The sequence below is a fragment of the Nocardia jiangsuensis genome, assembly GCF_042650385.1.
GTDB lineage: Bacteria > Actinomycetota > Actinomycetes > Mycobacteriales > Mycobacteriaceae > Nocardia > Nocardia jiangsuensis.
Genome location: NZ_JBHSAX010000003.1, coordinates 319,539 through 375,757 on the forward strand (window position 1 = coordinate 319,539; position 56,219 = coordinate 375,757).

General features: G+C 73.2%; 47 protein-coding genes and 3 pseudogenes (2 of these 50 cut by a window edge). 21 read left to right on the forward strand and 29 right to left on the reverse strand.

The annotated features are described in order from the left end of the window. Both ACFO0B_RS03415 and ACFO0B_RS03420 read right to left on the reverse strand, forming a co-directional pair. Positions 1–366, reverse strand: the 5' portion of a protein-coding gene (locus ACFO0B_RS03415) for an NDMA-dependent alcohol dehydrogenase (protein WP_378610870.1). It extends 762 nt beyond the left edge of the window; 366 of the gene's 1,128 nt are visible here — the first part of the coding sequence; its start codon is at positions 364–366; its stop codon lies beyond the left edge, outside the window. 64 nt (positions 367–430) lie between these two features. Next, positions 431–1,975, reverse strand: coding sequence for an MFS transporter (locus ACFO0B_RS03420; RefSeq protein WP_378610794.1), 1,545 nt, complete (start codon positions 1,973–1,975; stop codon positions 431–433). 140 nt (positions 1,976–2,115) lie between these two features. On the opposite strand from ACFO0B_RS03420, the gene ACFO0B_RS03425 reads away from it, so the two are divergent. From ACFO0B_RS03425 to ACFO0B_RS03435, 3 genes are all read left to right on the forward strand, one after another. Continuing rightward, on the forward strand, positions 2,116–2,715 hold the full coding sequence (locus ACFO0B_RS03425) for a TetR/AcrR family transcriptional regulator (protein ID WP_378610795.1): 600 nt from the start codon (positions 2,116–2,118) through the stop codon (positions 2,713–2,715). An 82-nt stretch (positions 2,716–2,797) separates the two neighbouring features. Next, complete coding sequence (locus ACFO0B_RS03430; RefSeq protein WP_378610796.1) at positions 2,798–4,042, forward strand: ROK family transcriptional regulator; 1,245 nt, start codon at positions 2,798–2,800, stop codon at positions 4,040–4,042. Positions 4,043–4,093: 51 nt separating this feature from the next. Further along, complete coding sequence (locus ACFO0B_RS03435) at positions 4,094–7,918, forward strand: ABC transporter ATP-binding protein (RefSeq protein ID WP_449289783.1); 3,825 nt, start codon at positions 4,094–4,096, stop codon at positions 7,916–7,918. Between the two features lie 3 nt (positions 7,919–7,921). On the opposite strand, the pseudogene ACFO0B_RS03440 reads toward ACFO0B_RS03435, so the two are convergent. Then, positions 7,922–8,943 (reverse strand): annotated as a pseudogene (locus ACFO0B_RS03440) (phosphotransferase family protein). A 100-nt stretch (positions 8,944–9,043) separates the two neighbouring features. Between ACFO0B_RS03440 and ACFO0B_RS03445 the strand changes: the two are divergent. Then, positions 9,044–9,808 carry an SDR family NAD(P)-dependent oxidoreductase gene (locus ACFO0B_RS03445; RefSeq protein ID WP_378610798.1) on the forward strand — a complete coding sequence of 255 codons (765 nt, stop codon included), beginning with the start codon at positions 9,044–9,046 and terminating at the stop codon, positions 9,806–9,808. Here the strand turns inward: ACFO0B_RS03445 and ACFO0B_RS03450 are convergent, their stop codons facing one another. Together ACFO0B_RS03450 and ACFO0B_RS03455 are read right to left on the reverse strand one after the other, a co-directional pair. Further along, positions 9,809–10,390 (reverse strand): TetR/AcrR family transcriptional regulator, encoded by a 582-nt coding sequence (locus ACFO0B_RS03450; RefSeq protein ID WP_378610799.1) that lies wholly within the window; start codon positions 10,388–10,390, stop codon positions 9,809–9,811. 51 nt (positions 10,391–10,441) lie between these two features. Further along, a complete protein-coding gene (locus ACFO0B_RS03455; RefSeq protein ID WP_378610800.1) occupies positions 10,442–11,020 on the reverse strand; it encodes a TetR/AcrR family transcriptional regulator in 579 nt (192 codons plus the stop codon). Between the two features lie 81 nt (positions 11,021–11,101). Between ACFO0B_RS03455 and ACFO0B_RS03460 the strand changes: the two genes are divergently transcribed. Beyond that, the gene (locus ACFO0B_RS03460) at positions 11,102–13,402 is read left to right on the forward strand and encodes a glycoside hydrolase family 3 C-terminal domain-containing protein (protein WP_378610801.1); all 2,301 of its coding nucleotides are present in this window, start codon (positions 11,102–11,104) and stop codon (positions 13,400–13,402) included. A gap of 320 nt (positions 13,403–13,722) precedes the next feature. On the opposite strand, the gene ACFO0B_RS03465 is transcribed toward ACFO0B_RS03460, so the two are convergent. After that, a complete protein-coding gene (locus tag ACFO0B_RS03465) occupies positions 13,723–16,011 on the reverse strand; it encodes a serine/threonine-protein kinase (RefSeq protein ID WP_378610802.1) in 2,289 nt (762 codons plus the stop codon). A 157-nt stretch (positions 16,012–16,168) separates the two neighbouring features. On the opposite strand from ACFO0B_RS03465, the gene ACFO0B_RS03470 reads away from it, so the two are divergent. Then, a complete protein-coding gene (locus tag ACFO0B_RS03470) occupies positions 16,169–17,134 on the forward strand; it encodes an NAD(P)H-dependent flavin oxidoreductase (protein ID WP_378610803.1) in 966 nt (321 codons plus the stop codon). Between the two features lie 25 nt (positions 17,135–17,159). Here the strand turns inward: ACFO0B_RS03470 and ACFO0B_RS03475 are convergent, their stop codons facing one another. Then, a complete protein-coding gene (locus ACFO0B_RS03475; RefSeq protein ID WP_378610804.1) occupies positions 17,160–18,413 on the reverse strand; it encodes a cytochrome P450 in 1,254 nt (417 codons plus the stop codon). 255 nt (positions 18,414–18,668) lie between these two features. Between ACFO0B_RS03475 and ACFO0B_RS03480 the strand changes: the two genes are divergently transcribed. After that, positions 18,669–19,127 (forward strand): hypothetical protein, encoded by a 459-nt coding sequence (locus ACFO0B_RS03480; RefSeq protein WP_378610805.1) that lies wholly within the window; start codon positions 18,669–18,671, stop codon positions 19,125–19,127. Between the two features lie 87 nt (positions 19,128–19,214). Here ACFO0B_RS03480 and ACFO0B_RS03485 read toward each other — a convergent pair whose 3' ends face one another. Continuing rightward, positions 19,215–20,621 carry a carotenoid oxygenase family protein gene (locus ACFO0B_RS03485; protein ID WP_378610806.1) on the reverse strand — a complete coding sequence of 469 codons (1,407 nt, stop codon included), beginning with the start codon at positions 20,619–20,621 and terminating at the stop codon, positions 19,215–19,217. A gap of 57 nt (positions 20,622–20,678) precedes the next feature. Further along, entirely contained in the window at positions 20,679–22,022 is a 1,344-nt protein-coding gene (locus ACFO0B_RS03490) for a lipase family protein (RefSeq protein WP_378610807.1), read from the reverse strand. 291 nt (positions 22,023–22,313) lie between these two features. On the opposite strand from ACFO0B_RS03490, the gene ACFO0B_RS03495 reads away from it, so the two are divergent. Genes ACFO0B_RS03495 through ACFO0B_RS03505 form a run of 3 tightly spaced genes read left to right on the forward strand, consistent with a single transcriptional unit; the run spans position 22,314 to position 25,600 of the window. Further along, entirely contained in the window at positions 22,314–23,786 is a 1,473-nt protein-coding gene (locus tag ACFO0B_RS03495) for an alpha/beta hydrolase (RefSeq protein ID WP_378610808.1), read from the forward strand. Between the two features lie 22 nt (positions 23,787–23,808). Then, positions 23,809–24,723 (forward strand): cation diffusion facilitator family transporter, encoded by a 915-nt coding sequence (locus ACFO0B_RS03500; RefSeq protein WP_378610809.1) that lies wholly within the window; start codon positions 23,809–23,811, stop codon positions 24,721–24,723. 43 nt (positions 24,724–24,766) lie between these two features. After that, on the forward strand, positions 24,767–25,600 hold the full coding sequence (locus tag ACFO0B_RS03505) for a site-specific integrase (protein ID WP_378610810.1): 834 nt from the start codon (positions 24,767–24,769) through the stop codon (positions 25,598–25,600). A 43-nt stretch (positions 25,601–25,643) separates the two neighbouring features. Here the strand turns inward: ACFO0B_RS03505 and ACFO0B_RS03510 are convergent, their stop codons facing one another. From ACFO0B_RS03510 to ACFO0B_RS03525, 4 genes and pseudogenes are all read right to left on the reverse strand, one after another. Further along, entirely contained in the window at positions 25,644–26,288 is a 645-nt protein-coding gene (locus ACFO0B_RS03510; RefSeq protein WP_378610871.1) for a tetratricopeptide repeat protein, read from the reverse strand. Beyond that, a pseudogene (locus ACFO0B_RS03515) lies at positions 26,207–26,938 on the reverse strand (serine/threonine-protein kinase); the annotation flags it as partial. The gene ACFO0B_RS03510 and the pseudogene ACFO0B_RS03515, both read right to left, overlap by 82 nt. 115 nt (positions 26,939–27,053) lie before the next feature. Further along, entirely contained in the window at positions 27,054–27,278 is a 225-nt protein-coding gene (locus ACFO0B_RS03520) for a hypothetical protein (protein WP_378610811.1), read from the reverse strand. A gap of 38 nt (positions 27,279–27,316) precedes the next feature. Next, the gene (locus tag ACFO0B_RS03525; RefSeq protein WP_378610812.1) at positions 27,317–27,901 is read right to left on the reverse strand and encodes a TetR/AcrR family transcriptional regulator; all 585 of its coding nucleotides are present in this window, start codon (positions 27,899–27,901) and stop codon (positions 27,317–27,319) included. Positions 27,902–27,977: 76 nt separating this feature from the next. Here ACFO0B_RS03525 and ACFO0B_RS03530 point away from each other — a divergent pair, with 76 nt between their 5' ends. Continuing rightward, positions 27,978–28,391: a VOC family protein gene (locus ACFO0B_RS03530; RefSeq protein WP_378610813.1), complete on the forward strand. Its 414-nt coding sequence runs from the start codon at positions 27,978–27,980 to the stop codon at positions 28,389–28,391. A gap of 84 nt (positions 28,392–28,475) precedes the next feature. After that, entirely contained in the window at positions 28,476–29,900 is a 1,425-nt protein-coding gene (gene rox, locus ACFO0B_RS03535; protein ID WP_378610814.1) for a rifampin monooxygenase, read from the forward strand. Positions 29,901–29,935: 35 nt separating this feature from the next. Here rox and ACFO0B_RS03540 read toward each other — a convergent pair whose 3' ends face one another. The 5 genes from ACFO0B_RS03540 to ACFO0B_RS03560 are packed head-to-tail and all read right to left on the reverse strand — an operon-like array spanning position 29,936 to position 35,819. Next, a complete protein-coding gene (locus ACFO0B_RS03540; protein WP_378610815.1) occupies positions 29,936–30,742 on the reverse strand; it encodes an ESX secretion-associated protein EspG in 807 nt (268 codons plus the stop codon). Further along, on the reverse strand, positions 30,739–33,381 hold the full coding sequence (locus ACFO0B_RS03545; protein WP_378610816.1) for a hypothetical protein: 2,643 nt from the start codon (positions 33,379–33,381) through the stop codon (positions 30,739–30,741). The genes ACFO0B_RS03540 and ACFO0B_RS03545 overlap by 4 nt, the downstream gene beginning before the upstream one ends. Positions 33,382–33,416: 35 nt before the next feature. Continuing rightward, positions 33,417–33,902: a YbaB/EbfC family nucleoid-associated protein gene (locus tag ACFO0B_RS03550; RefSeq protein WP_378610817.1), complete on the reverse strand. Its 486-nt coding sequence runs from the start codon at positions 33,900–33,902 to the stop codon at positions 33,417–33,419. Next, positions 33,899–34,237: a hypothetical protein gene (locus ACFO0B_RS03555; protein ID WP_378610818.1), complete on the reverse strand. Its 339-nt coding sequence runs from the start codon at positions 34,235–34,237 to the stop codon at positions 33,899–33,901. The genes ACFO0B_RS03550 and ACFO0B_RS03555 overlap by 4 nt, the downstream gene beginning before the upstream one ends. Before the next feature lie 16 nt (positions 34,238–34,253). After that, positions 34,254–35,819, reverse strand: coding sequence for a WXG100 family type VII secretion target (locus ACFO0B_RS03560; protein WP_378610819.1), 1,566 nt, complete (start codon positions 35,817–35,819; stop codon positions 34,254–34,256). A gap of 231 nt (positions 35,820–36,050) precedes the next feature. On the opposite strand from ACFO0B_RS03560, the gene ACFO0B_RS03565 reads away from it, so the two are divergent. From ACFO0B_RS03565 to ACFO0B_RS03575, 3 genes are read left to right on the forward strand one after another with little or no spacing between them, the layout of a single operon-like run. Further along, positions 36,051–37,142: a hypothetical protein gene (locus ACFO0B_RS03565; RefSeq protein WP_378610820.1), complete on the forward strand. Its 1,092-nt coding sequence runs from the start codon at positions 36,051–36,053 to the stop codon at positions 37,140–37,142. 60 nt (positions 37,143–37,202) lie between these two features. Further along, positions 37,203–37,649: a nuclear transport factor 2 family protein gene (locus ACFO0B_RS03570; protein ID WP_378610821.1), complete on the forward strand. Its 447-nt coding sequence runs from the start codon at positions 37,203–37,205 to the stop codon at positions 37,647–37,649. Positions 37,650–37,668: 19 nt separating this feature from the next. Continuing rightward, positions 37,669–38,145, forward strand: coding sequence for a nuclear transport factor 2 family protein (locus tag ACFO0B_RS03575; protein WP_378610822.1), 477 nt, complete (start codon positions 37,669–37,671; stop codon positions 38,143–38,145). 13 nt (positions 38,146–38,158) lie between these two features. Here the strand turns inward: ACFO0B_RS03575 and ACFO0B_RS03580 are convergent, their stop codons facing one another. Both ACFO0B_RS03580 and ACFO0B_RS03585 read right to left on the reverse strand, forming a co-directional pair. Next, the gene (locus tag ACFO0B_RS03580; RefSeq protein ID WP_378610823.1) at positions 38,159–38,908 is read right to left on the reverse strand and encodes a PIG-L family deacetylase; all 750 of its coding nucleotides are present in this window, start codon (positions 38,906–38,908) and stop codon (positions 38,159–38,161) included. 13 nt (positions 38,909–38,921) lie between these two features. Beyond that, entirely contained in the window at positions 38,922–39,998 is a 1,077-nt protein-coding gene (locus ACFO0B_RS03585) for a methyltransferase (protein ID WP_378610824.1), read from the reverse strand. Between the two features lie 98 nt (positions 39,999–40,096). Here ACFO0B_RS03585 and ACFO0B_RS03590 point away from each other — a divergent pair, with 98 nt between their 5' ends. Continuing rightward, the gene (locus ACFO0B_RS03590) at positions 40,097–43,003 is read left to right on the forward strand and encodes a BTAD domain-containing putative transcriptional regulator (protein WP_378610825.1); all 2,907 of its coding nucleotides are present in this window, start codon (positions 40,097–40,099) and stop codon (positions 43,001–43,003) included. A gap of 128 nt (positions 43,004–43,131) precedes the next feature. Here the strand turns inward: ACFO0B_RS03590 and ACFO0B_RS03595 are convergent. Then, positions 43,132–43,502 (reverse strand): annotated as a pseudogene (locus ACFO0B_RS03595) (DUF2332 family protein); the annotation flags it as partial. A 130-nt stretch (positions 43,503–43,632) separates the two neighbouring features. Between ACFO0B_RS03595 and ACFO0B_RS03600 the strand changes: the two are divergent. Continuing rightward, positions 43,633–45,297, forward strand: a complete 1,665-nt coding sequence (locus tag ACFO0B_RS03600; protein ID WP_378610826.1) for an alpha/beta hydrolase — start codon at positions 43,633–43,635, stop codon at positions 45,295–45,297. A 1-nt stretch (position 45,298) separates the two neighbouring features. Here ACFO0B_RS03600 and ACFO0B_RS03605 read toward each other — a convergent pair whose 3' ends face one another. Next, positions 45,299–46,390: an alanine racemase gene (locus ACFO0B_RS03605; protein ID WP_378610827.1), complete on the reverse strand. Its 1,092-nt coding sequence runs from the start codon at positions 46,388–46,390 to the stop codon at positions 45,299–45,301. 122 nt (positions 46,391–46,512) lie between these two features. Between ACFO0B_RS03605 and helR the strand changes: the two genes are divergently transcribed. Together helR and ACFO0B_RS03615 are read left to right on the forward strand one after the other, a co-directional pair. Continuing rightward, entirely contained in the window at positions 46,513–48,732 is a 2,220-nt protein-coding gene (helR, locus tag ACFO0B_RS03610) for an RNA polymerase recycling motor ATPase HelR (RefSeq protein ID WP_378610828.1), read from the forward strand. Then, positions 48,729–49,136 (forward strand): PPOX class F420-dependent oxidoreductase, encoded by a 408-nt coding sequence (locus ACFO0B_RS03615; RefSeq protein WP_378610829.1) that lies wholly within the window; start codon positions 48,729–48,731, stop codon positions 49,134–49,136. Before helR ends, ACFO0B_RS03615 begins: the two co-directional genes overlap by 4 nt. A 4-nt stretch (positions 49,137–49,140) precedes the next feature. On the opposite strand, the gene ACFO0B_RS03620 is transcribed toward ACFO0B_RS03615, so the two are convergent. The 3 genes from ACFO0B_RS03620 to ACFO0B_RS03630 are packed head-to-tail and all read right to left on the reverse strand — an operon-like array spanning position 49,141 to position 50,575. Continuing rightward, complete coding sequence (locus ACFO0B_RS03620) at positions 49,141–49,563, reverse strand: VOC family protein (RefSeq protein ID WP_378610830.1); 423 nt, start codon at positions 49,561–49,563, stop codon at positions 49,141–49,143. 4 nt (positions 49,564–49,567) lie between these two features. After that, positions 49,568–50,008 (reverse strand): MerR family transcriptional regulator, encoded by a 441-nt coding sequence (locus ACFO0B_RS03625; protein ID WP_378610831.1) that lies wholly within the window; start codon positions 50,006–50,008, stop codon positions 49,568–49,570. 9 nt (positions 50,009–50,017) lie between these two features. Continuing rightward, positions 50,018–50,575, reverse strand: a complete 558-nt coding sequence (locus ACFO0B_RS03630; RefSeq protein WP_378610832.1) for a class I SAM-dependent methyltransferase — start codon at positions 50,573–50,575, stop codon at positions 50,018–50,020. 231 nt (positions 50,576–50,806) lie between these two features. On the opposite strand from ACFO0B_RS03630, the gene ACFO0B_RS03635 reads away from it, so the two are divergent. Continuing rightward, positions 50,807–51,721, forward strand: coding sequence for a cyclopropane mycolic acid synthase family methyltransferase (locus ACFO0B_RS03635; protein WP_378610872.1), 915 nt, complete (start codon positions 50,807–50,809; stop codon positions 51,719–51,721). Positions 51,722–51,730: 9 nt separating this feature from the next. Here ACFO0B_RS03635 and ACFO0B_RS03640 read toward each other — a convergent pair whose 3' ends face one another. The 3 genes from ACFO0B_RS03640 to ACFO0B_RS03650 form a co-directional block, all read right to left on the reverse strand. Continuing rightward, entirely contained in the window at positions 51,731–52,438 is a 708-nt protein-coding gene (locus ACFO0B_RS03640; RefSeq protein ID WP_378610833.1) for a DUF6081 family protein, read from the reverse strand. Beyond that, entirely contained in the window at positions 52,435–53,286 is an 852-nt protein-coding gene (locus tag ACFO0B_RS03645; protein WP_378610834.1) for an SAM-dependent methyltransferase, read from the reverse strand. Before ACFO0B_RS03645 ends, ACFO0B_RS03640 begins: the two co-directional genes overlap by 4 nt. A 133-nt stretch (positions 53,287–53,419) precedes the next feature. Then, positions 53,420–53,887: a hypothetical protein gene (locus tag ACFO0B_RS03650; RefSeq protein ID WP_378610835.1), complete on the reverse strand. Its 468-nt coding sequence runs from the start codon at positions 53,885–53,887 to the stop codon at positions 53,420–53,422. A 363-nt stretch (positions 53,888–54,250) separates the two neighbouring features. On the opposite strand from ACFO0B_RS03650, the gene ACFO0B_RS03655 reads away from it, so the two are divergent. Then, a complete protein-coding gene (locus tag ACFO0B_RS03655; protein ID WP_378610836.1) occupies positions 54,251–55,138 on the forward strand; it encodes a helix-turn-helix domain-containing protein in 888 nt (295 codons plus the stop codon). Here the strand turns inward: ACFO0B_RS03655 and ACFO0B_RS03660 are convergent. Then, positions 55,135–56,219 carry the 3' portion of a RecQ family ATP-dependent DNA helicase gene (locus ACFO0B_RS03660; protein ID WP_378610837.1) on the reverse strand. It continues 613 nt past the right edge of the window, so the window shows 1,085 of its 1,698 coding nt (coding positions 614–1,698); the start codon falls outside the window, past its right edge; its stop codon occupies positions 55,135–55,137. The genes ACFO0B_RS03655 and ACFO0B_RS03660 overlap by 4 nt on opposite strands.

Here is a 56,219-nt window from a genome sequence, read left to right on the forward strand (position 1 = left end):
CGAGCCGTCGGTGGCCGAGGCGCCGCCCAGCAGCAGCGCGCCGAGATCGCAGAGGTTGCGCAGCCCGGATTGACAGGACGGGCACTTGCCGCAGGACGGGATGAACGACAGCACCACGTGGTCGCCGACCGCGACGTCCTCGACGCCGTCACCGACCTCGATCACCACCCCGGCGCCCTCGTGCCCGCCGAGCACCGGGAAGCCCGCCATGGGGATGCCGCCGGTCTGCAGGTGGTGGTCGGAGTGGCACATCCCGGCGGCCTCCATCCGGATCGCCACCTCGTTCCGGCGCGGTGCGCCGATCTCGATCTCCTCGATCGTCCAGGGCTGGTTGAATTCCCAGATCAGAGCACCCTTGGTCTTCATGGTGAACCTGCCTTCGTCGCTGTCGCGCATCGCGCCGTCGGCGTCACCGTAGACCGGCATACAACTATGTGTCCAGTGTATGATCGCCGGTACCGGACATTGCTTCGGACAACTGTCCAGAATTGCGTTCGGCTTCGGCGGGCACCGGCGCCGTTCGCTTGACACCCGGCGCCCACACGCTCACCACGGCGGCGGTGACGAGCGCGATGATGCCGAGCGCGACCAGAGCCTGGTGGGCGCCGTACACAAAGGCGTCGACCGCGGCATCGGCCAGCGGCTGCCCCGCCGGCCCCGCCTGCTCGGCCACCGCCAGCGCCGCGGCCAGCGAATCGCCCACCGGCTCCTGCAGCTGCTCCGGCAGCCGCTCGACCACCGGATCGATCCGGGCGCCGTACCCGGCCGCCAGGATGCTGCCCGCCACGGCGATGCCGACGGCGGCGCCGATCTCGCGCGCGGCATCGTTCACCGCCGCCGCGACGCCGTGCTGCTCCACCGGCGTGCCCGCCACGATGGCGGCGGTGGCGGGCGAGGTCGAGAGCCCGACGCCCGCGCTGATCACCAGCAGCGCCAGCACGATGTCGCCGTAGGTGCTGGACGCGTCGGTCTGCGCGAGCAGCAGCAACCCGACGCCGATGATCGCCAGCCCGGCGCCGAGCAGGATTCGCAGCCCGAACCGCTCGGCCAGCTTCGGCGCGATCACCGCCAGCACCATCATGGGAACCATCATCGGCGCCATGGCGAAGGCGGCCTGCAGCGGCGAGTAGCCGAAGACCAGCTGCAGGAACTGCACGTAGACCATGAAGACGCCGAACGAGACGAGGAACTGCAGCATCACCGCGATGGTGCCGGTGCCGAAGCCGCGGTCGGCGAAGAGCCGCACGTCCAGCAGCGGCCGGGCCACTCGCAGCTCCACCGCGATGAAGGCCGCCGCCGCGATCGGCGCGAGCGCCGCCGGGATCAGCACCGCCGGGTGGGTCCAGCCGTGCAGCGGCACCTGCACCGCGGCCAGCACCAGCGCCCCGACCGCCGCGCCGGAGGTGATCGCGCCGAGCAGGTCGATCGGCGGCTCGGACTCGTCCCGCGATTCCGGCAGCGAGAACGAGGCGAGCGCCAGCACCACCCCGGCCAGGCTCATGGCGACGAAGATCGACGTCCAGGACGAGAACCGCAGCAGCAGCCCGGAGGCGAGGATGCCGAGCATCGCGCCGATGCCAGAGACACCGGCCCACACCCCGACCACCAGCCCGCGCTGCTTCTCGCCGAAACTCGCGGTGAGCAGGGAGAGCGTGGATGGCATGACGAGCGCCGCGCCCGCACCGCAGACGCACCGCGCCGCGATGATCCAGGTCGGCCCCTCCGCGAAGAGCGGGATCGCCGAGGCCGCGCCGAAGACGATCAGCCCGAGCACCATCATGGTGCGCCTGCCGTAGCGGTCGCCGAGCGCGCCGCCGAGCAGCACCACGCAGGCCAGGGTCAGCGTGTACCCGTCCACGATCCAGGTGAGCTGGTGCTGATCGGCCCCGGTGCGCACGGCCATGTCCGGCAGCGCCGTGTACAGCGCGGCCATCGAGCCGACCACGAGCACCAGCGCCAGGCACGCCAGGGTCACGATCCACGTTCCTGACTTCCACACCCGCATCGCCATCATCGCCCTCTCGGAGAAACGAAACTATCAGTATCGTAGCGGTACTATCGGTATCATAGGGGGTCGACGGCGAACCACACCGGGAGCGAGGGATGCTGTCGAGCATGACGGATACCGCGGAGACCGATCCCCGCAGGCTGCGGTCCCGGGCCCGGTTGCTGGACGCGGCTACGGCGCTGCTGCGCAGCGGCGGGCTGGACGCGGTGACCGTCGATGCGGTGACGAAGGTCTCGAAGGTCGCGCGCACCACCCTCTACCGGCACTTCTCCAGCGCCGCCCAGCTGCGCGCGGCCACCCTGGAGCGGCTGCTGCCGCCGCCGGTGCACGCCCCGGCCGACGGCACGCTGCGCGATCGGCTGGTCGAGCTGCTCACCCGGCAGGCGACAGTGATCGAGGAGGCGCCGCTGCACCTCGCCACCGTGGCCTGGCTCGCCACCGACCCGGGGGACGGGCCGGCGACGAGCGCGCTGCGCGCCCGGCTCATCGAGCAGTACCGGGTGCCCTTCGACGAGCTGCTCGACGGGCCGGAGGCGCGCGCGGTGCTCGGTGAGCACGACCGGGTTCAGGTGCTGATCCAGCTGGTCGGGCCGCTGGTCTTCACCCGGCTGGTCGGGCTCGGCGACGCCTCGCCCGCTGCCTGCGCGCGCCTCGTCGACGACTTCCTCGCCGCCCGCGCGGCATTGAACAGGACGCGAGCGAAATAGATCAGGCTGCGCCGAAGCCTTCGAACTATCCCCCCGGCGCTCCTAGCGTTGGGCGGAGACGACGCGGAGGGTGGAGGCGACGGTGACGGACAACAGCGCGGCCGCGGTGTTGCAGGCGGTGCTGGAATTGGGTCCGGTGCCGCGCGGCGTGGTCGCGCGGCACGTCGGCGTCTCCCCGGCCACGGTGACCTGGCAGTCGCGGTCGCTGCTGGCGGCCGGGCTGCTGATCGAGCTGCCGGAGGCGGTGAGCCTCTCCGGGATCGGGCGGCCGTACTCGCCGCTGGCGCTGAACAGCGCGGGCAATGTGGTGATCGCGGTGCACATCGCGGCCGCGCAGACCACCGTCGCGGTGGTCGACATCGCCGGGAAGGTGCTCCGCGGCAGCCAGATCCCGCACCGCTCCTTCGACCCGGACGACATCCTCACCGGCGCGGGCGCGGCGATCACCCGCGTCCGCGACGCCGGGGACGGTCACCGCGTCCTCGCCGTCGGGGTCGCCATCGGCGGACGGGTCGACCGGTGGGCGGGCATCGTGCTCGAGCACTCCTTCCTGCGCTGGCACGACGTTCCGGTGCGGGCCAGGCTGGAGGCGGCCACCGGGCTCCCGGTCGAGCTGGACAGCCATGCCCGCGCGCTCATGCACGCCGAGCAGCTCTTCGGCAGGCTGCGCGGTACCAGCAGCGCGGTGATGCTCTTCGTCGGCAACGTGATCGACGCGGCCTTCGCGGTACACGGCCGGGTGCACTACGGGCCGCGGTCGTCGGCCGGCTCGATCTCCCGGCTGGCCGGCGGTACGGAGCCGCCGCGCGACGACTACTCCGACCATGCCCTGCTGCGCCGGGCCGCCGCGGCCGGCATCCCGGTGCGGACCATCCCGGAGCTGATCGCCGCCGCCGGAGCCGACCCGGCCGCGCTCGAACTCTTCGTCGAGCGGGCCGCTGTCCTCGGCCGGATCGTGGCCATGCTGGTCGACATCCTCGACCCCGAGGCGGTGGTGATCGTCGACCGCAGCCTGCCCGAGGTGCCCGCCGTCCGGGAGAGCTACGTCGAGACGGTGCGCGGGAACTCGGTGACGAGCAGCGACCCCGGCGAGCTGATCGCCGCCTCCACCTTCACCGGGCAGGTGCTGGAGGCCGCGGGCGCCGCCGTCGCGCTCGACGGCCTCTTCCGTGCCCCGCTCGACGCCATGGAGCGCTGGGCGGATTCGACTCCCGGCCCCGCCGATCCTCCCGTGGGAATGCCCGCGGTGCTGGCCTCCGGGCCGGACCGCTTCGTCGACCGGGTCGCACCGATCCCGCAGGAGCGCGGCCTCTTCCGCACCGAGTGACCACGCCGTGGATCCGCTCGCGGTCGCGCGGTGATCGCGCAGAATGGAGAAGTGGTTACCTCAGCGAACGAATCGGGCGGCGACTGGATCCGATATCTGATCCGTCGATGTCGGGCCCATCCGAGGGCCGTGTACGGCGCGGCCGCCGGTGCCGCGGGGGCCGCGCTGCTCACCGCGAGCCTCCCGCTCATCGTGCGGCATGTGGTCGACACGCTCACCAGCACCGTCGCATCGGTACTTCCCTGGGCGTTCCTGCTGCTCGGGCTCGGGCTGCTGCGCTTCGGGGCCTCCTTCGTGCGCCGGGTGACCTCCTCACAGCTCTCGCTCGGCGTGCAGCACGACCTGCGCCGCGACCTCTTCGCCGCGCTGCTGCGGCTGGACGGCCGCGCGCAGGGGGAGTTGCGCACCGGCCAGGTGGTGAGCCGGGCGATCACCGACGTCACCCTGATCCAGATGTTGCTGCAGCTCATCCCGATCGTCACCGGCAATGTGCTGCTGCTGATCGCGGCGCTGGTGCTGATGACGGTCATGTCGCCGACGCTCACCCTGATCGCGGTGCCGATGATCCCGGCGCTGTGGATCCTGACCAGACGCAGCCAGCGCGAGCTCTTCCCGGCGAACTGGGACGCCCAGGCCGAGGCCGCCGAGGTCGCCATCCGGGTGGAGGCGGCGGTCGCGGGCGTCCGGGTGGTGAAGGGGTTCGGGCAGGAGCGGCGCGAGCTGGACGAGCTGGCCGGGACCGCCCGCGACCTCTACCGCTCCCGCCTCCGGGTCAACCGGATCACCAGCCGGTTCACCCCGGCGGTGCAGTCGGTTCCCGCCATCGGCCAGGCGCTGATCCTGGTCCTCGGCGGGGTGCTGGCGCTGAACGCCTCGGTGAGCCTCGGCACCTTCCTCGCCTTCATGACCTACCTCGGCTCGTTCGTCGCGCCGATCCGGCAGTTCGCCATGCTGCTCACCGTGAGCCAGCAGGGCAGGGCCGCGCTGGACCGGGTGCGCGAGGTGATCGAGACCGAGCCGTCGGCCACCGCGTCGGCCGCGCCCGCCGTCGGCGCCGCGGCCGAACCGCACGCTGCGACCGAGCCGCCCGGGCTCGGGTTCCACGGCGTCACCGTGACTTTCGGCTCGACCACCGTGCTGAACGGGCTCGACCTCACCGTCGAGCCGGGGGAGACGGTGGCGATCGCGGGCGGCGCGGGCAGCGGCAAATCCACCCTCGCGCTGCTGATCCCGCGCCTCCTCGACCCCGACGCGGGCGGCATCACCCTCGGCGGCACCGACATCCGCGAGCTGCCGGGCGTGCGCGGCGAGGTCGCGGTGGTCTTCGAGGACACCCACCTGGTGGCGGGCACCGTGCGCGCCAATGTCGCCTACGGCATCCCGGACGCCACCGACGACGCCATCCGGCACGCGCTGTACCTGGCCGCCGCCGACGAGTTCGTCGCCGCACTGCCCCTCGGCCTCGACACCAGGATCGGCGAGCGCGGGCAGCGGCTCTCCGGCGGGCAGCGGCAGCGGATCGCGCTGGCCCGGGCCCTGCTCACCGACGCCCCGGTGCTGGTTCTCGACGACGCCACCTCGGCCATCGACGCCAGGGTGGAGGAGCGGATCTTCCAGCGCATCGCCGCCGAGGTGCGCGGCCGCACCACGCTGGTCGTCGCACACCGGATCTCGACGCTGGCCCTCGCCGACCGGGTCGCCGTGCTGGACGGCGGCCGGGTGGCCGAGCTCGGCACGCTCGAGCAGCTGCGCGCCTCCGGCGAGCTCTTCCGCGCGCTCTTCACCCCGCCGGACCTCGGCGAGATCGAGGCCGAATCACCCGCGGGCGCGGCTCGATCGGCCACCGCGCCACTCTGGATCGGACCGCCGGGAAGCACCGACGACGACCGCATGCTGGAGCAGGCCGCCGCCGCCTTCTCCCAGCGCGCGGCCGGCTCGCCCGGCGGCATCGGCCGCGGCGGCGCGGGCGGCGGCATGATGACCGCCGCGCCACCGAGCGGCGACGTCAGGGCACAGATCGACGCGCTGCCGCCGGTCACCGGCGAACCCGAGGTCGCCGACTCCTTCGCCCGCACCCCCGACCCCGACTTCGGCACCGCCCGGCTGCTCCGCCCCTTCGCGGCGCCGCTGCTGGCCGGGCTCGGGCTGGTGGCGCTCGACGCACTGGCCCAGATCCTGATCCCGGTGCTGGTCCGCTACGGCATCGACCACGGCGTGCTGGCGGGCGCCCGCGACGTGGTGCTGCTCGCGGCCGCCGGTGCGCTGGTCGTCTGCCTGGTGGACTGGGTGATCGGCGTCGGGCAGCTGCGGGTGATGGGCCGGGCGGGGGAGCGGCTGCTCTACGGCCTGCGCGTGAAGACCTTCGCGCACCTGCAGCGGCTCGGGCTGCAGTACTACGAGCGCGAGCTCGGCGGCCGGATCATGACCAGGATGACCACCGACGTGGACGGCCTCTCCGCCTTCCTGCAGACCGGGCTGGCCACCGCGCTCACCAGCACGGTCACCGTCGGCGGCGTGGTGATCGCCATGCTGCTGATCGAGCCCCGCCTGGCGCTGGTGGTGCTGGCGCTGCTGCCGATCCTGGTGCTCTCCACCGCGGCCTTCCGCAGGCTCTCGGTGCCCGCCTACGTGCTGGCCAGGGAGCGGGTGTCGGCGGTGAACGCCTACCTGCAGGAGAACGTCGACACCATCGCGGTGACCCAGGCCTACCGCAGGGAGCCGTTCAACCGCACCGAGTTCGAGCGCCGATCCTGGTCGTACCGGAACGCGCGGCTGCGCAGCCAGCTGCTGATGGCGGTGTTCTTCCCGTTCATCGAACTGATGTCGGTGATCGCCACCGCGGCGGTGCTCGCGGTCGGCGTGCGCGACGTGCGCGACGGGGTGCTCACCGCGGGCACCCTGATCGCCTTCCTGCTCTACATCGACCTGCTCTTCGCCCCGATCCAGCAGCTGTCCCAGGTCTTCGACAGCTACCAGCAGGCCGTCGTCGGCGTCGACCGGCTCGGCGAGCTGCTGCGCACCCCGGTGGCCACCCCGGAGGCCGAGGACGCCGTGCCGGTCGAGCGGCTGCGGGGGCGGATCGAGCTGCGCGACGTCGCCTTCGCCTACCACCCCGATACCCCCGAGGTGCTCACCGGCGTCGGGCTGAGCATCGCCGCCGGGCAGAAGGTCGCGCTGGTCGGCGAGACCGGCGCGGGCAAGTCCACGCTGGTCAAGCTGCTAGCCCGGTTCTACGACCCGACCGCGGGCACGGTGCTGATCGACGGTGTCGACCTGCGCCGCTACCGGCTCGCCGACTTCAGGGCCAGGCTCGGCATCGTCCCGCAGGAGCCGTTCCTCTTCGGCGGCACCGTGCGCGATGCCATCGCCTACGGCCGCCCCGGCGCCGCACCCGCCGAGATCGAGTGGGCCGCCCGCGCGGTCGGCGCGCACGAGATGATCGCCGGACTCGAGCACGGCTACCACCACCCGATCGGCCCCAACGGCCGCGCGCTCTCCGCCGGGCAGCGCCAGCTGCTCGCGCTGGCGCGGGCGCAGCTCGTCGAGCCGGACATCCTCATCCTGGACGAGGCCACCGCCTCGCTCGACCTCGCCACCGAGGCGAGGGTGCGCGCCGCCGTCGACGTGCTCACCGCGGGACGTACCACCCTCGTCGTCGCGCACCGGCTGGCCACCGCCGCCGACGCCGACCTCATCGTGGTGGTGCGCGGCGGGCGGATCGAGCAGACCGGGACGCACGCCGAGCTGCTCGCCGTCGAGGGCACCTACCGGGAGCTGTGGGCGGCCTACGTCGGCGACGGCGCCGCGGTGCTTCCCATCGGCGACGGCACCGCGGTGCTTCCCGTCGGCGACGGCGCCGCGGTGCCGAACCCGTGAGCCTCAGAAGGGCGGCTCGTCGGCGGCCTGCGCGGCGGCGTCGAGCAGGGCCAGCACCTCGGCCGAGCGCGGCGCGGCGCCTGCGGCCAGGTTCGCCGGCTCGGCCTCGACCCGGCGGATGATCCCGGCGTAGATGGCGGCGATCTTCCAGATGCCCAGTACGTACCAGAAGCGCAGGGCGGTGCGGTCGCGGCCGGTGGCGTCGAGGTAGAGCTGGGCGAGGCCGGCGCGGTCCGGCATGCCGGGCAGCGCGGGCAGGCCGAGGCCGAAGGTGGGCAGCTGCGGGTCGGGCCAGAAGGCGAGGGCGTAGCCGATGTCGGCGAGCGGGTCGCCGAGCGTGGAGAGCTCCCAGTCCAGCGCGGCGGCCACGGTGCCGTCGTCCGGTGCGGTGATCACGTTGCGCAGGTGGAAATCGCCGTGCACCAGCCGCAGTTCCCGCTGCTCCGGGATGCTCGCGGCCAGCCGCTCGGTGATCGCGTCGAAGGGCGCGCTGTCGCCGGTCCAGCTCTCCCGCCACTGCCTGGTCCAGCGTTTCAGCTGGCGCTGGGCGTAGGGGCCGTGCCCGGCGAGGCCGGTGAGCCCGGTCTCGTCCAGGTCGACGGCGTGCACCCGGGCGAGCACCGCCATCATGGAGCCGCGAGGGCGCGTCTGCGCTCCGGGCCCATCGCCTCGAGCACGGCGGGTTCGTCGATCACCACGCCGGGCACGAACTCCATGAGCACCGCGGTGCTGTCGGTGACCGCGCCGGGGTCGGCGACGCCGAGAACGCGCGGCACCGGCACGTCGGTGGGCTCGAGTGCGCGCAGGATGCCCGCCTCCCGCCCGACGTCGTGCGCCGACTGCAGCAGCGTGCCGAGCGGCGGCCTGCGCAGGATCCAGCGCCGCTCCGCCTCGTCCCGGACCAGGAAGGTCAGGTTGGACTGCCCGAACCCGATGCGCTGCAGCGTGATCGCGCCGGAGCGCGCGATGCCGAGCCGATCCAGCCAGGCGGTGACGGCGGCGAGGTCGATGGCGGAACTGTGCAACGGCCGATCCTCCGTGCTCGGGGCGAAGGGCAAGCGTACGACAGCGGCTAATGGTTGTTAGCCTGATCGGGACCGATTCACGAATTGCCAGGAGGTCGGAGTGGCCGGCGTACTCGATTTGTTCAGCCTGCGCGGCAAGGTGGCCGTGGTGACCGGCGCCTCGTCCGGGCTCGGCGTCGCCTTCGCGCGCGCGCTCGCCGAGGCGGGCGCCGACGTGGTGCTCGCCGCCCGCCGGGTGGACCGGCTGAAGGAGACCGCGCTGCTGGTCGAGCAGGCCGGGCAGCGCGCGCTCCCGGTGCGGCTCGACGTGGCGAACCCGGCCGAGGCCGAGGCGGTCGTCGAGGCCGCGGTGCGCGAGTTCGGCCGGGTCGACATCCTGGTCAACAACGCGGGCATCGGCACCGCGGTCCCCGCGCTGCGCGAGACCCCCGAGCAGTTCACCCAGGTGATCGACGTGAACCTGAACGGCTGCTACTGGATGGCCCAGGCCTGCGCCGCGGTGATGGAGCCGGGCAGCAGCATCGTCAACATCTCCAGCGTGCTCGGCATCACCACGGCCGGGCTGCCGCAGGCCGCCTACGCCGCCAGCAAGGCCGGGCTGATCGGGCTCACCCGCGACCTGGCCCAGCAGTGGAGCGGGCGCCGCGGCATCCGGGTGAACGCCATCGCCCCCGGCTTCTTCACCTCGGAGATGACCGATCAGTACAGCGACGGCTACCTGGAGAGCCAGATCGGGCGGGTGCTGGTGAACCGGCTCGGCGACCCGGCCGAGCTCGCCGCGGCCGTGGTCTTCCTTGCCGGGGCCGCGGGCGGCTACGTCACCGGGCAGACGCTGGCCGTCGACGGCGGCTTCACCGTCACCTGATCACTCGGCGCCGACCAGCCGCAGCGCGAAGTCGGCGTACTGCCAGACGATCTCGTTCTCGCTGAACTCGCCGTCGTCCCGGAACCAGGTGGCGACGCCCATGCCGAGATCGAGCACCGCGTAGGAGGCGACGCGGGTGGAGGTCACCCGGAACACCCCGGCGGCCACCCCGTCCGCGATCAGCGCGCGGAACCGCTGCTCGTACTCCGCGCGCCGGGCCAGCACCGCCGAGCGATGCGGCTCGGTGAGGCTGCGGATCTCCCGGTTCCCGACGAACGCCTCCGCGCGGTGCCTGGCGTGGTAGCGCACGTGCGCCTCCACCGCCCGGCGTAACCGCTCGGTCGGGTCGGCGGTTCCGGAGACCGCGCGCTGGTGGGCGTCCTGCAGGGCGTCCATGATGCCGTCCATGATCTCGGCCAGCAGCTCCTGCTTGGAGGCCACGTGCTTGTACAGGCTCGGCCCGCGGATACCGACCAGCGCGCCGATCTCGCTCATGGTGGTGGCCGGGTACCCCTGGCGCATGAACAACTCCAGCGCGGCCCGGCGGATGGCGGCCGGGCGCGCCGACGCGGTGCTCGTCATCCCGGCTCCCTCGTTCGCGGCTAATTCATCGTAGCCAGCGGGTGCCGGAGGTCAGCGGGCGAGCAGGGCCCAGAGGTGCGCGAGGTGCTCGGCCATGTCGACCTCGGGGTCGTACAGCCACTGCACCTGCAGCCCGTCCAGCAGCGCCACGGCAAGCACGGCGAAGCGCTCGGGGTCGATATCGGCGCGGAGCTGCCCCGCGCGCTGCAGCTCGCCGACGGTTTCGGCGATCAGCTGGCGGATCTCGCGGTAGCGGTCGCGGAAGTGCGGGTGCGCGGGGTGCTCCGGGCGGACCGCCTCGGCGGAGAAGCGGGTGTACAGCTCGACCAGGCCGGGTACCTCGGCGTTGTGCCGGATCAGGCGGACCAGCCCCTCGGGCAGCTCGGGCGGGGTGTCCGGGGCGAGGAAGGCTGCGCGGTCGTCCGCGTCCCGCCGGGCCAGGATCGCGGTGAACAGCTCCTCTTTGCTGCCGAAGTAGTGCAGCAGCCCGGTCTGGCTCAGGCCGACCGCATCGGCGAGCTCCTTGACCGTCGTCCGGCCGTAGCCGACCCGGGCGACCAGCTCGAGCGCGGTCTCCAGGATCTCCTCGCGCTTGGCGATTCCCTTCGAATACGAGCCGCGCCGAGTCACGCCGTGACTGTACTAGGAGCACCTTGCCCACAAAAACCGAATGACATACTGTTTTCAGTACCCCACCCCTGAGGAGTCTCGATGGCGAGCGATATCAGCGATCTGTCCCTGGCCGAACGCGCGGCGCTCGGCAGCGGCGCGGACTTCTGGAGTACGAAGGCGATCGGGCCGGTCGGGTCGCTGGTGCTGACCGACGGCCCGCACGGGGTGCGCAGGCAGACCGGCGCCACCGATCACCTGGGGCTGGCGGGGAGCGAGCCCGCGACGTGCTTCCCGCCGGCGGTGGCGCTGGCGCAGAGCTGGGATCCGGCGCTGGTGCGGCGGGTCGGGGTGGCGCTGGGGCGGGAGGCGCGGGCCCTCGGGGTGGATGTGCTGCTCGGGCCGGGGGTGAACATCAAGCGGGATCCGCGCGGCGGGCGGAACTTCGAGTACTACTCGGAGGATCCCTCTTTGACCGGGCGGCTCGGAGCTGCCTGGGTCGAGGGTGTGCAGAGCGCCGGGGTGGGGGCCTCGCTCAAGCACTTCGCGGCCAACAATGCCGAGCACGATCGGATGCGGGCCAGCTCCGATATCGATCCGCGGCCGCTGCGCGAGATCTACCTGCGCGCCTTCGCGCATATCGTGCGGACCGCACGGCCGTGGACGGTCATGTGCTCGTACAACCGGATCAACGGCGTACACGCGGCGCACGATCGCTGGCTGCTCACCGACCTGCTGCGCGGGGAGTGGGGGTTCGACGGGCTCGTGGTGAGCGACTGGGGCGCGGTGTCGGACCGGGTCGCGTCGGTCGCGGCCGGGTTGGATCTGACCATGCCTGGCGGGGCCGGGGCGGGCGACGAGGCGGTGGTCGCCGCGGTCGAGAACGGGAGTTTGTCCGCGGAGGCGGTCGATGCCGCCGCCACCAATGTGGCGCGGCTGGTCGCGCGGGTCCGCGCGGCGCAGGACCGTGGCGGAGCCGGGGGAGCGGCCGCCGGTGCGGGGAACGGGGCCGCGAGTAGCGGTGCCGACGCGGGGGAGCCCGGCGGCGGCACCGCGCAGGCAGCCGGAACCGGCGACACCGGGGTCGAGCTGTTCGCCGACGAGCACCACCGCCTGGCCAGGGAGGCCGCCGCCCGGAGCATCGTCCTGCTGCAGAACGACCGCGATCTGCTTCCGCTGACCCCGGGCCGTTCGATCGCCGTGCTCGGCACCTTCGCCACCGAACCCCGCTACCAGGGTGGCGGCAGCTCGCACGTGAACCCGACCCGCCTCGACACCCCGCTCGACGAGATCCGCGCCCTGGCCGGGGAGGGCACGGTCACCCACCACGACGGCACCGATCGCGATGTTTCGACCGCTGCGGCGGCCGCGGCCGATGCGGCTGTCCTGTTCCTCGGCCTCGCCGCCGACCAGGAATCCGAGGGCTTCGACCGCGAGCACATCGAACTCCCCGCCGACCAGCTCGAGCTGCTCGCGGCCGTCGTGCGCGCGCAGCCGGACACCGTCGTGGTGCTCGCGCACGGCGGCGTGCTGCGGCTGGAACCGGTCGCCTGCCTGGCGCCCGCGGTGCTGGACGGCGGGCTGCTCGGCCAGGCGGGCGGTGGCGGCATCGCCGACGTGCTGTTCGGCGTGGTGAACCCCTCCGGGCGGCTCGCCGAGACCGTGCCGGTCCGCCTGCGGGACACCCCCGCCTACCTGAACTTCCCCGGCGAGAACTCGCACGTCCGCTACGGCGAGGGGCTCTTCGTCGGCTACCGCTGGTACGACGCCCGCGACATGGACGTCTGCTACCCCTTCGGCCACGGCCTCTCCTACACCACCTTCGACCACACCGACCTCACCGCCGAAACCGCGGGCGACGGCCTCACCGTGCGGCTGACCGTCACCAACACCGGCACCCGGACGGGCCGCGAGGTCGTCCAGCTCTACGCCGGGGTCCCGGAATCGCAGGTGCAGCGCCCGGTGCGCGCCCTGATCGGCTCGGCGGTCACCAGCGAGCTGGAACCCGGTGCGAGCGAACAGGTCACGATCGACGTGGCGCGGGAGGAGCTGGCCTACTGGGAGACCCGCACCGACAGCTGGGTGGTCGAACCCGGCCGCTACCGGCTCTGGGCCGGCGCCTCCAGCCGTGACCTGCGCGCGGAGACCGCGCTCGAGCTGCCCGGCGACCAGGTGCGCATCCCGATCACCGCGGACTCGACGCTCGGCGAGGCGCTCGCCGACCCGAAGGCGGCCGCCGCGCTGGCGGAGGTGTTCGGCGGCATGACCGACTCCATGGGTGACGGCAGTGCCATGGGCATGGACATGATGCGCATGATCGCCTCCATCCCACTGAACCGCCTCGCCGGCTTCGGCATGGACCCGGACAAAATCCGCGCCGCGCTCGACAACGCCGGCGACTGACCGGGCCGTCTACTCGGGGCAACTGCGTCGACGGCGGCACGAACCAGGTCCGAGTACAGTCCGTCGCGCACCGTGAGGTTGACGTCCAGGGGACACGGTCGAGGATGTCGCGGAGGGTGATCCGGTGCCGTGCGCAGAGGTTGTCGGTAGCGGTGGGCGACGGGGTGGTGGGCGTGGCGGGACGGCGGAGGATGACGCCGACCGTGCGGTTGTCGCTGTAGCCGACGTAGATGACGCAGTCCTCGACGCCGAGCCCGGCGGGGGCGGTACCGTAGCGCTCCAGCGGAGGGGATTCACGGGTACTCCTGGTCGAATCGCGTTCAGAGGAGGCGGATATCGCCGAGGTAGATCTTTCCGGCGATCGCGACCGGGGGCTGCTCACTCTCGATGTGCCAGACCTCGCCGTCGCCGCTCCACACCTCCAGCCGGTGCCGAGGGCCGGAGCCGCTGGTCGAGCGGGTGACGGCGATGCGGGTGCCGTCGGTGCCGAGCACGGATCCCTGGCCGACGACGCCGGGGATGACGTAGTCGCCGGTGTAGGCGTCGACGACGCGGCCGTTGTCGCTGCTGGTGAGCAGCAGGGTGCCGACGCCGCGCAGCGGGACGGTGCCGGGGGAGTCGTCGACGCCGTACGAATCCTGTTTCCAGAGGACGGTTCCGGTGTCCGGGCCGATGCCGGCGTAGGTCGTCTTTCCCTTCGAGGTCCGGATGGCGGTCGGCACCGAGGTCTCGACCGGGTCGGTGCCGAGCGTGGGTCGCTCGCTGGGGCGCCAGCCGTCCGGCAGGTCGGCGGTGCGGTTGCCGTCGGTGTCGTGGATGGCGGCGGGGGATTCGCCGTCGTCGACGACGAAGCCGGCGACGAAGACGTTCCAGTCCCGGTCGGCGCGGCGTTCGGCGGTGGCGCGGCGGTAGATCTCGCGGCCGTCGCTGAGGCGGATCACCCGCAATTCCCAGGTCGACAGCGGTTGGGCGGGATCGGGGGCGGAGTTGAACACCGCGAGCCCGGCCCTGTCGAAGACGTCGAGGGTGTCGCGGTCCTGCGGGGTGCCGGATCGGCCGATCGGTGGCAGTTCGCGGCCGTCGGTGGTGAAGGAGCGCACCGTCCGCGGTTTCGGCTCGCGCGTCGGCCGGTCGAGCAGGACGAAGCGGTCGCCAGCGGCGAGCAGCCGCTCGATCCGCCCGGCGGAGGGGAGCGCGGCGGCGACCCGCCCGGTGGTGAGGTCGATGAACACCACGGTGTCGAGGGAAGACCCCGAGGCAGCGAGTTCGCAGGCCGCCGATCCAGCGGCGACGACACAGCGCAGCGGGCGCCCCTGCTCGCCGTCGAGGAGAACCGGGGCGGTGCCGGGGCGGCGCTGCCCGGTGTTCGCGTCGACGATCTCCAGCCGAGAGACGCGGGCGCCGGACTCCGGGTAGTACTCGCGGAGGAAGAGCACGACATCGGCATCGCCGCCGAGCGCCGACACCCCGGAGGGTGTGGCGCCGGGCGGAAGGTCTCCGGGCAGGGTCCATACCGGCGTGCCGGGGCGCTGGGCCAGGGACGGCAGGATCGGTGTCACGGGGACCCGCGGCAGCCGCGCGGCCTCTTCGGCGCCCGCGTCCGGCCACCAGGCGCGGAGGCCGAGCGCGCCGAGGGCGAGCAGCGCCACCACCGCGAGGACGAGCCAGGCCGCCCGGGGGAAGGAGCGGTTTCCGGTCGTGCCCGGGTTGACGGTGGTGGCGGCGAGACGGCCGGGCTGCGCCGGATTCAGCGCGGTCGGGGCGAGGCGGGGAGCCGACTCGCGCAGCGCGGCGGTGAGCGCCGCCGCGAAGTCCCTGCTGGTGGGGAAGCGGTGCTCGGGACTCTTCGCCATCGCCCTGGCGAGGACGGCGTCGACGGCGGGCGGCAGATCGGGTCTGCGGGGGCGCACGCTCGGCACCGGCTGCTGCGCGTGCGCCATGATCACCGCGACCGGGTTCGTGCCGGTGAACGGCTGCGCGCCGGTGAGCAGGTGATACGCGGTGACGCCGAACGAGTACTGGTCGGCGCGGGGGTCGACGGGCAGGCCGCGCAGCTGCTCCGGCGCGGCGTAGGCGATGGTGCCGAGGGTCATTCCGGTGCCGGTGAGGTCGGAGTTCTCCGGTCCCATGCGGGCGATGCCGAAATCGGTGAGCAGATAGTGGCCGGTGCGGGCGAGCAGGATGTTGGCCGGCTTCACGTCGCGGTGGATCAGGCCGCGGGCGCCCGCGTAGTCCAGAGCGTCGGCGACTTCGGTGACCGCCCGCGCCACCTCGCCCGCGGCGAATCCGCCCGGTGCTGCCCGCAGCGCTGCGGACAGGTCGGTGCCGTCGATCAGCGCCAGCGCGATCCAGAGGCGGCCCTCGGTCGCCCCGCGATCGTGCACCGCGACGATGCCCGGATGCGACAGCGACGCCGCCAGGTCCGCCTCCCGTTCGAACCGGCGCCGGTAGTTGTCGTCCGCGCCGAACTGCGCGGCCAGAACCTTCAGCGCGTCCGAGCGGGGCAGCCGCGGGTGCCGCGCGACGTACACCTCGCCCATTCCGCCCGCGCCGAGCAGCCGTTCGATGGTGTAGCCGGCGAAGACCGCCCCCGGCGTCAATGCGGGCACCGTCCGCTCCCTCCCCGATCCGTACCGAACCACACCCACCGTATCGGCGTCGGCGGGCGGCGGCTCGCGCACCCCGAGCCGCGCTCGGGGCTCCCGGATCGGCACGACCGTACCGATATGCTCGGTGCGCCCCACTTCCGGCCCCGAGGATGTTTCCGTGAGCCTGCCGTCCGTTCTGGTCGATCGCCTTCGCCTGCCCGTGATCGCCTCGCCGATGTTCCTCGTCTCCGGCCCCGATCTGGTGATCGCCCAGTGCACCGCCGGGGTGGTCGGCTCGTTCCCGAGCCTGAACGCGCGCCCGCTCGCCGAGCTGCGGGTGTGGTTGACGCGGATCACCGAGGCGCTGGCAGCGCACGATGCCGCGCATCCGGAGGCGCCGAGCGCGCCGTTCGCGGTGAACCTCATCGTGCACCGGACGAATGCGCGGCTGGCGGAGGATCTGGCGCTGGTGGAGGAGTTCGGGGTGCCGATCGTGATCACCTCGCTGGGGGCGCGGCCCGAGGTCAACGAGCGGATCCACGCCTACGGCGGGATCGTGCTGCACGACATCATCCACGACGCCTACGCGCGCAAGGCCGTGGACAAGGGGGCGGACGGGCTGATCGCGGTGGCGGCGGGTGCGGGCGGGCACGCGGGGACGCAGTCGCCGTTCGCGCTGGTGCAGGAGATCAGGGCGTGGTTCGACGGGCCGCTGGCGCTCTCCGGGTCGATCGCGCACGGGCGCTCGGTGCTGGCTGCCGAAGCCGCCGGGGCCGATCTGGCCTATATCGGGTCGCTGTTCATCGCCACCGAGGAGGCGAACGCGGTGCCCGGGTACAAGCAGATGGTGGTCGATTCCAGCGCCGCCGACATCGTCTACACCGACCGGTTCACCGGGGTGCACGGGAATTACCTGGCGCCGAGCATCGTCGCCGCCGGGCTCGACCCGGCTCGGCTCGCCGGTGCCGAGACAGGGGCGATCGACTTCGGTGATGACGGAGCGCTCGGGGCCAAGGCGTGGCGCGATGTCTGGGGTGCCGGGCACGGGGTCGGCGCGGTCAGCGAGGTTCGTCCGGCCGCCGCGGTCGTCGACCGGCTCGCCGTCGAGTACGAAGCGGCGCGCGAGCGGCTGCTCGTGCGCTGAGACGCTCGAAACGGGGTCACCACTGCTACTGCCGTGGCACGCGCGACCTGGGTCGGACCGCTCGCCCAGTCGTCACCGGAAGCTCGATCAACCCGTGCAGGGCGAGACCCTCGCGGTGTACAGCCGGACCCGTGACCGCCAGATCCGGGAACGCGCGCAGCAGGGCCGGGAAGGCGATCTGCGCTTCGAGCCGGGCCAGCGGCGCGCCGAGGCAGTAGTGCAGCCCGCCGCCGAAGGAGAGCGGCGCCTCGTCGGCGCGGTCCAGCCGGAGTACGTCGGGATCGGGGAAGACTTCCGCGTCGCGGTTGGCGGCGCCGATCAGCGTGACCACCCGCTGCCCGGCGGGCAGCACCCGGCCTGCCACCGCGAGCTCCTCGGGCGCGGTGCGCGAGGAGAGCAGTTGCACGGGTGAGTCGTAGCGCAGCAGTTCCTCGGTGGCCGCGACCGCGAGCTCGGGTCGCTCGCGCAACGCCGCCGCCTCCCCCGGGTGGCCGAGCAGCGCGACGAGGCCGTTGGCGAGCAGCCCGGTGGTGGTCTCGAAACCGGCGGCGAGCAGCAGGGCGGCGGTGGTGATGATCTCGTCGTCGGCGAGTCCGTCGACCTGGCTCAGCGCGGACACGAGGTCGTCGGCGGGTTCGCGGCGGCGGCGGGCGAGCAGCTCGCGGAAGTAGGTCTCGATCTCGACGGCGGCCGGGTCGGCGCGGTCGACGATCTCGGGGGTCAGCCCGTCGAGGACGCCGGTCCAGTGCCGGACCAGCAGCTGGAACCGGGCGCGGTCCGGCTCCGGGATGCCGAGCAGCTCGCCGATCACGGTGACCGGCAGCGGGAAGGCGAAGGCCTCGATGAAGTCGGCGGTGCCGGAGATGCGCAGCTCCGCGATCAGGTCGTCGACGATGCGCTCGACGGCGGGGCGCAGCCCGGTGACCCGGCGGGCGGTGAAGGTGCCCGCGGCGGAGCGGCGCAGCCTGGTATGCACCGGCGGGTTTCGCACCAGCATGCTGGTGAACATCAGCCGCAGCGCGGGGCGCTCCCGCCAGTGCTCGAAACCGGCTGCGTTCAGCGCGAGCTCGGGGCGCTTGACGAAGCGGTGGTCGCGGATGAGCGCGGCGGCCAGCCGGTAGTCGGTGACCAGCAGGGTGCCGGTGGGGTCGAGCACGGCGGGCCCGAGCGCGCGCAGCCGCCGGTACAGCGGGTACGGGTCGGCGCGGCCCGCCGGGCTCGCCAGTTCGGTCAGTACCTCGATCAGGTCGGTGCCGGTCGATTCGATGTCGGCGGTCATCGTCACCCCCACTTCGGCGCCGAGACGGGCAAGTGGTGCCGAGCGTACCCGTCCGCGCGGGCGGCGCGGCGCGCGTGAACATCCCCCGGCGCCTCCGGTCATGCGCTGAAAAGGCAAGTGTGCGAACGGTACTCGACATCCGCGGCCTTCCCGGCGCCGTCTCGCGATCATCGGTGCCGAATGCCCGATCGACGCCGCCGATCGCGGAGCCGTCGGCCCCGCGTGAGACAGTGGCCGCGACGGAAGGAGAGCCGCGTGGCGACGACGGCAGGGCAGATCGAGCGCGGCATCGAGGCGGCGCTGACCGCGATCACCGCGCAGGACGCGGCCGCGTTCACCGAGGCGGCCGCCGACCTCGCCGCGCTGCCCGCCGAGCAGACCGGGCTGGTCCTCGGCGCCGCCCTGCGCGAACTGCTCGAGGTCGCGCACCCGGACGGCCTGGACGCCGACGACATCCAGGCCGCGCTCGCGCGCACGGTCCGCGCGACCCTCGCCTGGCTGCCCGACCTCGACCCGGCCGGTTTCGTCGCCGCGCTCACCGGCGCGCTCGGCGTCACCGAGCCGGACGAGGTCCCGCCCCCGCCCGCCGTCACCCAGCCCGCCGCGCTGCTGCTCATCGCCGATCTCGCGGCGGTCGCGCGGGTGCGGGCGACCGCGGCCGTCCGCAGCGCCTTCGCCGAGATCGAGCGTGCCGAGACGGTGGAGATGCCGTAGCGGCACCCCGGGTCCGGCTACGCCGCGGGCACCGCGCCACCGGGCCCGGCCACCGGGAGCCGGCGGGGTGCGCAGGCGCCGTTCGGATCAGGGCGGGTCGAGAACATCGCTGTCCGCGCCCACCCACGCTCCGTGCAACCCGGCGGGCACCCGTTGCGGCAGCTGGATCGAGGCGATCGGCCCCGCCGCCGGATCCTCGGCGCTCAGAACGTGGAACCGCGAGCTCATATCGCCCGGGTCGGTGGCGATCGCACCCCAGTAGTCGTGCTCGGCGCCGGGCAGGAAGACCGGCTCCCCGACCGCGAGATCGCCCGCGTTCCAGACCTTCTCGGTGTCGCGCTCGGGATCGAGGAAGACCAGCGCATTGCGCCCGGGACCACTCGAGACCGTCGCGACCGTGCCGTGCGGACGGCTGATCAGCCGGTCGTCGATCCGCGGGAACTCCACGAACCGGTCACTGAGCACCGTGCGCCGCACCGCGCCCGACTCCGGATCGATCACCGCCCGCTCCACCCCGCCGCGCTGCTCCTCGGCGACCTCCGCGAGCCCGCCCGGATAGCTCCACCGCACGTAGTCGACCACGACCCGGCCCTGCTCGTCGTCGTGCGCGTTGGCGAAGTGCCACACCCAGAACGGCTCGGTGTGCGACCAGCGCACCGGCGATCCGTCGCGCGGGATGAGCGCGATCCCGGTGCCGTTGCCCGGCCGCCAGTCCAGCAGCGAGCCGCCGTTCAGCATGCCGGGGATGTCGAAGATCAGCGGGCCGAGGAAGAGCACGATGTAGCGCTCGGTGAGCGCCATGTCGTGCACCATGATCGGCTCGTCGACGCCGTCCACCGGGGTCGGGGCGCGGCGCAGCCCGCCGTCCGGCGCCACCACCGACCAGGCCAGGTAGGGCGGCTCCAGCCGGTAGGTGAAGAGCACGAGCTCGCCGGTGCGCGGGTCGAGCTTGGGGTGCGCGGTGCTGCCGAGCGCCATGGCGCCCGCGCAGTCGTCGCGGCCGAGGGTGGCCAGGTCGCCGGGGTCGAGGCGGTAGGGCTGCTCGCTCTCGGCCATGGCGAGCAACTTCCCGGCATGCGCCACCACATTGATGTCGGGCAGCTCCCTGCTCGTTCCGGCGAGCTCCGGCCCGACCAGTTCGGGGCCGGGGGTGTAGAGGTCGGTGATGCCCGCCCAGATCGCGTGCCCGGCCCGCTCCTCGGCGACCACCATGGGGGTGCGGACGAAGCGGTTGGCGTAGCTCGCGGCGCCGTCGCGCAGGGTGACCCGGTGCACCATGGCGTCGCCGTCCAGCGGGTAGACGAAGGTGCCGATGGGGTCGAAGCGCGGGTTGGGGCCATTGCGGAAGTAGGTGCCGTTCAGGTCGGCCGGGAGCACGCCGGTGACCGGTAGCTCCGCGACCGAGACCTCGCGCCGCTGCGGGGCGAACACCCCGGAGAGGTGCGGGTTGTGGTTCAGGTCCACGGGAGCGGGCGGAGTCGGGGCTGCGGTCATCGGCTCTCCTCGCAAGCGGTCCCCTTCGCCCGGCAGCCTAGCGGCTACCGGCGCGATTCAGCACTCGTTCGGGGCAGGCTCGCCGCGCAGCCGGGCGCCGAGCCACGCGGCGGCGCCGGGGAAGCCGCCGGGGAGCGCGATGAGGTGCTCACCCGGCTCGCTGCGGAAGACCGCGGAGACGCCGCGCGCGCACTGCCGCTGGTAGAGCTGCTGCGCGCCGTCGAACGGAATCCACAGGTCGTGCGCGCCGTGGTAGATGTAGAGCGGCACCTGCGAGGTGCGGTCGCTGAGGTCGGTGCGCGCGAAGATCTCGTCCGCGACCGCGCTGTCCAGTGCGTCGGCGACGTTCGCGGCGACGTCGATCGGGATGCCGATCACCCCGAGGAAGCCGATGGCCTGCCCGCACACCGCGTTCAGTGGCGAGGTGGCCGCCCAGGTGGCGAGGTGGTTCATCCGGTCGAGGATTTCCGGGTGCTCGCGCGAGTAGGCGAGGACGACGGCGAGCAGCACCCCGGAGGCGAAGTTGCCGTTGAACCGGTCGGCGATCACCCGGTTGTCGGTGACCAGCCCGCCCATCGCGGCGCCGACCACGGCGTCGCGCAGCTCGGGGGCGTACTCGCCGAGCAGCATGGCCGCCCCGTGCGAGGCGATGGCGCCGCCGGAGTAGCCGCCGAGCGCGAACCGGCTGTCACCGAAGCCGGGGGTGGCGCGGACCGCGCGGATGCCGTCCAGGACGACGTGCGCGGCGACGTTCGGCTCCGCGTACGCCATGTTCGGGCCCTCGTGGTCGGTGACCAGCACGGCGAAGCCCTGGTTCAGCCCCCAGGCCGCGGTCGGCGGGATCGAGTCGGTGGCGAAGTTCTTGAAGGCCGGGCCGTGTGCCAGGGCATAACCCGGGGTGCACGTGGTGCCGAGTGAGTTGATCGGCTGGTTGTCGACCAGCACCGGCCGGTCGCCCCCGGTCCACGGGGTGAGCGGGACGACCAGGGTGGCCGTGCCGAACGCGGCCGCGCCGGTCGCCGAGGTCGAGCGGTACTTGACCAGGGTGGCGCGGGCGATCGGCACCCCGACCACGAGGGCTGCCGACGCGGTGACGTCGCGCTGCTCGAGGATGTCGCCGGGGTTCAGTGCCGCGAGCCCGGCCGGGGTGGCGTCGAAGAACGGGTCGCCGGTCGGCGGCGAATGCACCGCGTGCAGGAGCGCGGCCTGCTCCGGGGTCAAACCGTCGACCGGCGGGCCGGGCGGGAGCGCCGGCGCGGGAACGACGCTGTCGATGCCCTGCTGGAGCCCGGAGGGGGCGCCGGGATCCTCCTCGGCGTTGGCCGGGTACGGCCCGGTCGCGAGCAGGCATGCGGTGGCTGCCGTGACCATCAGGGCACGGAGCGTCCAGCGTTCGTTCATCCGAGAGACCTCACGCGTGAATGCGAATAGTGTTCCCGGACAATCCATCCGGGATCGAAAGCGGCGGGCGGCTCGCCGCTGAACCCGGCCCGCGGGAGCCACCGTAGTTGCCGCGCAGCGCTTCCCGGCTGCCGCGCGCGGATGTCTGGGACTTTCACCACTGCGGCGCCGGAGCGATCTTGGAGATCGCACACCGATGGCCGAAAGTGCCGCAGTCCGACCGGTCTTGACTGTGCCGCGGCGGCACGGTGTCGAATCGGTTCCGCACCGGGAACCCAGGAGGACAACTCGATGAACGGCCTACCCCGCACCATCGCCGTGCTGGCGGCGATCGTCGTCGGCGCGACATCCGCGGCGGCGTGCGGCACCGACGAGCCCGCGCCGCCGATCGCGTGGAGCCCCTGCCCCGCCGAGGTGGTGGCCGAGGCCGCGCCGACCCGGTTGGACTGCGCCACCGTGCCGGTCCCGCTGGACCACACCGCCCCGGCGAGCGGCGAGATCGAGATCATGATCTCGCGGCTGGCCGGCCCGAACCCGGACAAGCGCCGGGGCGTGCTGCTGTTGAACCCGGGCGGGCCGGGCGGGTCCGGGCTGGCGTTCCCCGCTTTCCTGGTGGCGCGCGGGATGCCCGCGAGCGTCACCGACAGCTATGACGTGATCGGCATGGACACCAGGGGGATCGGGCACTCCGCGCGGATCGAGTGCGGTTTCACCGGCGAGGGGCCGTACGTCGGCAACCTGCCGCCGTACGCGGTCGACGACGCGGCGGTCTCCGCGCGCGCCGAGGTCGTCCGCGGGGTAGCCCAGCAGTGCGCGGACAACGACCCCGACGACCGGCTGCGCCACATCAGCACCGCCGACATGGCCCGCGACCTGGACGCCATCCGCGCCGCGCTCGGCGAGGAGAAGGCCAGCTTCCTCGGCTACTCCTACGGCAGCGCGCTCGGCGCCGCCTACGCCTCGATGTTCCCGGACCGCGCCGACCGCGTGGTGCTGGACAGCATCGTCGGCGACACCCACCTGGACCGCGACGGCATGCGCCGCTACGCCCTCGGCATGGAGCAGACATTCCCCGACTTCGCCGCTTGGGCGGCGGAGCGCGACGACACCTACGGCCTCGGCCGCACCCCGGACGAGGTCCGCGCCGCCTACCTGGAGCTGGCGGACCGGCTGGACCGGGAGCCGGTGGACGGGCTGACCGGCGCCATCTTCCGGGGCAGCGTGTTCGCCTACCTGTTCAACGAGCGGCAGTACCCGGTGCTGGCCGGGTTGTGGCAGTCGCTGCGCACCGGCGCCGAGCCGCCCGACACCGGCGAGGTGCCCGACCTCGCCTCGTTCGACAACTCGTGGACCGTGTTCCTCGCGGTGACCTGCAACGACGTCGACTGGCCCGAAGAGGTGCGGCGCTATCGCGACGCCGTGGCCGAGGACCGGGAGCGGTACCCGCTCTACGGCGCCGCCGCCGCGAACATCATCCCGTGCGCGTACTGGCCGCACGAGCCGGCCGAGCCGCCGGTCCCCGTGCTCGCCGACGGCCCGGCGAACATCCTGCTGGTGCAGAACCGCCGCGACGTCCCCACCCCGCACCGCGGCGCCGAACTGCTGCGCGAGAAGTTCGGCGACCGGGCCCGGCTGGTGAGCGTCGACGCCGCGGGCCACGGCGCCTACCTGCTCGGCGAGAACCCGTGCGCGAACGACGTCACGACCGCCTACCTGGTCGACGGCACGCTCCCGGCCGCGGACGTGTCCTGCCCCGCATCCTGACCCGGGGGGCAGACTGGGTGGAATGACGGAGACAGGGGAGTCGACCAGGACCGTGCTCGTCGCATTCGCCGCGAACCTCGCGATCGCGGCGGCGAAATCGGTGGCGGCGGTGCTCACCGGCTCGGCGTCGATGGTGGCCGAGGCGGCGCACTCCTGGTCGGACACCGGCAACGAGATATTCCTGCTGATCGCCGACCGGCGCGGCCGCCGCCCGGCCGACGCGGAGCATCCGCTCGGCCACGGGCGCGAGGCGTACGTGTGGTCGCTGCTCGCCGCGGTCGGGCTGTTCGTTGCCGGTGCGGCGGTCTCGGTCTGGCACGGGGTCTCCGAGCTGCTGCACGAGACGCCGGGCGGGGAGAACTATCTCGTCGGCTATGCGGTGCTCGCCATCGCCTTCCTGCTGGAGGGCATCTCCTGGCTGCGGGCGGTCAGGCAGCTCGGCGGCGAGGCCCAGGAGCGCGACAGCGACCTGCTCGACTACGTCATGGAGACCTCCGACCCGACGCTGCGCGCGGTCTTCGCCGAGGACAGCGCCGCGCTCATCGGCATCCTGCTCGCCGCCGGAGGCATGGGGCTGCACCAGCTCACCGGCGATCCGCTCTGGGACGCGCTCGGCTCCATCCTGGTCGGGCTGCTGCTCGGCGGCGTCGCGGTGCTGCTGATCGACAGCAACCGCCGCTTCCTCGCGGGCGAACCGGCCGGCGCGCCGATCCACGCCGCCGCCATCGCCCGGATCGAGGCGCTGCCGCAGGTGGATTCGGTGCGGTTCGTCCGGCTCGAGTACGTCGGGCCGCGCAAGGTCTTCCTGGTCGGGAGCGTGGACCTGGTCGGCGATCCGGCCGAGCACACCATCGCCACCACGCTGCGCGATCTGGAGCACGAGCTGGAGCGGAACGAGCGGGTGGCGCAGGCGGTGCTGACCGTCGCCGGGCCGTAGGTGTCGGTACCCACTGGCACCCTGAGGGTGGAGGTGGTGCCAGATGGGCTTCGACATCCGGGTTCCGGTGGGGGTGTCCGCGGCGCCGCTGCTCGCCGGGTTCGCCGCGGCTTTTCCCGCCCAGCGCGTGCCGATCGCCCGGTTCCTCACCTGGCTGGCCGCGCGCCGCGGGTACGAGGACGCGCTGGACAGTGCCGCCGGGCGCGATCTCGCCGTGAGCGGGTACCTGCGCGCCGGGGCCGTCGACAGTGATCTGACCGCGCTGCGGGTCTTCTACCGCTGGCTCGGGCTCGGCGCACCCGCCGCGCGCCGGGCCCCACCGGACGAGCGGGCGCTGACCGCCGAGCAGGAGCGGGCGGTGCTCGGCGCGGCGGCCCGCCGCGGCAGCCGGGCCTACGCGCTGCTGCTGCTCGCGCTGGACACCGGCGCCGGGGGAGCGGAGCTGGCCGCGCTCGACCTCGGCGCGCTCGACCTGGCGGAGTGGCCGGGCCGGATCACCCTCGGCGCGGACCGGACGGTGCCGGTCGCCGCGGCGACCAGGGGTGCCCTGACCGCCTGGCTGGAGGAGCGCCGCCTGCTCACCGATGCGGAGGTGCTCGCGGTCTTCGTCACGGAATACGCCCCGCACCGGCGGCTCGCACACCGCACGGTGGCGGAGATCCTGCGCGGCATCGGTGCCGACGCGGAGGTGGAACTGGGGCACCACGTTCTGCGGAGCACCGCCGAGCAGCGGCTGGCCCGTTCCGGGCTCACCCCCGAGGCCGTGGCGGACCGGCTCGGGCAGCGCGCGGCGGAGCGGATGCCGTTGCCGCCGTGCGGGCGCGAACAGCTCGACCTCTTCGGCGACAGTCCGGCCTCCGTGCTCCGGCACTCCTGACCTCGGGTCCGCGGCCGTGCGCGGGACGGTACGGCGGCGGTGCTCAGCGGTGTCCGCGCAGGACGACGGCGAGGTTGCGGGCGGCGTGCGGGTCACCCCGATCGACGGCGTGCCGCAGCCAGAACGCCGCCTCGTCCGCCCGGCCCAGCTCGAACAGCACTACGCCGAGCGCGTTGAGCGCGGGCAGGTTCCCGGTGTCGACGGCCCGGCGCAGCCAGCTCTCCGCCTCGGCAGGCGATCCCCGCTCGTAGTGCAGCTTGCCGAGGTTGTAGAGCGCGGAGGTGTCACCGCGGTCGATCGCCCAGCGGTACCACGCGATGGCGTCGGCCCAGTCTCCGCGCGCGTACCGGATATTGCCGATATTGGCGGCGACCTCCGAGTGGCCGCGCTCGACCGCATGGCGATACCAGGACTCGGCGGCGTCCAGCTCGCCGCGGTCCCGGTGCGCGTGCGCGAGTTCGACCATGGCCTCCGGCACGCCGCGGTCGGCGGCCGCGCGCAGCGACTGGTCGGCGGGGACCGCGGGTTCGGGGCGGGTTCGCGCACCGTGACCGCCCGCAACGCGTCGATCGCCAGCGCGGTGCCGCTGGGGTAACGGTCGGCCGGGTCCTTGGCCATGGCGGTGGCGAGCACTTCGTCCAGCTCGGCGGGTACCCCCGGAATCCGCAGCAGCGGAACAGGTTCTGATCGGTGTCCGGACTCGGGGTCGGTGATGCCGAACGGGGTCCGGCCGGAGAGCAGCTGGTAGAAGACGCAGCCGAGGGCGTAGAGATCCGTGCGGGGACCGCCCTCCGCACCGGCCCAGCGCTCCGGCGCGGCATAGGCCGGGGTGCAGGTCGAGCGGGCCAGCCCGATATCGGTGATCACCGCGCGGTCGCCGTCCGGGTGCGGCTCGATCAGGATGTCGGTCAGCTTGAGGTCGCCGTGGTACGTGCCCCACTGGTGCGCGTGATCGAGCCCGCGGGCGATATCGGTGATCAGCCGGACCGCCCGCTCCGGCTCCAGCCCGCCCGCAGCGGCCGCCAGCAGCGGGGTGACATCGCCGCCAGGCACGTACCGCATGGCCAGCCAGCACTCCGGATCCCCTGACCGGCTGCGGTCGAGCACGGTCGCGATATTGGGGTGCTCGAGCCGCGGCCCCCGCTCGAAGCATGCCCGGAGCTCATCGTTCCCGGCATGCAGCACCTTGAGCGCCACGTCCCTGCGCTGGTCGGGATGGCGCGCCAGGTACACCGCGCCGTGCGCACCCGCGCCGAGCGGTTCCACGATCGTGTACTCCGCGAGAACTGCACCGGGCGTCAGCGCCACGATCCCTCCCAGCACAGTGAATACGGACATTTCCAGCCTCACACCGGTCGGGGCGTGAGCGCAAGCCGTCTCTTTCCGCGCAGGTGTTCGAGGAGCCGATCAGGTAGCGACCGGCCGCGCCCGAGTAGATCCTGGTCGCCGCGACCTAGTGCTTCTTCTTGATCGGCTTCTTCTTTTTCTTGGGCTTGTCGTGGTCGGGCTCCCACTCGTAACCGGGCGTGTTCGCCTCGCAGTAGGAGTTCGCGACGAGGACGTCGCCCTGGTCGCGCTCGCACCAGCGCTCGGACTTGCCGCAGCCCGAGACGCCGAGCGCGACCGTCGCGGCCAGCCCGAGCGCGGTTGCCGCGGTGACAAACCGGTGTGCCGTCATCGCCGACTCCTTCGATAGACCCGTATCCCCGGGTGATCCTAGGGTCCGCGCAGCGCCTCCAACAGCCGCCCCAGCGCGGCGGTGGTGCCGGGGAGCGCCTCCGGTTCGGTGGCCAGCCACAGCGCCGCCTCGTTCATGGCGCCGGAGAGCAGGTGGACCAGCGGCTCGAGCGGCTGGGCGGGCAGGGTGCCGTCGGCGACGAGCGGGGCGAGTGCGTCGCGCAGGTGGCTCGCGGAGTTCGCCTCGTCCAGGGCGCGCCATTCGTGCCAGCCGAGGACGGCGGGGCCGTCGACGAGCAGGATGCGCTGGACGGCCGGGTCGGTGGCGGCCACCAGGAAGGCGTCGCAGCCGGTGCGCAGCTGCTCCCAGGGGTCGTCCACGGCCTCGGCGGCGGTCGCGACCCGGGCGCCGACCTCCCGCTGCACCTCGGCGAGCACCGCGCGGAACAGCTCCTCCTTGCCGGAGAAGTTGTGATAGAGCGCGCCTTTGGTGACGCCGGCGGCGGCGACGATCCGGGCCAGCCCGACCGCCGCGTACCCCTCGGCCGCGAAGAGTTCGCGGCCACAGCGGACCAGCAGAGCGCGGGTCTGCTCGCGCTGGGCGGCGCGTTGGCTCGGCGGCATTCGCCCTCCTCATTGACATACCGACGGTATGCGAACTACCGTAGCTCACATACCGATGGTATGTGAAAGGTGTGACATGCGACTGCAGAGCTTCTACCCGGTGCTCGGCACCGAGGCGATCGCGGCGAGCCGCGACTTCTACTGCCACTGGCTGGGTTTCGAGGTGACCTTCGAGGCGGAGTGGTACGTGAGCCTGCGCCGACCGGGTCCGGTGCCGTGCGAGCTGGCACTGCTCGACCCGGCACACCCGTCCGTCCCGGCCGGCTACCGCGCCCCGGCGCGCGGCGTCCTGCTCAATGTCGAGGTCGACGATGTCGACGCGGAGTGGGAGCGCATGGTGACCGCGGGCGGGCTGCACCCGGAGCTGGCGATCAGGAGCGAGGATTTCGGGCAGCGGCACTTCATCGTCGCCGACCCGGGCGGGGTGCTGGTGGACGTGATCCAGCCCATCGAACCCGCGGGCGAGTTCTCCTCCCTCTTCAACGTATAGCGCACCCCGGGGCTTGCGGCAAGACCCGGGGCGTGCCGCAGAATCTCTCTCCGTTGGCCACTACCTGCGGAAATCGGGAGTTTCATGATCGACGTGATCATTGCGGGCGGCGGCCCGACCGGGCTGATGACGGCGAGCGAGCTGCGTTTGCACGGGGTCGGGGTGCTCGTGCTGGAGCAGGAGCCGGAGCCCACCGAGGTGGTGCGTTCGCTCGGCATGCACGCGCGCAGTATCGAGATCCTTGACCAGCGCGGAATCCTGGAGCGATTCGTTGAGCTGGGCACGAAGCACCCGGCGGGTGGGTTCTTCGCCGGGATTCCCAAGCCGCCGCCGGCGGAGCTGGACACCGCGCACCCCTTCACGCTGGGGTTGCCGCAGCCGATCACCGAGCGGCTGCTGGCCGAGCGGGCCGCCGAGCTCGGTGCCGAACTCAGGCGCGGGACCGCCGTGACCGGGCTGCGTCAGGACGAGAACGGGGTCACCGTCGAACTCGCCGACGGGTCGACGGAGACCGCGCGCTACCTGGTCGGCTGCGACGGCGGCCGGAGCACCGTGCGGAACCTGCTCGGGATCGAGTTTCCCGGCGAGCCGAGCCGGGTCGAGACGCTGCTCGGTGAGATGGCGGCGACCGCGCCACCGGAGGAGATGGCCGCGGTCACCGCCGAGATCCGCAAGACCGAGCTGCGCTTCGGCATCGGGCCGGTCGGCAACGGCCGGTACCGGGTGGTGGTGCCCGCGGCGGGGCTGAGCGAGGAGCGCGGCATCCCGCCGACGCTGGAGGAGTTCCGGTCCCGGTTGCATGCCGTGGCGGGCACGGATTTCGGGGTGCACTCCCCGCGCTGGCTCTCCCGCTTCGGCGACGGCACCAGGTTGGCCGAGCGGTACCGCAGCGGCCGCGTCTTCCTGGCGGGCGACGCCGCGCACGTGCACCCGCCGACCGGTGGGCAGGGGCTCAATCTCGGCATCCAGGACGCCTTCAACCTGGGGTGGAAGCTCGCCGCCGCGGTGCGCGGGTGGGCGCCGGACGATCTGCTCGACACCTACCAGGCCGAGCGGCACCCGGTCGCCGCCGAGGTGTTGGACAACACGCGGGCGCAGATGCAGCTCATGGCGCTGGATCCGGGTGCGCGGGCGGTGCGGCGGCTGGTCACCCGGCTCATGGAGTTCGAGGAGGTGAATCGGTACCTGGTGGAGTCTATCCACGCGATCGGCGTGCGCTACGACTTCGGCCCCGGCCCCGAGCTGGTCGGGCGCAGGCTGCGCGATATCCGGGTGGGCGAGGGGCGGTTGTACGAACACCTGCACGCCGGGCGCGGGCTGCTGCTCGACCCCACCGGGGAGCTGTCGGTGACCGGCCGGGCGGATCGGGTCGACCACCTGGCCGCCGACAGCCCGGAGTTGACCTCGCCCGCGGTGCTGCTGCGCCCGGACGGCCACGTGGCCTGGGCCGGTTCCGAACAGCGGGAACTGGATCACGCGCTGGCCCGCTGGTTCGGCCGGCCGAGCTGACGGGAGGTCGGTACACCGCCGGCGCTCGGTAGCCGTCAGTCCTCCTCGGTCTCCAGGTGCGACTCCATGCGCTCCAGGATGCTGTCGATGCGGCCGCGCACCCAGTCGGTGAGCCGGTCGTGGCCCATGGCGCTGGCGACCGGGGCCGGGTGGTCGAGCGGGATGACGTAGCGGCCGTCGTCCGGGAGGTCACGCCAGAGCAGCCCGGACTCGATCCGGCCGCGCGGGCCGTACTTGGAGCGGCCCTGCAGCACCTTCACGATGCCGGTGCTCAGCGCGGGGGTGTCGAAGAAGGCGTGGCTGCGCACGGTGTCGTCGTCGTCGGTGTCGTCGGTGTCCGCGATCCCGGACGACGGCCCCTGCGCGACCACCTCGGGCTCCGAGGTGGGCAGCGCCAGCCGGATGTCGTCCGATCGGCCCGCGGTGCACCGGGGCAGCAGCGCCATGACGGTGTCGGCGAGCGCGTGCGGGTCACACTCCACCGCGTCGAAACCGTCGGCGTGGTGCAGCGTTTCGCCCGGACGCTGGGTGATCACGTAACCGCGGGCGCGGTGCCGCACCGCGTGCACCCGGATGCGGCTCTTCGGGTTGTCGAAGTCCTGGTCGTCCCAGGCGTGGGCGACGACGAAGACATCCGGTTTGGCGATGGCGCCTGCCAGCGCGTCCAGTTCGTGGTCGAACCGGGCCCGCAGCGCCTTCCCGACCTCGAACTTCTCCCGCTCGTAGTCGTCGGCCAGCCGGGTGCGGCTGGTGAAGATGAACGGCGCGGGCAGCTCGCCCTGCCGCACCTCCTCGCAGAGCAGGCTGAACTCGAGATCGGTGAACTCCCAGCTGCGGTTCACGAGTCGATCACCGGCTTGACCCGATCAGGCACGGCGCCGATGGCATCGTCGAGGTGCGACCTGGACTGCAGGTACTTGGCCGGCTTGTGCGAGGTATTGCCCTGCGCGCCGCCTGCTCCCGCGCCGCCGCCGCCCATCATCGGGGCACCCATCCCGCCCATGCCCGGATTCGCCGACGCCGCGGCCGGATACAGCGGCTGCTCGGCGCCGGGCAGCGACGCCCGCGGGAAGAGCTGCGCGGCCCGCGACTGCTGGTAGGCGTGCTCGGGCAGCCCGCCGGGGCCGCCGACCGGGCCGGGACCACCGGCCCCGCCGCCGGAGCCGGAGCCGCCGCCCGCGCCGCCCGCCGGATCCGTCGGCAGTTCCCCGGTGGCGGCGGCGAGCGCGGCCGGGTCGAAGCGCCGGGCGAACTCCTGCAGCTGGTCCAGCCCGGGGAGCTGGCCGAGCGAGCCGAGCCCCTGGGTGAGGGCCTGCCCGATCTGTCCGAGGAAGTCCTTGCCCGCCTGCATGAATCCCTGCATGGGGCTGGCTGCGGCGCCGGACTGGCCGGGCAGCCCGGCGCCGGAACTCCACGCCGTCTTCGGGTCGAGCCCGGTAGCCGCCGCGACCGCCTTGTCGTCCAGCGCGTTGGGCAGGCTGTCCAGCACCGAGCGCACCTGGTCGGGGGAGAGGCCGGTGAGCTTCGCCAGTTCGGCGGCATCGGCGACCTTCGGGATGTTCTTCAGCACCGAGCGCACCTGCTCGGGGGAGAGGCCGGTGGCCTTGGCCAGGGTGTCCTCGTTCACCAGTCCCGGGAGGTTGCCGAGCATCGACTTCAGCTTGGCCGGGTCGGCGCCGGTCGCCTTCGCGAGCGCGTCCGCCAGGCCGCCGGTGTCCGGCATCCCCGCACCGGAGCCCGGCGCGCCGCCGCCGGTGCCGCCGCCGGACGATCCGCCCTTGGCGCCGTTCGGCATGGTCGCCGAGCCCAGCGAGGGGACGTTCGGCATGCCGGCACCGCTGCCCGACGAGCCGGAGCCCGAGCCGGACCCGGATTCGCCGGGGAGGCTGCTGCGGGGGAACGGGTTTCCCGAACTCGACGGCTTCGCCGCGGAGCCACCGCCCGGCGAACCGCCGCCGCCGGACGAGCCGACCGGGGTGGGCGGGCCGCCCAGCCCCGCGCCCGCGGCCTCGGCGTCCTTGCGCGCGGCCTCGTAGCCGGGCGGCAGGCTGCCGCCCGGCGACCCCGAACCGGAGCCGCCGCCGCTGCCCCCGCCCCTGGCGCCGTTGGGCATGGTCGCGCCGGAGCCACCCGAGCCCTGCGACCCGCCGCCGTTCGGTCCGGGCGCCGCGGCGCTGTAACCGGGCGGCAGCTGGCCCTGCCCGCCGCCCTGTCCGCCGCCTTCCTGACCACCGCTGTACTGGTCGCCGTACTGCCCGTTGCCGTATTCGCCGTTCCCGTACTGGCCGTCGCCGTATTCGCCGTTGCCGTACTGCCCATTGCCGTATTGCCCATTGCCGTACTGGCCGTTGCCGTATTGCCCGTAGGGGTCGCCGTACTGACCGTCGCCGTACTGACCGTTCCCGTAATGCCCGCTGACCGGGTCGTTCGGGCCGGGCGGCTGCGGCCCGCCCTGCCCGTTCTGCGGGACGGGCTCGGCGATCGGGCCGTTGACCACCGGCATCGCCGAGACGGTGTTCTTCATGCCCTCGCCGTAGTGCTTCTGCCACTCGTCGCGGTAGCGGCGGGTGACCCGGCCGGGGCAGCAGTCACCGGGATCGGGGCTGGACGGCATGCTCATGCGCGTCAGGTTCAGCCACTGCGCGCTGTAGTCCAGGTTCTGGCTCATCGCGATCATCGAGGTGATCAGCGGCTGCACGCCGTCGGAGTAGGCCTTGATCGCGGCGGCCGCCGCGGTGGCGCCCTGGCCCTCCCAGGCCTGGGTGCCGGTGTTGATCGCGTTCACGAAGGTGTTGAGCTTGGCGAGCAGGTCGGTCGACATGCTGTGCCAGGTGCCCGCGGCGGCGAGCACCGGCGCCGGGTCCAGCCCCTGGCCGAGGTCGTACAGCTCCTGGAAGCTCAGGCTGTCCTTGTTCTCGACGCTGGCGGTGACGCCCTTGTCCTTCTCGCCCTGGTAGTCCTTGAGCGAGGTCGGGAAGCCCTCGGCGTCGGCGCCCGTGGTGTGCAGCCTGCCTGCCTCGTCCTTCCAGGTGAACCCGTTCGGTTTGTCGAATTCGCCGTCCGGGCCGCCCGGCGCGGGCGCACCGGGGGTGTAGGCGCTCGCCTCGGTCGGCATCTTCAGCTCGCTGAGCGCCTGGAAGTTGCTGCTGGACTCGCCGTCGGCATTGGCGTACGCCTTGCCCGCGGCGATGTAGGTCTCGCCGATGTCCTTCACGATGTCGGCGTGGTCGTTCAGGATGGTGCGCAGCCGGACGCCCTTGTTGGTGAAGGCCATCGCCAGCTGCAGGCCGGAGGTGAGCGTACCGATCGGCCCGAAGTTGTCCAGGCGCAGGTTCGTCACGGCGGCGGCCATGCCGAGCAGGTCGTCGACCAGGTCGGCGCTGGCGCGGGCGGCGGCCAGCGCGTCGGCCGTGTCGAACTTCAGATACCCGGCCTTCGCCTGGTTCTGCAGCCCCGACCACGTGCCCGGTTCGGTAGCCATCTGGCGTGCACCTTCCTGTGGGACGGGCGAACCCGTCAGTCGTCGTTGTCGGCCACGACGGACCGCGGCGTGCGGGGATCGGAGTCGTCGTCCGGCCAGCGGGCCGGGTCGGGCGGGGTCAGCGGTGGCGGCGGCGCGGTCGGCATGAGCGAGCCGAGATCGGGTGCGCCCTCGACGATGTCGGAGAGCTTGGGCAGCGCGTTCTTCCGCTCGAGCAGCGGCTGCATGAGCTCCCGGCTGCGCTCGGCCACCCGTGCGGCCGCGGTCTGCACCGCCGCGGTGATGTTCTCCGCGATCTCCTCCAGGCTCAGGTCGAGCACGTCGTCGCCGAACTTCGTGGCGACGAGCACGCCGTCGGCGTTCACCGTGACCTCGATGCGCTGATCGCAGACGCGCACCGTCTCGGTGAGCAGGGCCCGGCTCCGCTGCAGCTCCGCGATGCCGCGGAACTGCTCGCCAAGCCCCTCCACCAGCGCCGCCATGTCGGCGCGCAGCGTCTCGTTCACCGGCTGCCCGCTCACGGGGCGCCGCCGAACTGGCCCGTGGTGCCGGCCTCGGTGCCCTCGAGCGCGTCCGCGGCTTCGGCCTGGCCGGTCGCCATGTCGCCGAGCGACTTCGCGGCGCCGAAGCAGCCCTCGATCATGTTGTCCCTGGCCGCCTTGTAGCCCTTCTCGCCGTCGAAGAACTTGTGGCCGCGCTTGTCGTTGCCCCACGGCATCGGCTCGGCGTCGGACTCGATGCCGCCGAGCGCGGCGCGCAGCCGGTCCGCGACGGTCTTGGTGTCGGTGGACAGCTCCCTGGTCAGCTCCGCGGCGTGCCGCAGCTTCGCCGGGTCGACCTCGAGGCGGTCTGCCATGGCGCTCCCTTCGGGGTCAGATGTTCAGCGGGACGTCGACCGGTGCCGCCGCGGGCGGCGGCGGCACCCACGGGCCCGGATTCGCGACCGGTGCCGTGTAGGGCCCCGGCAGCGGCTCCACCCAGGGCCACAGCTTGGAGCGCGGCTTGCCGCGCAGATCCTTGCCCTCGCCGAGGAACGGGTCGTGGTGCGTCGGCGGCGGTGGCAGCGGGGCGATCGGCGGCAGGGGCGCGGGCCGCGTCGGCGGCGGCGGTACCCAGCCGCCGTCGACGGAGGCCTGCCAGGAGGTGGGCGGCGCCCCCCGGCCGCCGCCGGAACCACCGCTGCTCGCCGACAGGTGGGTTTGCGCGGAGTAGAAGGTGCGGTCGCTGAAGCTGCGGTCGTCGCCGGTGCGGAACGAGCCGGTGCTGCCGCTGTGCGTGGAGGCCGGGCGCCCGGTCGTCGAGGCGACCGGCGTGACCGGCCGCACCGTGCTCGGCACTCCGGCCACCGAGCCGGGCCGCGAACTCGCGCCGCTCGACGACCCGTCGGTGACCGGCGGTGCCGGCTTCGACATCCAGACGTAGGAGCGGATGTCGCCGTGTCCGGGCTTGATCGTGTCCAGCGCGAACCCGCCGCGCGCACCGCCGAGGACGGCGCCGCGCGAGATGCCGCCCACCCAGCCGGGGCCGGAGGCGAACGAGGTCCAGTCGCCGGTCGCCGCGCCGACCGCGAGGTTGCCGAAGGCGGTGCCGACCGCGCCGGAGACGCCGCCGATCACCGCGCCGCGACCGATCCGGCCCGGGATGTTGTTCGTCCACTTGGTTCCGGCCTTGTCGATGCCCTTGCCGAGGTAGCGCCCGACCTCGCGGCCGGGAATAATGCCGGCGACGCCGGCGAGCACCGAGAGCCCGAACTCCTTGCCGTTGAAGTGCCGCCGCTTGCCGTCGGCCATCTGACCCAGCTGCACCGAGGCGTTGATCCCGCCCGCGATGGCGGTGGCCTCCAGCGCGCGTGCTCCGTAGACGCCCCAGCCCTTGGCGGTCGGGAACACCGGGCGCAGCCGCGCGGCCTGACTCCAGAAGTGCCGCTTGACGGTCGGCGCGCCGAGCCGCGCGGCGATATTGGTGATGATCTTCTGCACCCAGTCCTCGAAGACCTTGAGGAACGAGCGGGTGGTGGTGATCGCGGCGGCCTCGACGGCGGGCGCGGTGGGCGGGAACAGCCAGGCCCAGAGGATCTCCAGCGCCAGCCAGACCAGCGTCACGATGACGGTGATCTTGGTGGCCTGCATCTCGGTGCCCATGTCGAAGGTGCTGTCGCTGACCGTCTGCAGGTACTCGGCCAGCTGCTCCAGCGACTGCTCGCCGGTGCGGAAGCTGTCGTAGCGCGCGCCCATGGCGATGCCGCCGTCGCCCTGCGGGTAGGCGTCGATGGTGGCTTGCTTGGCCGCGTCGATATCCGCGAGCAGCGCCTTCAGCTCGGTGCTCGCCGTCTTCCACGCCTCCGCGACCGCCCAGGCTGCATCCTCGTCACCCTCGGGCCAGGTGGTCCCGGCCACCCAGGCCAGCCAGTGCAGCCCCTCCGGCAGTGTCAGCGTCATCGCCGTACCGCCGCGGTTCCCGGCTCGCTCATCGCGGCTCCCCTCTCGGCGTCGGCCGTCGTCGGATTAGAACCCAGTCGATTGAACCCGACATGACGGGAAGGCGAACACTGAACGCGCGCATCCCCTCGGCTCTCGCGATGCGAAAATTGTTTGTTTCCAATGGTGTTGGCTCGTGGCGTTCGTTCGCGAATGGTACCGTGCCGAGCCGATCGAGGAGGTGTCGCTGTCGTGACCGCAGCAGAGGATTCGCGCGCAGGCGAGGTGGATGGGGCGAGCCGCCGGATCGCCGAGGAGCTGATCGCGCTCGCACCGCCCGGCTGGCACGAGCTGCGGGCGGTGTTCGCGCTGACGACCGGGGCCGAGCTGGCGTCGGTCTTCTTCGCCGACGAGGAGGGGCACCCGGCGCAGGTGCTGCCCACCGAGGAGGTGCTGGCACTGGTCCGGCGGCAGCGCGCGGCCTCGGCGGCGCTGCCCGGCGGGCCGTGGTGGCGGTACCTGGTGCTGGCGACGGCGTCCGGGGAGATCGCCGTCGACCACGACTTCGGCGCCGAGCCGTTCCCGGACGACCACCTCTTCCCGCCCGACGCCTACCGCGCCGACCTGGAGACGTTCCCGCGCGAGCGGCTCCCGGTCTGGCTCGGCGCCTACCTCGGCCACGAGGACCGGCAGTCCCGCCCGGCCGAGCGCTCCGGGAATTCGGCCGGCACGACGCCGACGGTCGAGACCACGCTGCCCGCGCTGCCGCTGCTGGCCATGCGCTGGGCCGCCATCGCCGCCGCCTTCACCGCCGCCGGATCACCGTGGGGCCCGCGGGTGCTGCCCGCGCTCGGGCTCTTCGAGGGCGCCGAGCGCAGCGGGTCGTCGCTGTGGCTGGTGCCGGGCGACCGCGCGGTGCTCTCCGGCGGCGTGTGGGACGACCCGGCGCTGGACGCGGTCTACAACGCGGGCGCGCCCATGCCCGACCTCTACGCGGGCGCGCCGGGCTGGGTGGCCAACCCGCTGCTCAACCCGCGCGCGGGCGAGGGGCTGCTCTCCTTCTGCTACTGGTGGGAGGCGGGCCGCTGGTATCGCGGGGCCTCGCCGCCCGCGAGCGAGGCCGCGGCGGCGGTGCCGGCGGTGTGGAGCCGGGAGAGCGCCGCCGAGGTCATCGCCGCGCTCGCCGCCGAAGGGGGTGTGGGGGTACGGGACGCCGCCCTGGAGCTCGTTGTCGCGGCCGAACACGGCCAGGCGGACCGGGCACTGCTGGTCCGGCTCTTCGGCGAGACCGACGAGGTCGACGGCGGAGTGCTCCAGCTGCTCATGGCCGGTGCCGCGGAGTAGTCCGCGAACGATAACGCGTTCTGCCCCCGGCACCGGCGCCGGTGCGCTTGGATGGACGGCATGGATCTGCAGACCATCGCCGACCGGATCGAGATCACCGACCTGCTCACCCGCTACGCGCACGCGGTGGACAGCAAGGACTGGGAGCTCTACCGGACCGTCTTCACCGCCGACGCCCACATCGACTACGGCACCGCCGGCGGCCCGGTCGGCGACCTGGAGAAGGTGATCGACGGGCTCACCACGGGACTCGGATTGTTCAGCCGCACACAGCATTTCATTTCGAATATCGCGGTCGAGCTGGACGGCGACAATGCGCGGGTCCGGGCCATGTTCTTCAACCCGATGGTGGTGACGCCCGGCAAGCAGTTCTTCTGCGGCGGCTGGTACAACCATGAGCTGGTGCGCACCGGGGAGGGGTGGCGCAGCCGCAGGCTGATCGAGGAGGCGGCGTGGTTCGACGGGCTGGAGGCCGCCTTCACGCCGGATTCCGCCCCGGAAAAATAGAACACGTTATGCTGTCGCGATGGACCTGGTTGCACTCGAGGCGATCCGCGGGCTCAAGTACCGCTACTTCCGCACGCTCGACCTCAAGCTGTGGGACGAGTTCGCCGACACCCTGGCCGACGACTGCCGCGGCCGGTACGGCACGCACGCCCTCGGCGAGCCGCCGGTGCTGGACGGGCGCGCCGCCATCGTCGCCTTCATGCGGGAGAACCTGGGGCCGGGCATCGTCACCACGCACGTCGCCAACCACCCGGAGATCCGGGTCGACGGCGACACCGCCACCGGCAGCTGGCTCTTCGAGGACACCGTGCTGGCCACCGAGTGGGGTGCGCTGATCCGCGGCTCCGGCTACTACGCCGACGAGTACCGTCGCGACCCGGACGGCGCCTGGCGGATCACCGCGACCGGCTACCGCCGCATCTACGAGTCCTCGCAGTCGCTGGCCGACACCCCCAGCCACCGGCTGCTGTCCAATATGTGGGCCGAGCCGAGCTGAGGGCGCCGGGCGGTCAGCAGCCGTCCGCGAAATCCCAGGCCGGGGCGGGCGCCGCGTCGACGAAGGACTCCACCGAGCAGGCCCAGGCCCGCATGGTCTCCGCGCCGAGCAGGGTGAGCAGCTCCGCGGTCTGGGTGGCCTGGGCGCGCAGCGCGACGAGTTTGCGGTCGGCCAGCGCGTCGTCCAGCCGGAGCTCGACCGCGACCCGGTCGGGGGCGGCGCGCCACGGCAGGTCGGCGGAGTCGAAGAGCTGGAGCCGGTCGTAGACGTGCTGCCAGGTGTCGGCGAAGGCCGCGGTGAGCCGCGGGTGGAGGAGCCGGGCCGCGGGGGCCGCCCGGTTCCTGGCGGCCTCGGCCCAGGCCGAGACCATGCGGTGGTCCGGGTGGCCGGTGAAGCCGTCCGGGCCGAAGGTGAGCACGACCTCGGGGCGCACCTCGGCCACGATGGCGGCGAGCCGGGCGACCACGGCGTCGAACGGCTGCCGGGCGCAGCCGCCGTCAGGGAGGCCGAGCTGGTGGTGCTCGGTGACGCCGAGCGCGGCGAGGCTCGCGGTGAGCTCGACCTCCCTGACCGCGGCGAGCCGCTCCGGCGGCCAGTGCTCCGGGTCGTCGGTGCCGTGCTCGCCGCGGGTGGCGGTGACGCAGACGACCCGCCTGCCCGCCGCCCGCGCGGCCGCCATCAGCCCACCGGACAGGTAGACCTCGTCGTCGGGATGGGCCCAGATTCCCAGCACGGGGCCGGTGCCGGGCAGCGGGTTCGTCATGAGAGCGCGTCCTTCAGTGGGTGATCTCGTAGAGGATGTTGAACGGGTTCTCCATCTCGACCCGCCGGACGGTGCCGAAACCCGCGGCCGTGCACAGCTCGCGCGCCGTGTGTTCGGGGAACCCGCAGGTCCCGAGCCCGGCGCCGCCGTGCGCGAGCGAGGTGGTCATGCAGTAGAGCACGCTCACACCGTAGAAGTAGGCGGCGACCGGGCCTCGGTTGTCCTCGAGGCGGTGGCTGGAGTTGATGTCGAGGCACAGGTAGCGGCCGTCCGGGCGGAGCGCGGCGTGGATCGCCGCCAGGATGCCGCGCGGGTCGGCGGCGTCGTGCACGACGTCGAAGGTGGTGATCACGTCGTAGTCGCCGGGCAGCCCGCCGGAGACGTCGAGGCACTCGAAGCGCACCCGGTCGGCCACGCCCGCTGCCCGGGCCGCGGCCTCGGCCGCCGCGATGGACTCCGGGTGCACGTCGAAGCCGGTGTAGCGGCCCGCGGGGTAGCGCTCGGCCAGCCGGATCAGCGCCCGGCCACGGCCGCAGCCGATGTCGGCGACGTCGGCGCCGCGGCGCAGCGCCGCCTCCAGCTCCGGCAGCGTGGGCAGCCATACCTGCGGCAGCAGGTGGTCGAACCAGCCCGCGCTGAACCGCTCCAGCCCCTCGAACCAGTCCCGCGGGTAGGCGTTGATGGGCACTCCGCCGCCGGTGCGGAAGACCGCGAGCACCCGGTCGAGCATGCCGGTGAGCCCGTAGAGCGCCTGGTGCAGCCCGCCGATGTGGGCCGGGCTCTCGGTGGCGAGGACCGGCACGTGGGCGGGCGGGAGCAGGTAGGTGCCCGCGCCGGGGTCATGGGTCAGGTAGCCGTGCGCGGTCATCGCGGCCAGCCATTCGCGCAGGTAGCGCTCGTCGGTGCCGGTGCGCGCGGCGAGTTCGGGGCTGGTCACCGGGCGGGAGTCGGCCAGCGCGCGCCAGAGCCCGAGCCGGTCGCCGAACATGGTCATGGTGGTGGCCATCCAGGTGGCCGCGTCCGCGACCGCCCGGCCGGCGAAGGCCTGCACCTCGGCCGGGTCGAGCTCGAGCTGCTCCGTGGTACTCATCGTCTCCAACCTCCTGTTGCGATGTCGTCGATGCGAGGATGGAGCGACCCTGTTGCCGCGCGGTTGTGGCACGGTTGCGGGCACGGAATCGGGGCCGGATGGAGTTCGAGGTACTCGGCGCGCTGCGGGTGCGGCACGCGGGCGTCGCCGTCGTGCTCGGCAGCCGCGCGCAGCGGGTGCTGCTCACCGTGCTGCTGGTGCACGCGGGCACGGTGGTCTCCACCGATCGGCTGATCCAGGCGCTGTGGGGCGAGGAGCCGCCGCCGACGGCGCTGCGCACCCTGCACAGCCACATCGCCCGGCTGCGCGGCGCGCTGCACGCCGACGGGATCGAGCGGCTGCACACCCGCCCGCCCGGCTACCTGCTCGACGCCGAAGCGCTGGACGCCGCCGAGTTCGCGCGGCTGCTCGGCGCGGCCCGCGACGCCGACCCGGAACGCGCGCGGCACCTGCTCGACGCCGCGCTCGCGCTCTGGCGCGGGCCCGCCTACGCGGAGTTCGCCGAGCTGGACGCGGTGCGCCCCGAGGCCGACCGGCTCGGCGCGCTGCGGGTGGAGGCGGTGGAGGAGCGGTTCGAGGCGGCGCTGGCCGCCGACCGGCGGGACGGGCTGGTGGCGGCGTTGCAGGCGCACGTGGCCGAGTTCCCGGTGCGGGAACGTCCGGTGGGGCAGCTGGCGCGGGCGCTGTACCGGGACGGGCGCCAGGCCGAGGCGCTCGCGGTGCTGCGGGCGCTGCGGGAGCGGCTCGATGCCGAGCTCGGGGTCGAGCCGTCTGCGCCGCTGCGGGCGCTCGAAGTCGCTGTGCTGCGGCACGATCCGCAGCTCGTCGTGGTCTCCGTGCCGGTGCGCGGCCTGCCGCTGCCCGATACCGCGCTGATCGGCAGGGAAGCCGAGCTGGCCCGGGTCGCGGCCGGGTTGGGCGAGCATCGGGTACTCACGCTCACCGGGCCGGGCGGGGTCGGCAAGACCACGCTCGCGCTGCACGCCGCGCACGGGTCGGGGATGGCGGCGGTCTGGTGCGAGTTCGCCCCGCTCACCGGCGATGCGGTGGTGCAGGCGGTGGCCGGCGCGGTCGGGGCGCGCCGGCAACCGGGCATCGGCCGCACCGAGTCGCTGCTCACGTTCCTCGCCGAGCGGGAACTGCTGCTGGTGCTCGACAACTGCGAGCACGTCCTCGACGACGCCGCGCGGCTGGTCACCGAGATCGTGCGCAGCTGCCCCCGGGTGACCGTGCTGGCCACGAGCAGGGCCGCGCTCGGCGTCGCGGGGGAGTGGCTGCACCCGATTCCGCCGCTCGGCCTGCCGGACTCGCCGGAGGACGACACCGCCCCCGCGGTACGCCTCTTCGCCGAACGCGCCCGCGCGGTGCGGCCCGGGCTGGAGCTGGACCGGACGAACCTGCGGCACATCTCCGAGGTGTGCCGCAGGCTGGACGGGCTGCCGCTGGCCCTCGAGCTCGCGGCGGCGCGGGTGCGGGTGCTGAACCCCGCCGATCTGGCGGCCCGGCTCGCGGCCCGCACCGACCCGCTCGGCGCCGCCGGAGCCCGCAGCCTGCGGGCTGTGCTCGACTGGTCGTACGCGCTGCTCGGCCCGGCCGAACAGCGGCTCTTCGCCCGGCTCTCGGTCTTCCACGGCGAATTCGGGGCGGACGCGGCGGAGACCGTGAACGGGGAGCCCGCGCTGGACCCGCTCGCCGCCCTGGTCGACAACTCGCTGGTCACCGTGGCCGAATCCGCGGGAACGACCCGGTTCGCGATGCTGGAGACGGTGCGCGAGTACGGTGCCGACCTGCTGCGCCACCGCGGCGAGGCGGACGCTGTGCTCGACCTGCACGCCGCCTGGTTCACCGGACTGGCCGAGCGCGCCGACGCCGGGCTGCGCGGCCCCGGCGAAGCGCACTGGTACGCCGTCGTCACCGCCGACCTGGACAATCTGCGGGCCGCGCACCGGCACACCGTCGCCGCCGGCGACACCGATCGCGCGCTGCGGCTCAGCGCAGGCCTCGCGCTCGCGGTGCTCTACCGCTTCCCCGACGAGGTGGTCGCGTGGGGCGAGACCGCGCTCACCCTGCCCGATGCGCCCGCGCACCCGCGCTACTCGGCGGTCTGCGCCGCCGTCGGCGAGGCGCTGACCTTCGGCGGGGAGCACGATCGCGCGCTGATCGTCGCCGAGGCCGCGCTCGCCCCGCTGCCGCCGGACGTGGCGGCGCGGATGCCGCTGCTCAAGATTCGCGCGGCGGTCGCGCTCTATCAGGGCGAACTGGACGAGTGCGGCGCCGCCACCACCGAGCTGCTCGCGCTGGCCGAGCGCTTCGGCAATCCCTGGTACCGGGCCGAGGCACTGCTCTTCGCCGGGCTCGCCCGCACCTACGCGGGCGCCCCGGCCGAGGGGCTCGCGCTGGCCGAGCGGAATCTGCGCGCCGCCACCGACGCGGGCAATCCGAGCCTGCGCGCCTGGGCGCTCTACAACCGGGCCGAGGCGCTCGCCGTGCTCGATCCGGAGGCGGCGCTGCTCGGGTACAGCGAGGTCGTGGCTTTGGCAGCGACCGTGTACAGCGTGTTCGCGGCCAATGCCGCGCAGGTCGGGCTGGCCGCGCTGCACCTGCGGCAGGAGCGGATTCCGGAGGCGCTCGAGGCGTTCGGGGCGGCGGTGCGCGGGTGGCGGGCCATGCAGGTCTGGCATCACCAGCGCACTACGCTGCGCGCCCTGCTCCCGCTGCTGGCCAGGGTCGCCCGGACCGAGGCCGCCCTGCTGCTCGGCGCGCTGGAGCGCGGCGATCCCGGGTTCGGCGCGGACGCGGCGGCGGTGGCGCCGGTGGCGGCGGCCCTGCGGGCGGAGCTCGGCGAGGTCGCCTTCGCGCGGGCCAGAGCCGAGGGGTCGGTGCTCGGCCGGGAGGCGGTGGTGGAGACCGCGCTCGCGGCGATTCGGATCGGCGCGGGCGGGACGGCCGACCCGCCCGCGCGCACTGGCCGGCGTGGTCCGGGTGACGCTGCATCCGGAGGGTGAGCGCGCCATCGTGACCGGTGGCAGCAAGGGCATCGCGTCGGCTGTTGCCCGCGGGCCGGCGGCGTGCGGCCCGGTGAAGGCCACCGGGTGCTGGTCAACCGCGAGCACGAACTTCCGGGTGGTGCCCCTGGCGCCAGGTCGGGGAAGACGGCGGGTGCCTCGTTGGAGATCCAGTGGCAGGGGAGTCCGGTGACGGTGCGGCGGAAGCGCTCCCGATCCTCGGGGCTCAGGTAGCCGAGCACGGCGCTGTGGAAGACGACGACGGTGGCGTCTCGCGCGCCAGATCGTGCACCAGGTCGGCGATGTGCTCGTTCAGGTCGCCCGTGACGAGCGTGGGCGGGTCGGCGGCGGCGATGTCGAGTGCCGCGCGCAGCCGCTCGACCCGTTCGGTCTGCCCGGGCCAGATCAGGGTCTCCAGCCAGCACCGGTCGAGCGCACACCGACTCCCGTGCGCGCGGGCAGCTCCCCGATCCGCATCACCTCTCCCTCGGGCCGACATCCGCGACTACCCGGTACTCCCCGACGCCGTCGCCCCGGTTCCCGCGAACGGCCGGTGAACGGTCGCTCACTGTGTAGCCTGCTCACACGCGATCGTGCCAGGACCCCGCCGGTCGCGCCCGGAGAGGAGCATGGCCGTGCTCGATTCACCCGACCCCGAGCCGCCCCCGCGCGGTTTCCTGCGCACCCCGCACCCCGTCGGGCTGGCCTGGGCGCTGCTGTTCTTCGTCTGGTCCATGATGCCATCGCTGCTCCCCCGGGTCTGGTACCTGCAGGGCGTGGCGACGGGGCTGTCGATGATCACCGGGTACGCGATCGGCGTGCTGATCGCGTGGGTGATCCGGCGCTGCGGCGTCGAGCCCGAGTGGTCGGCGCGCACCAAGCGGATCGGCTGGTGGACGCTGGCGGCCGCGGCGGCGATCCTGGTGCCGCTGTTCCTCGCCCTCGGCTCGTGGTGGCAGCAGATCATCCGCGACCTGGTCGGGGTGGCACGCGCGGAGCGCTCCTACTACCTGCTGGTGCTGCTGATCGCGGTGGTCGTCGCGCTGCTGCTGCTCGCCGCCGGGCGCGGGATCCGCGCCGCCACCGCCGCGTTGACCCGGCTGGGTGGCCGCTGGCTGCCCGCACCGGTGGCCCGGCTCGGCGCGGTGGTGCTGGTGCTGGTGCTCCTGGTGGTGCTGCTCAACGGCGCGCTGTACCGCGGGCTGCTCGGGGTGGCCGAGCAGTCGGCCGAGGCCGCCGACCACGGCACCGCGGAGGGGGTCGAGCAGCCGCAGGTTCCCGAGCGCTCCGGCTCGCCCGCCTCGGCCGAACCCTGGGACTCGCTCGGCGCGGAGGGCCGCACCTTCGTGGCGGGCGGCCCGAGCGCCGAGCGGATCGCCGAGGTCACCGGCGTGCCCGCCCGGACTCCGATCCGGGTGTACGCGGGCCGCGAATCCGCGGACACCGTCGCCGGGATCGCGGACCGCGTCGTCGCCGAACTGGAGCGCACCGATGCCTTCGACCGGCGGGTGCTCGCGGTGGTCACCACCACCGGGCGCGGCTGGGTGAACGCGAACGTGGCGTCGAGCTTCGAGTACGTGGCGGGCGGCGACACCGCCATCGCCGCCATGCAGTACTCGTTCCTGCCCAGCGCGCTCTCCTTCGTCGCCGACCGGGAGACCCCGCAGGTGGCGGGGCGCGCCCTGTTCGAAGCGGTGTACAAGGTGTGGGCCGCGCGGCCGGAGGAGCGGCGGCCGAAGCTGGTGGTCTTCGGCGAGAGCCTCGGCTCCTACGGCGGGCAGGCCGCCTTCGCCTCCGGCCCGGACCTGGTGGCCCGCACCGACGGCGCGCTGCTGGTCGGCACGCCGAACTTCGCCGAGCCGTGGGGCCGGATCACCGCCGACCGCGACCCCGGCTCGCCGGAGCGGCTGCCGGTGGTGGACGACGGCGAGCACATCCGCTTCGCCTCCCGCCCGGAGGACACCGAGCTCGCGGCGCCGTGGGAGTTCCCGCGGCTGGTCTTCTGGCAGCACGCCGGCGACCCGATCACCTGGTGGTCGTTCGACCTGGCCTGGCACCGCCCGGACTGGCTGCGCGAACCGCTCGGCCCCGACGTCGACCCCGGCATGCGCTGGATCCCCATGGTCACGTTCTGGCAGGTGACCATGGACATGGTCTTCTCCGCCGACGTCCCCGCCGGGTTCGGCCACACCTACGGCCCCGAGGCCGCCCAGCTGTGGGCGAAGATCCTGAACCCGCCCGGCTGGGATGCCGCCGCGACCCAGCGCGTCGAGAACGCCCTGCGCGGCGGGTGATTCACCACCCGGTGTGCCGCTCCACCCGGCTGAGCGCGCCGTCCGCGAGCACGTGGTAGAAGGCGTACTGCGCGGCGGTGGCGCAGGCGTGGTTGGGCAGCACCCGCAGCCGGGTGCCGACCGGCAGCTCGGGTAGCGGGTGCCCGCTGCCGGGGCGCAGCGCGAGGATGCCGTGCTCCTGGCTGGCCCCGGTCACGAGCAGGTCGGGGAGCGGGGTCCCGGCGAGGTCGGTGACCAGGCCGTAGCCCTGGTCCACCGGCTGCTCGGCGGTGCCGCGATCGCGGGAGAGCGCCATCCAGCCGCCGTCGGTGAGGATCCGGCCCCGATCCGGCCGGTGCCCGATCACCGTGACGACCACCGAGAGCGCGAGATCGTCAAGGGTGCAGATGCCGAGCCCGGCCATCACCAGGTCGAAGAAGAGGTAGACGCCCGCCCTGACCTCGGTGACGCCGGTGAGGTCGCGCACGGTGTGCGCCGTCGGGGTCGAGCCGAGGCTCACCACCGGGCAGTCCATCCCGGCCGCGCGCAGCACCTCGGCGGCGCCGACGACGGCGTCCCGCTCACCCTGCGCCGCCGCGGCCCGCGCTTCGGGGGTGAAGGCGTGGTAGGAGCCGCCCGCGTGGGTGAGCACCCCGGCCAGCCGGTCGCCGAGCACCGCCCCGATCTCCGGCAGCAGCGGGTCGGCGGGGCGGAGCCCGGCGCGGCTGCCGTCCGCGTCGATCTCGATGAGCGCCGGAATCCCGGCCGCCGCGACGGCCTCGGCCTGAGCGCGGCTGTCCAGCAGCACGGTGAGCGCGATTCCGCGCGCCCGCAGCGCGGCCACCCTCGGCAGCTTGTGCGGGTCGATCCCGACGGCGTAGACGATGTCGTCGTACCCGGCGGCGGCGAAGTACTCGGCCTCGGCCAGCGTGGAGACGGTGATCGGCGCGCGGCCGTGCGTCCGCCGGACCAGCTCGACGGATTTGACCGTCTTCACGTGCAGCCGCAGCGGGACGCCGAGCCCGTCGAGGCGGTCCCGCAGCCGGGTGGCGTTGCGGTCGACGCGCGCCAGGTCGACCAGGGCGAAGGGGGTGTCGGGAAGCTTCGGGGGCATGCGCACGTCCTCGTTCCCGTCCTCATTTTATCCCGGACCCCGGGGCTTGCGGCAAGGCCCCGGTCTTCCCGCACAATAGCCCGCCGGAGCCGGACGCTGCGGAAACGCGGGAAGTGAGGGGCATGACTGCCGAGGGGTACGACGCGGAACTGCGGGACGAGAACGAGTACGTGGCCGGGCTCTACACCCGCCTGGACGCCGAGCGCGCGCTGGCCGGCGACCGCCACGCGAAGGCGCTGCGGGCACAGGGCAACTCGCCGCTGGAGCGCGACGCCGAGGTGCGCGCGCTGGCCCGCGAGGTCGCGCGGCTGAACGTCGCGGACAACGGGCTCTGCTTCGGCAGGCTCGACGCCACGACCGGCGAACGGTTCTACATCGGCCGCATCGGATTGTTCGACCGGCGCGACGAATTCGAGCCGCTGCTGCTGGACTGGCGGGCGCCCGCGGCGCGTCCGTTCTACGTGGCCACCGCCGCGCACCCGGAGAACATGCGGCGCAGGCGGCAGTTCCACACCCGGGGGCGCGCGATCGCCGCCTTCACCGACGAGGTGCTCGGCCGTCCCGCGGGCGGCGAGAGCGGGGACGCGGCGCTGCTGGCCGCGGTGAACGCACCGCGCGGGGAAGGGATGCGCGACATCGTCGCGACCATCCAGGCCGAGCAGGACGAGATCATCCGGCTCGACCACGCCGGGGTGCTGGTGATCGAGGGCGGCCCCGGCACCGGCAAGACCGTCGTCGCGCTGCACCGGGTCGCCTACCTGCTCTACACCCGGCGCGAGCAGATGGCGCGCAACGGCGTGCTCGTGGTCGGGCCGAACCCGGCCTTTTTGCGGCACATCGGCCGGGTGCTGCCCTCGCTCGGCGAGACCGACGTGGTGTTCACTACCACCGGCGACCTGGTGCCCGGGCTGCGCGTCACCGTCGAGGACACCCCGGCGGCGGCCCGGCTCAAGGGCTCGCTCGACATCCTTCCGGTGCTGGCCGCCGCGGTGGCCGATCGCCAGCGGTTGCCGGAGCACCCGATCGAGCTGGAACTTCGCGACGTCACGGTCCGGCTCGACGCCGAGACCGCCGAGTGGGCCAGGCAGGAGGCACGGGCGAGCGAGCGGCCGCACAACGAGGCGCGCGCGGTCTTCACCGAGATCGTGAGCTACGTGCTCACCGAGCGGGCCGCCGCCCGGGTCGGCCGGGGCTGGCTCACTCGCGACGACCGCGAGGCATGGGCGAACCTGCGCGCGGATCTCACCGCCGAACTGGCCGAACTGGAGACCTTCACCGCCGCCCTGGACGAGCTGTGGCCGATCCTCACCCCGCCGCAGCTGCTCGCCGCGCTCTACGAATCGCCGGAACGGCTGGCCGCGGCCGGTGCCGACCCGGTGCTGCTGCGCGCCGACGGCACCGCCTGGACGGTCTCCGACGTGCCGCTGCTCGACGAGCTGACCGACCTGCTCGGCTCGGCGCAGGCCGACGACGGTGCGACCGAACGGGCGCGGCGCGCCGAAGCCGCCTACGCCGCAGGCGTGCTCGACATCCTGGTGAGCCGGGAGGACTCCATGGACGACGAGGACCACCTCTTCGCCTCGGACATGCTCTACGGCACCGACCTGGCCGAGCGCTTCGTCGAGCGCGACACCCGCGACCTCGCCGAGCGCGCCGCCGCCGACCGGGACTGGACCTACCGGCACGTGGTGGTGGACGAGGCGCAGGAGCTCTCCGACATGGACTGGCGGGTGCTCATGCGGCGCTGCCCGAGCCACTCCTTCACCATCGTCGGCGATCTGGCGCAGCGCCGCTCGCCCGCCGGGGCGCGCGGCTGGGGTGCGGTGCTGGACCGCTACGTGCCGGGGCGCTGGCTGTACCGGTCGCTCACCGTGAACTACCGGACCCCGGCGGAGATCATGGGGATCGCGGCGGCGGTGCTCGCCGAGTTCGCGCCCGCGGTGCGCCCGCCGGAGTCGGTGCGGGCCTCGGGGGTCGAGCCCTGGTCCCGCCGGCTCGCGACGGACGACATCGCCGCGGCCGTCGAGGAATTCGTGCGCGAGGAGGCCGGGCAGCCGGGAACGGCGGTGGTGATCGGGCCACCCTGGGTGCCCGGCGCGGTGCCCGCCGCGGCGACCAAGGGGCTGGAGTACGACGCGGTGCTGGTGGTCGAGCCGGAGGCGATCCTGGCCGACGGCCCGCGCGGCGCCGCCGAGCTCTACGTCGCGCTCACCCGCGCCACCCAGCGGCTCGGGGTGCTGCACCGCGGCCCGCTGCCGCCCGCGCTGCGCGGGCTCGCGGAATACGGTTCGGGGCAGCCGCGTTGGCCAGCGGCGACACCCGAGCGACAGGAGAGCAGATGACCACCGCCACCGGAATCGTCCCGGGGGAGCTCCGCGACCTGCTGGAGCGCCCGCTGATCGCGAACCTCGCGACGGTGCGCGAGGACGGCAGCCCGCAGGTGAACCCCATGTGGTTCGGCTGGGACGGCGAGGTGCTGCGCTTCACGCACACCAACTTCCGGCGCAAGTTCCGCAACATCAGTGCGAACCCGGCGGTCGCCATCTCCATCGTGGACCCGGAGAACCCGTACCGGTACGTCGAGGTGCGCGGCGCGGTCGAGCGGATCGACCCCGACCCGACCGGCGGCTACTTCCGCGAGCTCAATGCCCGCTACAGCGGCCCCTACGGCCCGGACGACCCGAAGGACGCCGCCGACCGGGTGATCCTCGTGGTCCGGCCGACGGCCGTCGGCAAGCGGCACTGACCGCTCAGCTCGGCAGGAAGTACACCACCTCCCACAGGTGCCCGTCGGGGTCGCCGAAGTAGCCGGCGTAGATGCCCCACGGCCGCTCCAGCGGGGCGCGCACCACGGTGCCACCGGCCGCGGCGGCCCGCTCCAGCAGGTCGTCCACGGCACCGCGCCGCTCGACGAACCAGCCGAGGCTCACCCCGGACCCGGTCACCCGGTCCGGGGTGACCCCGGCGTCCTTGGCCAGGTCGTCGCGGCCGTAGAGCGACAGGATCAGGCCGTTCCCGAGCGACAGCATGGCGGTCGCACCGCCCGGGCGCTCCGCGTCGCCGGCGAATTCGGTGCCGACGATGCCGGGGAACGGCAACCCGAGGCCGTCCCGGTAGAACCGCAGCGAGCGTTCCAGATCCCGCACTCCCAGTGTGATCGCGCTGAGTGTCATGGCACTAGTGGACCCCGCCGAAACCGGTGCGGTCTTGAACGGATCGGACCGCGCCGCCGTCCGCCGTCGCCGCCGCCACCTTCGCCTGGAACTCCGGGCAGGAGCGCACGTCCGGACTCGCGCAGCCCAGCGCGTGCTCGACCACGGCCAGCGCGGCGGTGTCCCTGGCGATCCGGGCGGCCAGCCGGTCCCGATGCCCGGCCAGCAGGCGCCGCCGCTCGTCCCGGTCGGCGGCCGCGGCGAAGACGGCGGCCAGATCGTCCAGGGCGAGACCGGCCTGTTTGCCGAGCAGGATCATGGCGACCGTCTCGGCATCGGCCGGGCCGTAGCGGCGCCTGCCCACCTGGTCCCGGCGCGGCCGCAGCAGCCCGACGTCCTCCCAGTGCCGCAGCACGTGCGGGGTGAGCCCGAAGCGGGCGGCCACTTCGCCGATCGTCTCCGGCACCGCGCGCCCCTATCCGCTCCGGCGCGCGTCGAAGCGCGCGTAGGGCGCCACCGGGTACCGGGGCGGGCGCAGCGGCGTGCGGCGGACGGTGGCGGGGTCGCCGACCGCGCGCAGCGCCGCGAGCACGGGGGCGGCCGGGAGCCAGCGGAAGTCCACGATGGTCAGCCTGCCACCGGGGCGCAGCACCCGGGCCAGTTCGGCGAGTCCGGCCGCGGGGTCCGGCCACTCGTGCAGGCTCAGGCTGGAGAGCGCCAGGTCGAACGAGCGGTCCGGGTAGGGGAGTGCGGCGACATCGCCGACCGTGAGTTCGGCGCGGGCGCCGAGGTGCCCGCGAGCGAGGTCGATCATGTGCGGTGAGCTGTCCAGGCCGTGCAGGCGCAGGTCGGGGCGGCGATCGGCGAGCCGGGTGAGCAGCGCGCCGGGGCCGGTGCCCGCGTCGAGGACGGCGGCGTCCGGTGCGGCCGCGGCGTCGGCGACCGCGGCGAGGGTGCGGTGCAGGCCTGCCAGCAGGCGGGTGGCGCGGCGGTCGTAGCCGCGGCTGCGGGCGGCGGTGAAGGTCGAGGCCATGGGGCGTCCTTTCGCGGGTGACGCGGCCAGATTGCGACCTCGGGCCGACCCGAGGTCAAGTCGGAGGTTTGCGGGCCGGTTGCGGTGGTAGCGCATCGCTGCTGTGCCGACCAGGGGCATGTTCCGGCGTTTCTTCTGCGCTCCGCAGACCGCGGACGTATGTTTGCCGAACAATTCCCAGCTCTGTCCGACGATCTGCCCGGCGCTGTACTGGAAACGAATGTATTTCCCATGACGCGGCGCTGGGGTACCCCTGACGAAGAGGAGCGCGTTGTGTCCGGATTGGCCCCGTTCTACTCCGACGTGCAGTCGCACTACGACCTGTCGGACGATTTCTTCGCCCTGTTCCTCGACCCGACGCGAACCTACAGCTGCGCCTACTTCGAGCACCCCGGCATGACGTTGGAGCAGGCACAGCGTGCCAAGATCGACCTGGCGCTCGGCAAGTGCGACATCGAACCGGGCATGACGCTGCTCGACGTCGGCTGCGGCTGGGGCTCGGTGATGCTGCGCGCGATGGAGCACTACGACGCCGATGTCATCGGGTTGACGCTGAGCAAGAATCAGCACGAACACATTTCCGACCTGCTGGAGGCGAACCGCACACAGCGCCGTGCTGAAGTGTTGCTGCAAGGCTGGGAAGAATTCGATCGCCCGGTCGATCGCATTGTCAGCATCGGCGCCTTCGAGCATTTCCGGCGCGAGCGCTACGACGCGTTCTTCGAGCGCTGTCACGCCGTTCTGCCGTCGGACGGCAAGATGCTGCTGCACACGATCGTGCAGTTCGATCGGCACGAGATCAGGGCCAAGGGGCTGCCGATCGACCGGGAGGTGCTCGAGTTCGCCCGCTTCATCGCGCGCGAGATCTTCCCGGGCGGGGAGCTGCCGCAGCCGGAGTGGGTCATCGAGGGTGCCGAACGGGCCGGGTTCGAGGTGACCCGGGTGCATCCGCTCGGCCCGAACTACGCCATCACCCTCGACCGCTGGGCCGAAGCGCTGCGGGCGCACCGCGACGAGGCGATCGCGCTGACCTCGCCGCAGACCTATGACACCTACATCAAGTACCTGACCGGCTGCGCCGAGTTCTTCCGCGACGGCTACATCGACATCATGCAGTTCAGCCTGGCCAAGCCGGTTGCGGCCTGACCCGCCCGATCAGTCGACGGTGAAGTCGCGCCAGGCGGCGGCGAGCCCCTGGCCGCGCAGCGAGGTGCTGCGCCCGTCGGCGAGCGGGTGCAAGGTGATGATGCCGAAGCCGATCCGCACCCGCTCCGGCAGCGCGGCCGCGCGCACGGTGTAGACGAGCGCGCCGCCCGCTCGCCACTCCACCCGCTCGGCCGCGCGGTCGACGGTGACCGCGTAGTGCTGGAACTCCCCGGCCTTCACCGCCTCGCCCGCGAGCGGGGCGTGCGCCACGTGGGTGAAGGCGTCGGCCGGGTCGACCACGCCGGGGACGAAGAGCCGCTCGTGGATGGCGTAGGCGTGCCGCCCGGTGGCGATGGCGTCGAAGACCTGCGCGGTGGCCATGTCCAGCACGTTGAAGGCGGCGAAGCCGTCGCGGTAGTCGGCGCCGTCGGTGCCGAGGTTGGTCGCGGCCATCCGCACGCCGAAGGTGCGCGGGCCCGCGGTGAGGTCGAACTCGGCGGTGGAGACCATCAGGAACTTGGGGTTGTCCAGGATCTGCACCGCCGGGTTGGCCAGGGTGAACTCCGGGATGCGCACCGCGACGGCGCCCCCGGAGACGGTGACCTCGGCGGCCGGGTCGGCGTAGCGCCAGGTCTCGTCCGGGCCGAGCGGGACCTCGAGGAACTGCCACCGCTCGGGGTCGACGGCGGGGCCGGTGAAGTCGTCGTAGCCGGTCATCGCACCCGCTCCGGCTTGTGGCCGAGGCCGCCGAGCAGCAGCCGCTCCTCGGTGAGCCGGGGGCGCAGCGCGGGGCCCGGCGGCCACCAGTCGTCCAGCTCGACCAGGCCGGGCTCGACGATGTCGAGGTCGCCGAAGAAGGTGGCGATCTGCTCGGCGGTGCGGTACCAGCCGGAGCCGAGCCCCATCTCGGTGAAGCGGCGCTGCAGCTCGAGCGCCATGTCGTGCGCGGCGCCGCCGTCGGCGGGGTCGTAGAAGTGCGTGATGCCGACGTAGGAGCCGGGGGGAAGCGCCTCGATGTAGTGGCGCATGATGCCCGCCGGGTCGAGCGCGTCGTCGACGTGGTGCAGGATGCCGCAGAGGATGAGCGCGAGCGGGCGCTCGAGGTCGAGGTGCGCGGTGACCTCGGAGTGCCGCAGCAGGGTGTCCGGCTCGGTGAGGTCGGCCGGGACGAAGTGGGTGAACTCGTTCTGCTCCAGCAGCACCCGGCCGTGCGCGTTGCAGACCGGGTCGTTGTCCACGTAGACCACGGTGGCCTCGGGGTTCTGTTGCTGGGCGATCTCGTGGGTGTTGCCGACGGTGGGCAGCCCGGCGCCGATGTCGAGGAACTGGTCGATGCCCGCGGTGCCCGCGAGGTAGCGCACCACCCGGTGCAGCCAGCGCCGGTTCATCCTGGCGACGTCGCTCTGTCTGGGTGCGACCTCGGCGACCCGGTCGCGCACCTCGCGATCGATGGGGTAGTTGTCCTTGCCGCCGAGGGTGGCGTCGTAGACGCGGGCGATGCTGGCCCTGGTGGTGTCCACGCCGACCGGGGCGCGAACGCCGGTCTGCGGTGTGGCTTCGGACATGGGGACCTCTCTGTGCGGGTGCGAGGCCGCGGGATCGAGTGCCGATCCACCGCGGCGAGCCAAGCCTAGGAGCGCCGACGACGCGGCGACAATAGCCGAATGTACTGAGCGAGTTGCTGATCCGCGTTCGGCATCAGTGCGCCGCCGGGCGCTCCAGCACCCGGCCGGGCAGCAGACCGGCGCCGACGTGGGTGACCCGCCACCAGTCGACGGTGATCTCCACCGCCTCGACCGGGGCGGACAGGAACGGCCGCAGCGCGGGCTCCTTGTCCACCACTGTGCGGAATATCTCCTCCCGCGCCGCCGATTCGGTGCGCACCGCCGCGGTGCCGACGCCCTGGGCGAAGGGCTCGAGGAAACCGGTGGGTACCACCTTCACCCCGACCTGCGGATTGGCGCGCAGCGAATCGAGGGTGCGGCCGCCCGACTCCAGCACGACGAGGAGCCGGAACGGATCGCCCGCGCGCTCGGCGAAGAAGGCGTTGGAGCACCAGTTCGCGCCGGCCTTCGAGGTGGCGAGATCGATGCTGGTGCTGGTCAGGATGGCGGACAGCCGATCGGCCACCTCGCCGTCGGTGAGCTGGATTTCGTGCGACGTCACGGTCGGCCCCCTGGCTTTCGATCCTCGTTTGCGCTGCGGCGGGTATGCCGGAGTACCCCGTCCCGGCGCCGCTTGCCGCGCACTCTACGCACCCGGGGCGCGCTCCGCTCGATAACCCGGGAACCGATCGGGCTGTCGGAGAGCGAGTTTCGCGGTAGCTGACATTCGGGCCGGTCGGTACGGAACACCGTTCCGAAACGCCCGATACGCGAATTCACAGCAATGCCAATGGATAACGGGGATTCGCCGATGCTCCGGAGCGCGCTGCGAGGCGGTAGTATCGGCGCGCGACGCGGGGGATGGCGGTGTGCCGGGAGCGACTTTCGCGTGCAGGGGTATTCGTTCACCGGCCGGAGGCGGTCCATGACCAACGACGACAACAGCGGCTTCGCGGAGTTCCTCGCCGCCGAGCGGGGGCCGACGGTGCTGCGCGTCGCACTGGGGAGCAGGCTGCGGCAGCTGCGCCAGGAGTGCGAGATCAGCCGGGAGGCGGCGGGGTACGCCATCCGCGGTTCGCACGCCAAGATCAGCAGGCTCGAGCTCGGGCGCACCGGGTTCAAGGAGCGGGATCTGCGCGATCTGCTCACGCTCTACGGGGTCGAGGATCCGGCGGCGCGCGAGCCGTTCCTGGAGATGGCCAAGCGCGCCAACGACCCGGGCTGGTGGCAGAGCTACAGCGATCTGCTGCCCAGCTGGTTCGAGACCTACATCGGGCTGGAGCAGGCGGCGACCACGATCCGCACCTACGAGGCACAGTTCATTCCGGGGCTGCTGCAGACCCCGGACTACGCCCGCGCGGTGATCGAGCTCGGCAACTCGGACGAGACCGACCGCAGGGTCGACATGCGCATGCGCAGACAGCGCATCCTGACCAGGCACGCTCCGCCGACGCTGTGGTCGGTGGTGGACGAGAACGCGCTGCGCCGCCCGGTCGGCGGCGCAGCGGTGCTGCGCGAGCAGGTGGCGCACCTGGTGGCGATGGCCGAGCACGCGCACGTGCGGATCCAGGTGCTGCCCTACGCCGCTGGCGGGCACTCGGCGGCGGGCGGGCCGTTCAGCATCCTGCGCTTCCCGGAGCCGGAGCTGCCCGACATCGTCTACACCGAGCAGCTCACCAGCTCCATCTACCTGGACAAGCAGCGCGACGTCGAGCTGTACCTCGCGGTCATGAACCGGCTCGCGGTGCAGGCGCTCTCGCCGGCGGAGAGCACCGGCTTCCTGGAGGACCTGCTCGGCGAGATGCGGGGTTAGCGCTCGCGCAGCAGGTCGCCCTGCTCGATCGCGGCCAGCGACAGGCTGCGGTGTCCGGCCTCGGTGAAGAGCACCGTCACCGTCTCCGGTTCGCGCCGGACCACCTCGCCGTCGCCGAACTCCGGGTGCCGCACCGCCGCACCGGCCGGGAACGGGCCGTCCACGTGTTCGATCGGCCGCGCGGTGCCCGCCAGGCAGGTGTCGCAGTTGCCGCACTGCTCCGCGCGCACCTCGCCGAAGTAGCCGAGCAGGAACTGCCTGCGGCACAGCGGGGTCTCGGCGTAGGCGCGCATGGTCTCCAGCCGGGAGCGGTCGAACTGCCTGCGGCGCTCGGCGATCTCGGCGGCGCGCTCGGGTGCCGCCTCCGGGTCGGTGCCGGTGCCGCGGAACCGGCCGTCCGCGGTGCTCTCCACCTGCCCGGCGGCCTCGAGCAGGTTGAGGTTGTTGAGCGTGCGGCGCCGCGAGCGCTCGCTCGCCGCGGTGAGCTCGGCGAGCGTCGCGGGGCGGCGCATGCGGTGCAGGGCGCGCAGGCCGTCGGTGTCCACCTGGCTTGCGGTGAGGAAGCGCTGCAGCCCGAGGTCCTCGGGGCGGAAGCACAGGATCGCCTCGGCCGGGTCACCGTCGCGGCCCGCGCGGCCGATCTGCTGGTAGTAGGAGTCCAGCGAGTCCGGGACGGCGGCGTGCACGACGGCGCGGACGCCGGGCTTGTCGATCCCCATGCCGAAGGCCGAGGTCGCGACCACCACCGCGACCCGGTCGGTGCGGAAGCGCTCGTGCACCGCGTTGCGCTCGGCGGGCTTCATGCCCGCGTGGTAGGCGGCGGCGTCGACCCCGCGCTCGCGGAAGGCGGCGGCGAGCCGCTCGGTGTCGCGGCGGGTGGCGGTGTAGACCAGGGCCGGGCCCGCGGTGACGAGGTCGAGCACGGCGGCGTCGCGCTCGGCGGCGGTGCGGGTGGCGCGCACGGTCAGCGCGAGGTTGGGCCGGTCGAAACCGGCGATGATCGTGGCCGGGTCGCGCAGGCCGAGCACGCGGGTGATGTCGTCGCGCACCGGGCCGTTGGCGGTGGCGGTGAGCGCGAGCA

What these genes read in the sequence shown, in the direction of transcription:
- ACFO0B_RS03525 (WP_378610812.1), bottom strand. Translation starts at nt 27,901, where the DNA reads ATGCCGCCGAGCCAACGCGCCGCCCAGCGCGAGCAGACCCGCGCTCTG.
- helR (WP_378610828.1), top strand. Translation starts at nt 46,513, where the DNA reads ATGACTGCCGAGGGGTACGACGCGGAACTGCGGGACGAGAACGAGTAC.
- ACFO0B_RS03450 (WP_378610799.1), bottom strand. Translation starts at nt 10,390, where the DNA reads ATGACGAGCACCGCGTCGGCGCGCCCGGCCGCCATCCGCCGGGCCGCG.
- ACFO0B_RS03425 (WP_378610795.1), top strand. Translation starts at nt 2,116, where the DNA reads ATGACGGATACCGCGGAGACCGATCCCCGCAGGCTGCGGTCCCGGGCC.
- ACFO0B_RS03570 (WP_378610821.1), top strand. Translation starts at nt 37,203, where the DNA reads ATGGATCTGCAGACCATCGCCGACCGGATCGAGATCACCGACCTGCTC.
- ACFO0B_RS03460 (WP_378610801.1), top strand. Translation starts at nt 11,102, where the DNA reads ATGGCGAGCGATATCAGCGATCTGTCCCTGGCCGAACGCGCGGCGCTC.
- ACFO0B_RS03590 (WP_378610825.1), top strand. Translation starts at nt 40,097, where the DNA reads ATGGAGTTCGAGGTACTCGGCGCGCTGCGGGTGCGGCACGCGGGCGTC.
- ACFO0B_RS03545 (WP_378610816.1), bottom strand. Translation starts at nt 33,381, where the DNA reads ATGGCTACCGAACCGGGCACGTGGTCGGGGCTGCAGAACCAGGCGAAG.
- ACFO0B_RS03530 (WP_378610813.1), top strand. Translation starts at nt 27,978, where the DNA reads ATGCGACTGCAGAGCTTCTACCCGGTGCTCGGCACCGAGGCGATCGCG.
- ACFO0B_RS03555 (WP_378610818.1), bottom strand. Translation starts at nt 34,237, where the DNA reads ATGGCAGACCGCCTCGAGGTCGACCCGGCGAAGCTGCGGCACGCCGCG.
- ACFO0B_RS03560 (WP_378610819.1), bottom strand. Translation starts at nt 35,819, where the DNA reads ATGACGCTGACACTGCCGGAGGGGCTGCACTGGCTGGCCTGGGTGGCC.
- ACFO0B_RS03500 (WP_378610809.1), top strand. Translation starts at nt 23,809, where the DNA reads ATGACGGAGACAGGGGAGTCGACCAGGACCGTGCTCGTCGCATTCGCC.
- ACFO0B_RS03575 (WP_378610822.1), top strand. Translation starts at nt 37,669, where the DNA reads ATGGACCTGGTTGCACTCGAGGCGATCCGCGGGCTCAAGTACCGCTAC.
- rox (WP_378610814.1), top strand. Translation starts at nt 28,476, where the DNA reads ATGATCGACGTGATCATTGCGGGCGGCGGCCCGACCGGGCTGATGACG.
- ACFO0B_RS03485 (WP_378610806.1), bottom strand. Translation starts at nt 20,621, where the DNA reads ATGACCGCAGCCCCGACTCCGCCCGCTCCCGTGGACCTGAACCACAAC.
- ACFO0B_RS03620 (WP_378610830.1), bottom strand. Translation starts at nt 49,563, where the DNA reads ATGACACTCAGCGCGATCACACTGGGAGTGCGGGATCTGGAACGCTCG.
- ACFO0B_RS03640 (WP_378610833.1), bottom strand. Translation starts at nt 52,438, where the DNA reads ATGACCGGCTACGACGACTTCACCGGCCCCGCCGTCGACCCCGAGCGG.
- ACFO0B_RS03635 (WP_378610872.1), top strand. Translation starts at nt 50,807, where the DNA reads ATGACGCGGCGCTGGGGTACCCCTGACGAAGAGGAGCGCGTTGTGTCC.
- ACFO0B_RS03600 (WP_378610826.1), top strand. Translation starts at nt 43,633, where the DNA reads ATGGCCGTGCTCGATTCACCCGACCCCGAGCCGCCCCCGCGCGGTTTC.
- ACFO0B_RS03505 (WP_378610810.1), top strand. Translation starts at nt 24,767, where the DNA reads ATGGGCTTCGACATCCGGGTTCCGGTGGGGGTGTCCGCGGCGCCGCTG.
- ACFO0B_RS03475 (WP_378610804.1), bottom strand. Translation starts at nt 18,413, where the DNA reads ATGACCGCCGACATCGAATCGACCGGCACCGACCTGATCGAGGTACTG.
- ACFO0B_RS03605 (WP_378610827.1), bottom strand. Translation starts at nt 46,390, where the DNA reads ATGCCCCCGAAGCTTCCCGACACCCCCTTCGCCCTGGTCGACCTGGCG.
- ACFO0B_RS03585 (WP_378610824.1), bottom strand. Translation starts at nt 39,998, where the DNA reads ATGAGTACCACGGAGCAGCTCGAGCTCGACCCGGCCGAGGTGCAGGCC.
- ACFO0B_RS03490 (WP_378610807.1), bottom strand. Translation starts at nt 22,022, where the DNA reads ATGAACGAACGCTGGACGCTCCGTGCCCTGATGGTCACGGCAGCCACC.
- ACFO0B_RS03615 (WP_378610829.1), top strand. Translation starts at nt 48,729, where the DNA reads ATGACCACCGCCACCGGAATCGTCCCGGGGGAGCTCCGCGACCTGCTG.
- ACFO0B_RS03520 (WP_378610811.1), bottom strand. Translation starts at nt 27,278, where the DNA reads ATGACGGCACACCGGTTTGTCACCGCGGCAACCGCGCTCGGGCTGGCC.
- ACFO0B_RS03495 (WP_378610808.1), top strand. Translation starts at nt 22,314, where the DNA reads ATGAACGGCCTACCCCGCACCATCGCCGTGCTGGCGGCGATCGTCGTC.
- ACFO0B_RS03645 (WP_378610834.1), bottom strand. Translation starts at nt 53,286, where the DNA reads ATGTCCGAAGCCACACCGCAGACCGGCGTTCGCGCCCCGGTCGGCGTG.
- ACFO0B_RS03655 (WP_378610836.1), top strand. Translation starts at nt 54,251, where the DNA reads ATGACCAACGACGACAACAGCGGCTTCGCGGAGTTCCTCGCCGCCGAG.
- ACFO0B_RS03630 (WP_378610832.1), bottom strand. Translation starts at nt 50,575, where the DNA reads ATGGCCTCGACCTTCACCGCCGCCCGCAGCCGCGGCTACGACCGCCGC.
- ACFO0B_RS03580 (WP_378610823.1), bottom strand. Translation starts at nt 38,908, where the DNA reads ATGACGAACCCGCTGCCCGGCACCGGCCCCGTGCTGGGAATCTGGGCC.